Annotated in this window: 41 protein-coding genes and 2 pseudogenes (1 of these 43 running past the window's edge); 29 read left to right on the plus strand and 14 right to left on the minus strand. The window is 65.5% G+C overall.

Annotated features, from left to right (window positions below; genetic code table 11):
* The 3 genes and pseudogenes from CFB49_RS29875 to CFB49_RS29885 all read left to right on the plus strand — a co-directional run.
* Positions 1 to 419 (plus strand): annotated as a pseudogene (locus tag CFB49_RS29875) (HlyD family secretion protein); the annotation flags it as partial.
* A 15-nt stretch (positions 420 to 434) separates the two neighbouring features.
* The gene (locus tag CFB49_RS29880) at positions 435 to 3,626 is read left to right on the plus strand and encodes an efflux RND transporter permease subunit (RefSeq protein WP_089493161.1); all 3,192 of its coding nucleotides are present in this window, start codon (positions 435 to 437) and stop codon (positions 3,624 to 3,626) included.
* 2 nt (positions 3,627 to 3,628) lie between these two features.
* A complete protein-coding gene (locus CFB49_RS29885) occupies positions 3,629 to 5,131 on the plus strand; it encodes an efflux transporter outer membrane subunit (RefSeq protein WP_089493162.1) in 1,503 nt (500 codons plus the stop codon).
* Positions 5,132 to 5,267: 136 nt separating this feature from the next.
* Here the strand turns inward: CFB49_RS29885 and CFB49_RS29890 are convergent, their stop codons facing one another.
* Positions 5,268 to 5,981, minus strand: a complete 714-nt coding sequence (locus CFB49_RS29890; RefSeq protein ID WP_069619573.1) for a dienelactone hydrolase family protein — start codon at positions 5,979 to 5,981, stop codon at positions 5,268 to 5,270.
* A 276-nt stretch (positions 5,982 to 6,257) separates the two neighbouring features.
* Complete coding sequence (locus tag CFB49_RS29895; RefSeq protein WP_069619574.1) at positions 6,258 to 6,569, minus strand: DUF4148 domain-containing protein; 312 nt, start codon at positions 6,567 to 6,569, stop codon at positions 6,258 to 6,260.
* On the opposite strand from CFB49_RS29895, the gene CFB49_RS36055 reads away from it, so the two are divergent.
* Positions 6,556 to 6,735, plus strand: coding sequence for a hypothetical protein (locus CFB49_RS36055; protein ID WP_124505065.1), 180 nt, complete (start codon positions 6,556 to 6,558; stop codon positions 6,733 to 6,735). The two genes, CFB49_RS29895 and CFB49_RS36055, sit on opposite strands and share 14 nt — an antisense overlap.
* A 126-nt stretch (positions 6,736 to 6,861) precedes the next feature.
* Here CFB49_RS36055 and CFB49_RS29900 read toward each other — a convergent pair whose 3' ends face one another.
* Complete coding sequence (locus CFB49_RS29900) at positions 6,862 to 7,827, minus strand: GlxA family transcriptional regulator (RefSeq protein ID WP_069619575.1); 966 nt, start codon at positions 7,825 to 7,827, stop codon at positions 6,862 to 6,864.
* 173 nt (positions 7,828 to 8,000) lie between these two features.
* On the opposite strand from CFB49_RS29900, the gene CFB49_RS29905 reads away from it, so the two are divergent.
* The 3 genes from CFB49_RS29905 to CFB49_RS29915 all read left to right on the plus strand — a co-directional run bounded on the left by CFB49_RS29905 (position 8,001) and on the right by CFB49_RS29915 (position 9,875).
* Positions 8,001 to 8,642 (plus strand): HD domain-containing protein, encoded by a 642-nt coding sequence (locus tag CFB49_RS29905; protein WP_069619576.1) that lies wholly within the window; start codon positions 8,001 to 8,003, stop codon positions 8,640 to 8,642.
* A 301-nt stretch (positions 8,643 to 8,943) separates the two neighbouring features.
* Complete coding sequence (parS, locus tag CFB49_RS29910) at positions 8,944 to 9,399, plus strand: type II RES/Xre toxin-antitoxin system antitoxin (RefSeq protein WP_089493163.1); 456 nt, start codon at positions 8,944 to 8,946, stop codon at positions 9,397 to 9,399.
* Positions 9,396 to 9,875, plus strand: a complete 480-nt coding sequence (locus CFB49_RS29915; protein ID WP_069619577.1) for an RES family NAD+ phosphorylase — start codon at positions 9,396 to 9,398, stop codon at positions 9,873 to 9,875. Before parS ends, CFB49_RS29915 begins: the two co-directional genes overlap by 4 nt.
* A gap of 38 nt (positions 9,876 to 9,913) precedes the next feature.
* On the opposite strand, the gene CFB49_RS29920 is transcribed toward CFB49_RS29915, so the two are convergent.
* The 4 genes and pseudogenes from CFB49_RS29920 to CFB49_RS29935 form a co-directional block, all read right to left on the minus strand.
* Entirely contained in the window at positions 9,914 to 10,849 is a 936-nt protein-coding gene (locus CFB49_RS29920) for a tyrosine-type recombinase/integrase (RefSeq protein WP_089493164.1), read from the minus strand.
* An 85-nt stretch (positions 10,850 to 10,934) separates the two neighbouring features.
* A pseudogene (locus CFB49_RS29925) lies at positions 10,935 to 11,116 on the minus strand (DUF2165 family protein); the annotation flags it as partial.
* A gap of 51 nt (positions 11,117 to 11,167) precedes the next feature.
* A complete protein-coding gene (locus CFB49_RS29930; protein WP_089493165.1) occupies positions 11,168 to 12,523 on the minus strand; it encodes a uracil-xanthine permease family protein in 1,356 nt (451 codons plus the stop codon).
* A 58-nt stretch (positions 12,524 to 12,581) separates the two neighbouring features.
* A complete protein-coding gene (locus CFB49_RS29935) occupies positions 12,582 to 13,706 on the minus strand; it encodes an aryl-sulfate sulfotransferase (RefSeq protein WP_069619580.1) in 1,125 nt (374 codons plus the stop codon).
* Between the two features lie 101 nt (positions 13,707 to 13,807).
* Here CFB49_RS29935 and CFB49_RS29940 point away from each other — a divergent pair, with 101 nt between their 5' ends.
* The 10 genes from CFB49_RS29940 to CFB49_RS29985 all read left to right on the plus strand — a co-directional run bounded on the left by CFB49_RS29940 (position 13,808) and on the right by CFB49_RS29985 (position 30,063).
* Complete coding sequence (locus CFB49_RS29940) at positions 13,808 to 14,764, plus strand: LysR family transcriptional regulator (RefSeq protein ID WP_069619581.1); 957 nt, start codon at positions 13,808 to 13,810, stop codon at positions 14,762 to 14,764.
* A gap of 208 nt (positions 14,765 to 14,972) precedes the next feature.
* Complete coding sequence (locus CFB49_RS29945; protein ID WP_089493166.1) at positions 14,973 to 16,958, plus strand: gamma-glutamyltransferase family protein; 1,986 nt, start codon at positions 14,973 to 14,975, stop codon at positions 16,956 to 16,958.
* A gap of 372 nt (positions 16,959 to 17,330) precedes the next feature.
* A complete protein-coding gene (locus CFB49_RS29950) occupies positions 17,331 to 17,873 on the plus strand; it encodes a hypothetical protein (RefSeq protein ID WP_089437553.1) in 543 nt (180 codons plus the stop codon).
* Positions 17,874 to 18,944: 1,071 nt separating this feature from the next.
* Complete coding sequence (locus tag CFB49_RS29955) at positions 18,945 to 20,099, plus strand: ornithine cyclodeaminase family protein (protein ID WP_249190433.1); 1,155 nt, start codon at positions 18,945 to 18,947, stop codon at positions 20,097 to 20,099.
* A complete protein-coding gene (locus tag CFB49_RS29960; protein WP_249190434.1) occupies positions 20,093 to 21,478 on the plus strand; it encodes an alanine racemase in 1,386 nt (461 codons plus the stop codon). Before CFB49_RS29955 ends, CFB49_RS29960 begins: the two co-directional genes overlap by 7 nt.
* Before the next feature lie 17 nt (positions 21,479 to 21,495).
* On the plus strand, positions 21,496 to 22,518 hold the full coding sequence (locus CFB49_RS29965) for a cysteine synthase family protein (RefSeq protein ID WP_089493167.1): 1,023 nt from the start codon (positions 21,496 to 21,498) through the stop codon (positions 22,516 to 22,518).
* A 41-nt stretch (positions 22,519 to 22,559) separates the two neighbouring features.
* Positions 22,560 to 23,891: an MATE family efflux transporter gene (locus CFB49_RS29970; RefSeq protein ID WP_256122036.1), complete on the plus strand. Its 1,332-nt coding sequence runs from the start codon at positions 22,560 to 22,562 to the stop codon at positions 23,889 to 23,891.
* Between the two features lie 1,027 nt (positions 23,892 to 24,918).
* The gene (locus tag CFB49_RS29975) at positions 24,919 to 25,695 is read left to right on the plus strand and encodes a helix-turn-helix transcriptional regulator (RefSeq protein ID WP_249190435.1); all 777 of its coding nucleotides are present in this window, start codon (positions 24,919 to 24,921) and stop codon (positions 25,693 to 25,695) included.
* Between the two features lie 12 nt (positions 25,696 to 25,707).
* The gene (locus CFB49_RS29980) at positions 25,708 to 25,956 is read left to right on the plus strand and encodes a hypothetical protein (RefSeq protein ID WP_069619588.1); all 249 of its coding nucleotides are present in this window, start codon (positions 25,708 to 25,710) and stop codon (positions 25,954 to 25,956) included.
* An 81-nt stretch (positions 25,957 to 26,037) separates the two neighbouring features.
* On the plus strand, positions 26,038 to 30,063 hold the full coding sequence (locus CFB49_RS29985) for a DUF3683 domain-containing protein (protein WP_179234973.1): 4,026 nt from the start codon (positions 26,038 to 26,040) through the stop codon (positions 30,061 to 30,063).
* A gap of 50 nt (positions 30,064 to 30,113) precedes the next feature.
* Here the strand turns inward: CFB49_RS29985 and CFB49_RS29990 are convergent, their stop codons facing one another.
* Complete coding sequence (locus CFB49_RS29990; protein WP_089493168.1) at positions 30,114 to 31,046, minus strand: thioesterase II family protein; 933 nt, start codon at positions 31,044 to 31,046, stop codon at positions 30,114 to 30,116.
* Positions 31,047 to 31,169: 123 nt separating this feature from the next.
* Between CFB49_RS29990 and CFB49_RS29995 the strand changes: the two genes are divergently transcribed.
* The 7 genes from CFB49_RS29995 to CFB49_RS30025 all read left to right on the plus strand — a co-directional run bounded on the left by CFB49_RS29995 (position 31,170) and on the right by CFB49_RS30025 (position 37,559).
* Entirely contained in the window at positions 31,170 to 31,880 is a 711-nt protein-coding gene (locus tag CFB49_RS29995; RefSeq protein ID WP_069620631.1) for an ABC transporter ATP-binding protein, read from the plus strand.
* Positions 31,877 to 33,268, plus strand: a complete 1,392-nt coding sequence (locus tag CFB49_RS30000) for an ABC transporter permease (RefSeq protein WP_089493169.1) — start codon at positions 31,877 to 31,879, stop codon at positions 33,266 to 33,268. The genes CFB49_RS29995 and CFB49_RS30000 overlap by 4 nt, the downstream gene beginning before the upstream one ends.
* A gap of 61 nt (positions 33,269 to 33,329) precedes the next feature.
* The gene (locus CFB49_RS30005) at positions 33,330 to 33,764 is read left to right on the plus strand and encodes a FixH family protein (RefSeq protein ID WP_249190681.1); all 435 of its coding nucleotides are present in this window, start codon (positions 33,330 to 33,332) and stop codon (positions 33,762 to 33,764) included.
* Positions 33,765 to 33,823: 59 nt separating this feature from the next.
* A complete protein-coding gene (locus CFB49_RS30010; RefSeq protein WP_089437557.1) occupies positions 33,824 to 34,966 on the plus strand; it encodes a DJ-1/PfpI family protein in 1,143 nt (380 codons plus the stop codon).
* A gap of 113 nt (positions 34,967 to 35,079) precedes the next feature.
* Positions 35,080 to 35,862, plus strand: coding sequence for an outer membrane lipoprotein-sorting protein (locus CFB49_RS30015; protein WP_089437558.1), 783 nt, complete (start codon positions 35,080 to 35,082; stop codon positions 35,860 to 35,862).
* The gene (locus tag CFB49_RS30020; RefSeq protein ID WP_249190682.1) at positions 35,859 to 37,130 is read left to right on the plus strand and encodes a hypothetical protein; all 1,272 of its coding nucleotides are present in this window, start codon (positions 35,859 to 35,861) and stop codon (positions 37,128 to 37,130) included. Before CFB49_RS30015 ends, CFB49_RS30020 begins: the two co-directional genes overlap by 4 nt.
* A gap of 36 nt (positions 37,131 to 37,166) precedes the next feature.
* Positions 37,167 to 37,559, plus strand: a complete 393-nt coding sequence (locus CFB49_RS30025) for a RidA family protein (protein WP_069621839.1) — start codon at positions 37,167 to 37,169, stop codon at positions 37,557 to 37,559.
* Between the two features lie 19 nt (positions 37,560 to 37,578).
* On the opposite strand, the gene CFB49_RS30030 is transcribed toward CFB49_RS30025, so the two are convergent.
* The 6 genes from CFB49_RS30030 to CFB49_RS30055 form a co-directional block, all read right to left on the minus strand.
* Positions 37,579 to 38,877 carry a cytochrome-c peroxidase gene (locus CFB49_RS30030; RefSeq protein ID WP_089493170.1) on the minus strand — a complete coding sequence of 433 codons (1,299 nt, stop codon included), beginning with the start codon at positions 38,875 to 38,877 and terminating at the stop codon, positions 37,579 to 37,581.
* Entirely contained in the window at positions 38,864 to 39,826 is a 963-nt protein-coding gene (locus CFB49_RS30035) for an amidohydrolase family protein (RefSeq protein ID WP_069621476.1), read from the minus strand. Before CFB49_RS30035 ends, CFB49_RS30030 begins: the two co-directional genes overlap by 14 nt.
* A complete protein-coding gene (locus CFB49_RS30040; protein WP_069621477.1) occupies positions 39,823 to 40,488 on the minus strand; it encodes a GNAT family N-acetyltransferase in 666 nt (221 codons plus the stop codon). Before CFB49_RS30040 ends, CFB49_RS30035 begins: the two co-directional genes overlap by 4 nt.
* Before the next feature lie 13 nt (positions 40,489 to 40,501).
* Positions 40,502 to 41,527, minus strand: a complete 1,026-nt coding sequence (locus CFB49_RS30045) for a PLP-dependent cysteine synthase family protein (protein WP_249190684.1) — start codon at positions 41,525 to 41,527, stop codon at positions 40,502 to 40,504.
* Positions 41,528 to 41,686: 159 nt separating this feature from the next.
* Positions 41,687 to 43,555: a hypothetical protein gene (locus tag CFB49_RS30050; RefSeq protein ID WP_143329336.1), complete on the minus strand. Its 1,869-nt coding sequence runs from the start codon at positions 43,553 to 43,555 to the stop codon at positions 41,687 to 41,689.
* A gap of 10 nt (positions 43,556 to 43,565) precedes the next feature.
* On the minus strand, positions 43,566 to 43,832 hold the full coding sequence (locus tag CFB49_RS30055; protein WP_050016620.1) for an acyl carrier protein: 267 nt from the start codon (positions 43,830 to 43,832) through the stop codon (positions 43,566 to 43,568).
* Positions 43,833 to 44,005: 173 nt separating this feature from the next.
* Between CFB49_RS30055 and CFB49_RS30060 the strand changes: the two genes are divergently transcribed.
* From CFB49_RS30060 to CFB49_RS30080, 5 genes are all read left to right on the plus strand, one after another.
* Positions 44,006 to 44,752: a TenA family transcriptional regulator gene (locus CFB49_RS30060; protein WP_089493172.1), complete on the plus strand. Its 747-nt coding sequence runs from the start codon at positions 44,006 to 44,008 to the stop codon at positions 44,750 to 44,752.
* A gap of 13 nt (positions 44,753 to 44,765) precedes the next feature.
* Positions 44,766 to 46,274, plus strand: a complete 1,509-nt coding sequence (locus tag CFB49_RS30065) for an AMP-binding protein (RefSeq protein WP_089493173.1) — start codon at positions 44,766 to 44,768, stop codon at positions 46,272 to 46,274.
* A 68-nt stretch (positions 46,275 to 46,342) separates the two neighbouring features.
* The gene (locus tag CFB49_RS30070; protein WP_089493174.1) at positions 46,343 to 48,604 is read left to right on the plus strand and encodes an AMP-binding protein; all 2,262 of its coding nucleotides are present in this window, start codon (positions 46,343 to 46,345) and stop codon (positions 48,602 to 48,604) included.
* 46 nt (positions 48,605 to 48,650) lie between these two features.
* Positions 48,651 to 54,263, plus strand: coding sequence for a type I polyketide synthase (locus CFB49_RS30075; RefSeq protein ID WP_089493175.1), 5,613 nt, complete (start codon positions 48,651 to 48,653; stop codon positions 54,261 to 54,263).
* A protein-coding gene (locus CFB49_RS30080; RefSeq protein ID WP_089493176.1) for a condensation domain-containing protein crosses the window boundary here: on the plus strand, positions 54,260 to 57,671 show its 5' portion. 1,256 nt of this gene lie beyond the right edge of the window; 3,412 of the gene's 4,668 nt are visible here — the first part of the coding sequence; its start codon is at positions 54,260 to 54,262; its stop codon lies beyond the right edge, outside the window. Before CFB49_RS30075 ends, CFB49_RS30080 begins: the two co-directional genes overlap by 4 nt.

The following is a 57,671-nucleotide window of genomic DNA, read 5'->3' on the forward strand; positions in this document are numbered from 1 at the left end:
CGAACCCGGGCAAGGTGCTGCTGCCGGGGATGTTCGTGCGTGCGCGGATCGAGGAAGGCGTGAACGAGAACGCGTTCCTGGTGCCGCAGATCGGCGTCACGCACGACCAGAAGGGGCAGGCGATCGCACTGGTCGTGACCGCGGCCAACAAGGTCGAGATGCGTCCGTTGACGACGACCGGCACATACGGCCCGAACTGGATCGTCGAAGGCGGTCTGCAGGCGGGCGACCACGTGATCGTGCAAGGCGTCGACAAGGTGCGCCCGGGCGCGACGGTGAAGACCGTTGCGGCACAGCTTGCATCGGCGCCGGACGCCGCATCCGCCACCACGGCAGGCGCCGCGCCGGCAAGCGCCGCGCTGGCGACTACCGCGGCCAGTGCCGCAGCGAGTTCGGCCGCCGCGTCGAGCGCGCAATAACAGGGAGTCCGTTTCATGGCCAAGTTCTTTATCGATCGCCCGATCTTCGCGTGGGTGATCGCGATCGTGCTGATGCTGGCCGGCGTCGCATCGATCTTCAAGATGCCGATCGCGCAGTATCCGACGATCGCACCGCCGACGATCCAGATCCAGGCGAACTATCCGGGCGCTTCCGCGAAGACGGTGGAAGACACGGTGACGCAGGTGATCGAGCAGCAGATGAGCGGGCTCGACAACTTCCTGTACATGTCGTCGACGAGCGACGATTCGGGCAACGCGACGATCACGCTGACCTTTTCGCCGGGCACGAATCCGGACGTCGCGCAGGTGCAGGTGCAGAACAAGCTGTCGCTCGCGACGCCGAACCTGCCGCAGGTCGTGCAGCAGCTCGGCATGCAGGTCACGAAGTCGAGCAGCAACTGGCTGATGTGGTTCGCGTTCAACTCCGAGGACGGCCGGATGTCGAAGGAGGACCTGACGAACTACGTGGCCTCGCACGTGCTCGATCCGCTGAGCCGCGTGAACGGCGTCGGCCAGACGCTGCTGCTCGGTTCGCAGTTCTCGATGCGGATCTGGCTCGACCCCGTCAAGCTGACCAACTACAGCCTCACGCCGACCGACGTGACGGCCGCGATCACGCAGCAGAACGTGCAGATCGCGGGCGGCCAGATCGGCGGCACGCCGGCGAAGCCGGGCACCGTGCTGCAGGCGACGATCACCGAATCGACGCTGCTGCGCACGCCCGAGCAGTTCGGCAACATCCTGCTGAAGGTCAACCAGGATGGCTCGCAGGTTCGGCTGAAGGACGTCGGCCGCGCGGCGCTCGGTTCGGAAAACTACACGTTCGACACGAAGTACATGGGGCAACCGACGGCCGGCCTCGGCATCCAGCTCGCGACCGGCGCGAACGCGCTGGCGACCGCGAACGCGCTGCGGGCCAAGATCGACGAGCTGTCGAAGTATTTCCCGCATGGTCTCGTCGTGCACTACCCGTACGACACGACGCCGTTCGTGCGCCTGTCGATCGAGGAAGTGGTCAAGACGCTGATCGAGGGCATCGTGCTGGTGTTCCTCGTGATGTACCTGTTCCTGCAGAACCTGCGGGCGACGATCATCCCGACGATCGCGGTGCCGGTCGTGCTGCTCGGCACGTTCGCGATCATGGGCATCGTCGGCTTCTCGATCAACACGCTGTCGATGTTCGGTCTCGTGCTCGCGATCGGCCTGCTGGTCGACGATGCGATCGTGGTGGTCGAGAACGTCGAGCGCGTGATGGCGGAAGAGGGGCTGTCGCCGAAGGAGGCGACCCGCAAGGCGATGAGCCAGATCACCGGCGCGCTCGTCGGCGTGGCGCTCGTGCTGTCGGCGGTGTTCGTGCCGGTGGCGTTCTCCGGCGGTTCGGTCGGCGCGATCTATCGTCAATTCTCGCTGACGATCGTGTCGGCGATGGTGCTGTCGGTGCTGGTCGCGTTGATCCTGACGCCCGCACTGTGCGCGACGATCCTGAAGCCGATCGAGAAGGGGCATCACGAAGAGAAGAAGGGTTTCTTCGGGTGGTTCAACCGCACGTTCGATCGCAGCCGCGATCGCTATACGAGCGGCGTGAACCACGTGATCCGGCGCTCGGGCCGCTGGCTCGTGATCTACCTGGTCGTGTTCCTCGCGGTCGGCGTGATGTTCGCGCGGCTGCCGAAGTCGTTCCTGCCCGACGAGGACCAGGGCTACATGTTCATGATCGTGCAGACGCCGTCCGGCTCCACGCAGGAAACGACCGGCAAGACGCTCGACAACATCAACACGTACCTGACCACCGCCGAGAAGAACGTGGTCGACTCGGTGTTCACGGTCAACGGCTTCAGCTTCGCGGGCCGCGGCCAGAATGCGGGCCTCGTGTTCGTGAAGCTGAAACCGTACGAGCAGCGCCAGCGTTCGGACCAGAAGGTGCAGGCGCTGATCGGCCGGACTTTCGCGCACTATTCGACGTACAAGGACGCGATGGTGATTCCGTTCAACCCGCCGTCGATTCCGGAACTCGGTACGGCTGCCGGCTTCGACTTCGAGCTGACGGACAACGCCGGCCTCGGTCACGAAGCGCTGATGGCCGCGCGCGGCCAGTTGCTCGGGATGGCCGCGAAGGATCCGGCGCTCGCGCTGGTACGCCCGAACGGCCTGAACGATACGCCGCAGTACAAGGTCGACATCGATCGCGAGAAGGCGAACGCGCTCGGCGTGACGGCCGCGGCGATCGACCAGACGTTCTCGATCGCGTGGGCGTCGCAGTACGTGAACAACTTCCTCGATACCGACGGCCGGATCAAGAAGGTGTACGTACAGTCCGATGCACCGTTCCGGATGACGCCGGAAGACATGAACATCTGGTACGTGCGCAACAGCGCGGGCGGGATGGTGCCGTTCAGCGCGTTCGCGACCGGCCACTGGATCTACGGGTCGCCGAAGCTCGAGCGTTACAACGGCGTGTCGTCGATCGAGATCCAGGGGCAGGCCGCGGAAGGCAAGTCGACCGGTCAGGCGATGGCCGCGATGGAAGCGCTCGCGAGCAAGCTGCCGGAAGGCATCGGCTATTCGTGGACGGGGCTGTCGTTCCAGGAAATCCAGTCCGGCTCGCAGGCGCCGATCCTGTACGCGATCTCGATTCTCGTCGTGTTCCTGTGTCTCGCGGCGCTGTATGAAAGCTGGTCGATCCCGTTCTCGGTGATCATGGTCGTGCCGCTCGGCGTGGTCGGCGCACTGCTCGCGACGATGCTGCGCGGCCTCGAGAACGACGTGTTCTTCCAGGTCGGCCTGCTGACCACCGTGGGCCTGTCGGCAAAAAACGCGATCCTGATCGTCGAATTCGCACGCGAACTGCAGGCGGGCGGGAATATGGGGCCGGTGCGCGCGGCGATCGAGGCGGCGCGCCTGCGGCTGCGTCCGATCCTGATGACGTCGCTCGCGTTCATGCTCGGCGTGCTGCCGCTCGCGATCAGCAACGGCGCGGGCTCGGCGAGCCAGCACGCGATCGGCACCGGCGTGATCGGCGGGATGATCACGGCGACGTTCCTCGCCATTTTCATGATCCCGATGTTCTTCGTGCGGGTGCGCGCGATCTTCAGCGGCGAAACGGAAAACGTCGACGACGCATGGCGTCTCGTGCAGGGTGACCTGCAGCGCGGTCACGACGACGCACACGATTCGAAGGGGCAGTAACGATGCAAAAACATGCTTTGACTGCAACCGCGGCCGCACTGGCTGCCGCGCTCTTTGCCACGGGCTGCACGATGGCGCCGCATTACAAGCGGCCCGACGCGCCCGTCGCGCAGGCGTACCCGGCCGGCGGCGTCTACGCGACGCAGCCCGGCGCGGCCGGCGCGCGCAGCGCGAACGGCCAGGCGGCGACTGCCATCGGCTGGCGCGAGTTCTTCGTCGATCCGCGCCTGCAGCGGCTGATCGAGATCGCGCTGAAAAACAATCGCGACCTGCGCGTGTCGGTGCTGAACATCGAGGCCGCGCGTGCGCAGTACCAGATCACGCGCGCGGGGCTGTTCCCGACGCTCGACGGTACGGGCACGGGCAGCATCCAGCGTTTCCCGGCCGGCGTATCGCAGACGGGCCAGCCGCTGATTTCGCGTACCTACAACGTCGGATTGTCGGCGTCGTGGGAGCTCGATCTGTTCGGTCGCGTGCAGAGCCTGAAGGACCAGGCGCTCGCGCAGTACCTGTCGACGTCGTACGCACGGCAGGCGTCCGAGATCTCGCTGGTGTCGCAGGTGGCGGATCAGTACCTGACGCTGCTGTCGACCGATGACCTGCTGAAGGTCACGGAGGACACGCTGAAGACCGCGCAGGCGTCGTACGACCTGACCAAGCTGCAATTCGACAACGGGACGGGTTCCGAGCTCGAGCTGCGTCAGGCGCAGACGGTGGTCGAGACGGCGCTTGCGAACCAGCAGGCGCAGGCACGCGCTCGCGCGCAGGCGCTGAACGCGCTGGTGCTGCTGATCGGCGAGCCGCTGCCGGACGACCTGCCGGCGGGCATGCCGCTCGACGCGCAGAACCTGCTGACGGACGTGCCGGCTGGCCTGCCGTCGGACTTGCTCACGCGTCGTCCGGACGTGATGCAGGCCGAGCAGACGCTGCTGGCCGCGAACGCGAACATCGGCGCGGCGCGTGCGGCATTCTTCCCGAAGATCTCGCTGACAGCCGCGTTCGGCACCGCGAGCCCGACGCTGGGCGGCCTGTTCAAGGCCGGCACGGCGGCGTGGTCGTTCGCGCCGAACATCGCACTGCCGATCTTCGAGGGCGGGCAGAACATCGCGAACCTGGATCTCGCGAACGTGCAGAAGCGCATCGAGATCGCGAACTACGAGAAGGCGATCCAGTCGGCGTTCCGCGAAGTGTCGGACGGGCTTGCCGCGCGCGGCACGTACGATCAGCAGATCGCGGCGCTGGAGCGCAACGAGCACGCGCAGCAGCGTCGCTTCGACCTGTCGGACCTGCGTTACAAGAACGGTGTGGACAGCTACCTGTCGGTGCTGACCGCGCAGACGGATCTGTACTCCGCACAGCAGTCGCTGATCAGCGCGCGCCTGGCGCGCTGGACGAACCTGGTCGATCTGTACCGCGCGCTCGGCGGCGGCTGGATCCAGCGCGCGGGCGAAGCGCCGCGCGCGCCGGATGCACCGGTCGACTACCAGACGGCAACGAACGGGTAAGCACGACGCATGGCCGAAGCGAAGCGGCAGGCCGCGCCTGTCCATTGAACCGAAGGGAGGTGAAAACGAAAACGCCACGGACGCAAATCCGTGGCGTTTTCCTTTGTACCGTCGCCGCGCGGGACGCGGCATTCCGTTACGCGTGCTTCGTCCAGAGCGTTCGGCCGAAGAACGTGAGCGTGCGGTCCCACGCCGTTTCCGACCACACCGGATCGAACTGCGTGCCGGCGATGCGGCCGGGGCCGACGGCCGTTTCGTTCGCGAACGCATGGTGCGCCAGATAGCGATGGAATTCGAAGCCGACCTTCGCATCGGTCAGCTTCTTTTCCAGTGCGTCGACCTGGTCGATCGTGAAGAACGCATCCTGCGTCGCCCAGTGACCCATCAGCGGCACCTTGAGCTTGGCCGGATCGATGTAGTCGAGCGGCGGCAGGCCATACCACGTGACGCCGGCGTCCGCGTCGGCGTACTGCAGCGACAGCAGCGTGAGGGCGCCGCCCATGCAGTAGCCCGTCACCGCGACCCGCGGCGCCAGCGTCTTCAGGTAGGCGACCGCGCCGGGAATGTCCTGCGACGCGGCGTCGCCGAAATCGAGGCCGGTCATCAGGTGGTGCGCTTCTTCCTCCTCGACCGTCGACTTGCCGCGATACAGGTCGGGCACGAGCGCGAAGTAGCCGCAGCGCGCGAGACGATCCGCGACGCCGCGAATCTGGTCGTTCAGCCCCCACCATTCCTGGATGACGACGACCGCGGGCGCGCCTTCGGTCCGTGCCGGCGTGGCGAGATAGCCCTGCAGTTCCTGGCCGTCCGGGCGGCGAAACGTGATCGTGGAACCGGATGTTTGAGACATGAAACCGCTCCTTTTCGAAAAATGCGCCGAGTGCGACATCGGGCCGGCCAGCGGGCGTCGTGATGCCGCCCGCGTTCGTGCTGGCCGACGCCGACCACGCGGCCATTCTATGCGCAAACACCGGACGCTTGCGTGAACGACGCCGCGCGGCACGCGAGCAGCGAAAGGAGCGGACAACCGGAAAACGAACACCCCGCCCCGATGAACGGGAGCGGGGTGTCGCGTCTACGACGGGCGTATCCGGAATACGCCGGAAATACGCTGGCGTATTCCGGTTTACTGACCGAAGTAGATCGAGTTGCGGCCTTCCTGCTTGACTGCGACCGCGCGGCCGGCACGCGCGCCGGCGGCTGCTTGCGCGCCGTAGCCGGCCTCATCGGCGTTCGTCACGCGGGCCTGTGCGGCTTGCAGCGCACGCGGGTAATACTGATCGGAGACTTCGGGTTTGTAGCCGGCCTGTTCGAGCTGGACGAGTTCCGCACGCACCTGGGCACGCGTAAGCTGGCCCGACGGATTCGATTGCGCGAATGCGCCGTACGACGCGGACAATGCGGTTGCGGCGACGACAGCAGTGATGAACGACTTCATGGTGACCTCCGGTTCTGTTGATTTCGCGCTTCGCTCGTTGCGTTCAGCGGTTGATTGCATCGTAACGATCGCGTTACCGGTCGGAAATACGCATTGCAGCGAATCATTATTGCAACTGGGTAAACGATTCGCGCAGCGCGCAATTTCATCTGATGATTGCCGGTGAGCCGGAGGAGGGGAAGGCGCGATGGGGGCGATCGACGCGGAACGAGCGGGTCGAACCATTGAATCGTATTCCGAAGTATTTTCGCGAGGCCGTCGGCGTCACTCATTTGGCGCCGCGCGTTCCCTCTCACGCAGCCAGGGTCGTCTGCCGTTTCCGATATTCGGCCGGCGTGATGCCGACATGCCGGGTGAACGCCCGCCTGAGCGTATCGACGTTTGCGAAGCCGCATTTCGCGGCGACCTGCTTCGGGGTGTCATGGCCGTTCTCGAGCAACTGGCGGGCGGCAGAGATGCGGGTCGCTTCGACCCACGCGGCCGGCGTCATGCCGACTTCCGCGCGGAACAGCCGCGCGAAATGGCGTGGGCTCATGCCTGCATGCTTGGCCATCTCGGCCACCGAATGTTCGAGTTCCGGATGGGCCGCGACCCAGCGCTGGACTTCCTGCAGCACCGAACGTCCGGCGGGGCGGGCTTCGCCCTTGCGGCTGAACTGGAGCTGCCCGCCCGGACGCTTGAAAAACATCACCAGTTGCGCGGCGACGCGCCGCGCGATCTCGCGGCCGAGATCTTCCTCGACCAGCGCGAGCGCGAGATCGAGCCCGGCCGTGACGCCCGCGCCGGTGCGCAGCTTGCCGTCGCGCACGTACAGCGCGTCGGCGTCCACGACGAGCGACGGATAGGCTTCGCCGAGTGCATCGGCGGCGGCCCAGTGCGTGGTGAGGTGACGTCCTTTCAGCAGGCCCGTGGCGGCGAGGATGAATGCCCCGGTGCAGATCGACCCGTAGCGTCGGCTCTGCACCGCCGCGGCGCGCAACCACGCGAGGACGTCGGTGCGCAGCGCGATTTGGCAGGCGTTCGGCGCGCCGGCGACCAGCAGCGTGTCGATGCGCTCGGGGATGTCGGGGGCGATCCAGTCGGGCAGCAACCGTGCGCCGGACGAGCTGCGGATCGCACCGGCCCCGCTCGCGATGACCCGCGACGCATAGTACGGCTTCCCGCATTCGACGTTCGCTTGCGCGAACACGTCGAGCGGTGCGGAGACATCGAGCAGCTGAACGCCCGGAACGGCAAAAATACCCACGACCTTCGGCATGATCGGTTGCGTGTCGTATCGAACGTGATGCGCAGCAGTATAGGGGCGCTTTCTTCACCGTGCCGGCACTGTGTCCGTTCGTCGCGCGAAATGGCAGGATTCGTCGTAACCAGCCTATTTGAGACACCTGTCGGACCCCGGAGAATCGAGCGTGTCTTCCATGGAGGTCGATCATGACTGTGAACGTTGCCGGCATCACCCTTCCCGATACTCGACTGACGCGCGAGATCACCGAACTCGTGCGCGATACCGAATCCGAACTGCTGTTCCATCACTCGAGTCGCGTGTTCTATTTCGCGGCACTGGCAGGCCGACGCCGCGGGCTCGAGTACGACCCCGAACTGCTCTATTGCGGCTGCATGTTCCATGACATGGGACTGACGCACCGGCACAGCAGCGCATGCGAGCGCTTCGAAGTGGACGGTGCCAATGCCGCCCGCGATTTTCTGAAGGCGAAGGGGATCTCGCAACAGGACATCGATGTCGTATGGACCTCGATCGCACTGCATACCACGCCCGGCATTCCGCAGCACATGCATCCGGTCGTCGCGCTGGTCACGGCGGGCGTCGAGATGGACGTACTGGGCCTCGCTTACCCGGAATACAGCGACATCGAGCGGGAAGCGGTCGTGCGCGCGCATCCGCGCACGCCGCATTTCAAGGAAGACATCATTCAGGCGTTCTACGACGGCATCAAGCACAAGCCCGGCACGACGTTCGGCAACGTGAAGGCCGACGTGCTCGCGGACAAGGATCCGCATTTCCATGCGGGCAACTTCTGCAGCGTGATCCGGTCGTCCGCATGGGCCGGCTGACCCTGGACGATCGGCTGCGCATCAGCCGCCGGTGATCGTCTACCCGGCGTACAGGAGGGGAAAAGAGGCGATTTCCTTGACTTGCGTATTACCGTTGGAAAATTGTTACGTGACAACTTCAGGTCATAGCGAACAGGATTTTATATACTGAATTTTTGTACCCCCTCACCGGAGGCGAATCTCCGATTCGCGCACCTCGAATACCGGTCTGTCAGCCCAATGGGTAAAGCCCGCCGCTCAACAGTCCGTATCTCGCCGGCAAAACGCCTATAATGGTGGGGCAAATTGCCGGAGAGAGGTCATGAGCACCATCGCTTTTCATCCTTCAGGCGTCGCGCACCCGCGTCAGGCCGAATTCACGATTCTCGAGCAGCTGCTAGCGATCCGCGTCCGCTCGGGCGCCGACCTGGCCGAGCTGGCGAGCGCGCGCGTCGACGTGTCGGTGATCGACCGGTTGTCGGAGCGCGGGCTGAAATCGGACGAGCTGGCCTTCATCATTCCGCGCCGCACGTTGAGTCATCGTCGGCAGGCGCACGAACGCCTGTCGCCGGAAGAGTCGGACAAGGCGATCCGTCTCGCGCGCATCGTCGCGCAGGCGGCGGTCACGTTCGGCGATCAGGACAAGGCGATGGCGTGGCTGCGCAACGGGCTCCAGCGCTTCGGCGGCCGCACGTCGCTCGACATGGCGAGCACCGAGCATGGCGCGCGGCTCGTCGAAGAGGCCCTCACGCAGATCGACGAGGGGTACTTCGCTTGACGACGCTGTGGCGGATCAGCAATTACGCCGATCTGAAAGGCATCGGCGGGTTGCGGGCCGGCGGGCGCTGGCATTTCGCCGGGCAGCCCGTCGTGTATCTCGCCGAGCATCCGGCGCTCGCGCTGCTCGAGACGCTGGTTCATTTCGAAATCGCCACCGTCGGCCAATTGCCGAGCGGATATCAATTGCTGCGTATCGAGGCGCCCGATTCGGTGGACGTCGCCGAAATCGCGGAAGGCGATGCGCCGGACGACTGGCGCACGAACGTCGACTGGACCCGCAGCGCGGGTACCGAGTGGCTGGACACGCAGCCGAGCGCGCTGCTGCGTGTGCCGAGCGTCGTCGTGCCGCACGCCCATAACTTCCTGTTGAACCCGCTGCATCCGGCCGCGTCCGACATCCGCATCGCGGAAGTGATGCAATCCCCGTACGACACGCGGATTCTGCGGCTGGTGCAGCCGAAGCCGGGCGAATAGCGCACCGGCGGAACGCGGTTCGCGCCGGCGGCGCGCGATCACCGCTCGCGGGCAGCGCGATCCGCGGCTGCATCGGGCGGCAGCGTTTGCCGAATGCGCGTGACCGTTCGCAGGCTGGCGAGACCGAGCATCGCCGTGACATCGGCATGCGCATGGCCGGCGAGCAGTTGGCGGCGCGCATACGTATTGCGCAGCACGCGCGGGCTCATGTCCGCTGCGCGAAAGCCGATCGCGTTCAGCGCATCGCGCACGACGAGCAGCAGGAACATGTCGTTCATTGCGCCCCCGCGCGGCGCGGGAAACAGCCGCGTCGAAGGCGGCACGTCGGTCGAGCGCCCACGCCATGCGGCGAGCGGCGCCACCGCGAATGCGGCGAGCGCGATCCGGCGCGCCGGCCGCGCGCGATTGCGCGGCACCGACAACACCGCTGGCCGCGCGTCGAGATCGAGTGCGTCGCCTGTCGCCGCGCGAATCTCGGCCGACGTGATGCCACTCGCGAGCAGTAGCGCGACGATCGCGCGATTCCGGCAGTCGGCGGGCGTGTCATTCGCTCGAGGCTGCACATGGCGCTGCAGCGCCGCGTCGGCATCGGGCGGCAGGTAGCACGGCTCGGGCTCGCCGTCCGGCCATGCGAGATCGTGCGTCGATCGGCCGGCTGGATGACTCGTCCGCACACCGGCGTCGACCAGATGCCGGCCGAGCCGGTCGATCAGCTTCGCATAGCGCACGCGCGTCGACGTGCCGGGCGCGCAAGTACGGTCGAGTTCCGCGAGGAAGGCCGCAACGTGGTCGGGCCCGAACGTCGCGAGCGACACGTGCCGTGCGCTCAGGTGACGCAGGAATCGCTCGAACATCGCGACGTGCTGGACGATCGAACGCGGCGCGAACGGCCGGCGGCCGGCGCCGGTCGCGGCGGTTTCCTGCCAGGCGCGAAACGCGCCGACGGGGTCGTGAATCCAGCGATTCGTGTCCATCCCCGTTTTATAGCCGGACACGGTGACGCCGGCAATCGTCCCGACGGCCGGTCGGCCGGCACGCGACGAAGCAGGTGCGTCGGGGCGCGGCACGCATGTCGTCGACGCCGTCGTCGTTCATCGTCAGGTGGACGAGCACGCGCAGCAGCGTGATGAAGAAGCGGAACACGGGCGGCACGCCGTTCCATCGCTTCGACATCCATATCCGAACCGTTCGCCGCCGACCGACATGAAGGCGGCCTGCCACGTGAGGAAACCGCGCGTCAGTCACGACCGCAGGCGTCGTCAAGCGCGGGCAGCGTGCACGTGCCGCTGCGGTTACGCGTCGCGCGAAGGCGCCGCAGCCGCGCTCGCATGTGCTTGCCCGCCCAGCCGTGCGAGCGCGGCGAACGCCAGTTGCGTCGCGATCGCCGCGAGCGTGCCGGCCGCCATGCCGTTGCCGAGCACGATCTGCACGGGCGCGCCGAAATGACGATACAGGTTCGGCACCAGGATCGGCGCGAGGCCGACGACCAGTGCGGCTGCGAGCGTGTACTGGTTCGCGCGCGCGTGCAGGTCGATGCTCGCGAGCAGCCGGATGCCCATCACGCCGATCATCGCGAACACGACCAGCGCGGTGCCGCCGACCACGGCGGCCGGGATCGCGTACGCGAGCCGCGCAAGCGGCGCGAACAGCGCGATGACGATCAGCATCGCGCCGGCGGCGGCCGTCACGTAGCGCGAGCGTACGCCGGTCGTCTGCACGACGCCGATGTTCTCGGCGCTGGTCACGATCAGCGGCGTGCCGAACAGCGCGCCGGCCAGCGAGGCGAGCGCGTCGCCGCGTATCGTCTTCGGCACGTCGCGCCGGAGCGAAATCGGCTTGCCGCACGTTTCGCCGACGGCGACCGTCTGCGCGGTGGCCTCCGCCATCGAGATCGCGGTGAAAATCAGCAGCGGCAGCGCAGCCAGCACGTCGAAACGCGGCATCCCGAACGGGAGCCACACCGGATGCGTGAACAGCGGCCCGTGCCACACGTCGGCGAGCGCGGGCATCGCGCCGAGCGACCAGCCGAGCGTCGCGCCGGCCGTCAGCCCGATCAGCACCGCGAGGCGCCCGGCCGTGCCGCGGAATGCGCCCGCGACGACGACGGTGGCGACGATCGTCGCGAGCGCGAGACCGAGCGCGCGCGGCTGCGCGAAGTCGGCCGAACCGGGCTGGCCGACGACGATCGTCGCGTAGATCCGGATCAGGTTGATCGACACGAGCAACAGCATCGCGCCGACGACGATGCGCGGAAAGAGCCGCAGGCAGCGCGTGAAGACGGGCAGCAGCACCCAGTAGAACGCGCTGGCGAGCAGCGCCGCGCCGGCCGCGGTCGGCAGGCCCGATTGCGCGGCGATGCCGGCGAACAGCATCGTCGGTGCGCCGCCGGGCACCATCACGAACGGCATGCGCGCACCGATCGGGCCAGCGCCGAGCGATTGCAGCAGCGTGCCGATGCCGCACGCGAAGAACGTCGCGCCGATCAACTGAACCGTCAGGTCGGCCGGCAACACGAGCACCTTCGCGATCAGGAAGATGGCCGTGATCGGCGACGCGGCCATCGACAGCACGTGCTGCAGCCCGAACAGCGCGAGCTGCCACGCGGGGAGTCGGGCATCGACGGGTGCGGAGATCGGATCGTGCGACACGGCAGACTCCTCGGAAACGAACGGCGACGATGGCCGGAAACCGGCGGTGAACGAAAGCTCAGGTCCGTAGCCACGGCAATTGCGCGGCGCTGTAGCGGAACGTCTGGAACACGCTGTTCAGCTGTCCGGGGCCGGTCTTGCGCGCCGCTTCGTCCGGGTATTCGGCGAACCACGGGATCACGTATTCCCAGACGACCTCGCCGGCCGGCGTCACTTCGAACAGCCGGCCCGTCGACGATTCGGTGATGTGCGTGTTGCCGTTCGGCAAGCGCTGCGCGTTGCCCATGAACGGCGTGTAGAACAGGTTCACGACGTCGTCCGCATACGACCACACGACGCGCTGCGTCGCCGGATCGATTTCCACGACGCGCGAGAACGCGACGTGCGCGCCATGGCGGAAATTGCCGTTGTCGAACGCGAGGATGTTGCCGTTCGGAAGCGGCGCCGGCGCATGCTGGTGCGACACGACGCCGGGCCCGATGTGCAGGTCGACGCGGCCGGTTGCGCGGTGCACGCCGATGATGCCCGACGTCGTGCGCAGGCTCATCAGCACGCGGCCGTTCGCATCGACCGCGAGGCCGTTGACGAGCGGCCAGTGATAGCGGCCGAAGCCTGCCGCGATCGGAAAATCCTCGGGCCGCAGATGGTCGCGTGCATGCCATTCCCAGACAATCCGACCGGCGCGGTTCACTTCGCGGATCACGTCCGCGAACATCACCTCGTCGTCGCCATGCGCGGTGCCGCCCGGCACGCGCCGCGCGAACGCCGCGTCGACCGGCTCGCACGCGGCGTACAGCAGGTTGCCGTTCGGCAGCCACTGCGCGTCGTGGTGATGCGCGGGATCCTCGTAGCGCCACACGGTGTCGCCTTGCGGCGTGACCTCGTAGAAGTCGCCGCCGTGCCACATCGACCATGGTGCGTAGCGCGATTCGGAGTGCGGATGATTGCCGTTGTAGCCGAGGTTGCCGTTCGCGAGGATGACCGCGTGGCGGCCCGGGCGCACGGGCATCTTCCACTGGTGGACGACTGCGCCGTCGATGCCGACGAGATAGACGTTGCCGTCGCCGGTCTGCGGCGCGATGAGCGTATAGCCGCCCGCGGACAACGCGGGATCGTGGGCAATGAGGCCGACGCCGCGGCGGCGCTGGGTGATCTGGTCGACGGTCGTCACTGCGGTCTCCATTCGAATCGGATACGGGGATGCAGCGGAATCTAGACGATTCGCCCGGTCGGTAAAATCGGATTATTCTTGACGGCCTGTTCGGAAAAATCTAACGGATCATCATGCGTTCGATATCGCAGACATTCCGCTGTTTCGACGAAGTCGCGCGGCGCGGCTCGATTCGCAAGGCGGCGGATGCGCTGCACCTGACCGCCGCGGCGGTGCACCAGCAGATCCGCAATCTCGAGGAGCAGGTGGGCGTGCCGCTGTTCGACCGGTTGCCGCGCGGCATGCAGCTGACGCTCGCCGGCGAGATCGTGATCGCGGCCGTGCGGCGCGGCCAGCGCGATTTCGACAACGCGCTGACGCAGGTCGAGGACCTGCGCGCGCTGCGGCGCGGGCACGTGAATCTCGCGGTGCCCGCCTCGACGGCGGAAAAGCTCGTGCCCGACGCGATCCTCGCGGCGATGCAGCACTATCCCGGCGTCACGTACAGCGTGCGCTGCGGAAACGGCGAGCGCATCGTGCGCTGGGTCGAGACGGGCGAGGTCGACATCGGTTACGCGCTGCGCCGGCGTACCGCGGCGGGCGTCGTCGAGGTGCGCGCGTTCGCGCAGCCGCTGGGTGTCGTCACGGCGCCCGGCCATCCGCTCACGTCGACGGGCGGCAAGGTGCGGATGCGCGACTGCTTCGCGCATCCGCTGATCCTGATGACGCCCGACACGGAGCTGCGCGCGATGTTCGACCAGATCGATGCTCGGCAGCCGCGCAGCGTGCGGCCGCTGGTCGAAACCGGCTCGGTGTCGATGGTGCGGCGTCTCGTGGCCGAAGGCGCTGGCATCGGCTTCCTGATCGCGGAAAACGTCGCGGACGACGTAGCCGCCGGCCGGCTCGCGTGGACGCCGCTGGCCGATGCGGGCGCGCGCTCGTTCAGTTGCATCTACCAGCGGGCGGACACGAGCGCGACGGTCGCGATGACGATGTTTCTCGCATTCTTTTCCGAGGCGATCGACGCGATGGAGCACGGTTTCGCGCGCGGCGGCCGGGCGGCCGGCACGCGTCGCCGGGCGACAAGGTAACGACGTCACGATACGCCCATGCGCTGCAATGCGGCAGATAAAACCGCATGCCGGTTCGGTGACGTTGCGTACACAACGTCCGGTTGCACGACGTCATTTCCTGATTGCGAAAAAAATTCTGTTCATGGGACTATCGAACGGGTCGCCCGCGCACCGAGGGGCGCGGGCGACAGGATGCCCATCGCAACGACCCGCACATTGGCAGACAATGAACAGAACAGCGATTTTTCCGTATGCGTCCGCGTTGCTCGCGGCTGCGTTGTTGACCGCATGCGGCGGCGACGTCGAGAACGAGGCGGGCCGCACGACCGCACCTTCCACCGATACGAGTTGTCTCGCGGTCGACAACAGCGGCGCGACGGTCGTGGTGGGCTCGAACCAGCCGGGCGACCCGTCGCTGCCGGAAGCGTCGTCGGGCTATCGCACCGGGATGAAGTCCGTCTATGCGAAAAGGTACCTGGTGGCCACGTCGAACGCGTACGCGAGCGCAGCCGGTTGCGCGGTGCTGAAGAAGGGCGGCACAGCGGCCGACGCGGCGGTCGCCGTGCAGGCCGTGCTGGGCCTGACGGTGCCGGAGGCGACGGGCCTCGGGTCGGGCGGCGTGCTGCTCTACTACGACGCGCGAGGCAAGACGCTGCAGGCGTACGACGGCCGAGAAACCGCGCCGGCCGCCGCGACGGAGAACTACCTGCGTTATGTCGATGACGCCACCGATCATTCGGCGCCGCTGCCGAACGCGCGCGCGAGCGGCCGCTCGATCGGCACGATCGGCGTGCCGCGGCTCGTCGAGGCACTGCAACAGGATCATGGCCGCTTGCCGTGGCAGAGCCTGTTCGGCGACGCGATCACGCTCGCGACCAACGGTTTTCCGATCGGCGGCCGGCTGGCCGACGCGATCGCGGCGAATGCCACGAACCTGAAGCGCGACCCCGAAGCCGCCGCGTATTTCCTGAACGCCGACGGTTCGCCGAAGCTGCTCGGCACCGTACTGAAGAATCCGGCCTACGCGCGCACGCTGTCGCTGATGGCGCAGTCGGGCGCGAATGCGCTGTACACGGGGCAGATCGCGCAGGACATCGTCGCGAAGATCGCGGTGACGAAGGGCGCGGACGGCTCGACGCTCACGCCGGGCAAGACGACCGTCGCCGATCTGGCCGCGTATCAGGCGAAGCGCCGCGAACCGGTGTGCACGACCTATCGCAGCTACTGGGTCTGCGGGATGCCGCCGCCGTCGTCGGGCGGCATCGCGGTCGCATCCGCGCTCGGCATTCTAGAGAATTACGACTTGAAGTCGTTGAAGCCGACGGCGATCGATCTCGAAGGCGGCAAGCCGACCGTCGCGGGCGTCCACCTGATCACCGAGGCTGAGCGGCTCGCGTATGCCGACCGCGACAAGTACGTGGCCGATACCGATTTCGTGCCGCTGCCGGGCGGCACGTGGGACACGCTGCTGAACAAACCGTACCTGAAATCGCGCGCGTCTCTGATCGACACGACCAAAAGCATGGGCACCGCGCAGCCCGGCAATCTCGGTGCGGTGCCGCTCGGCGTCGACACGACGCTGATCGAGCACGGCACGAATCAGTTTACGATCGTGGACGGCGACGGCAACGTGCTGAGCGCGACGACGACGGTCGAGTCGAGCATGGGCTCGTTTCACATGACCAACGGCTTCCTGCTGAACAACCAGCTGACCGACTTTTCCGCGAACCCGCTCGACGCGTCCGGCAATCCGGTGGCGAACCGCCTGCAGCCGGGCAAGCGGCCGCGCAGCTCGATGGCGCCGACGATCGTGTTCGGGCAGGCCGCCGACGGTTCGCGCGGCGACTTCGTGATGGCGACCGGTTCGCCGGGCGGCGGCACGATTCCGCAATACGTGGTCAAGACGCTGATCGGCGCGCTCGACTGGGGGCTCGACGCGCAGCAGTCGGCGGGCCTCGTCGACTTCGGCGCGAGCAACAGCCCGACGACCACGATCGGCGGCGAGCATCCGAACGTCAACACGGCGAACAACGGTGCGAACGATCCGCTGATCACGGGGCTGCTCGCGCTCGGGCACAAGGTGTCGACGTCCGCGCAGGCGAGCGGCGTCAACACGGTGATGCGCGTGACGGTCGGCCAGTCGCCGGCGTTGCAGGGCGGCACCGATCCGCGTCGCGAAGGCGTCGTGCTCGGCGATACGTTCCGGCCGTAACCGGTCGGAATGCGAACGGCCCCGGTCCGCTTGCTGGCGGCCGGGGCTGTGCATCATGACGAGGCCGCATCGACGGCCGCGCAAATCGCATCCTTCGGAATGCAGATGGAAGCGGCCGGCATGAAGCGCGCCTGCCGGCCCAAGCTGCACCCGTCAGTCGTCAAATACAGTGGCCACCCGCCGCAAACCTCCGATTGTCAAACAGTGTGAGTCAATCGTCAGCATTTGCAACGGAAGTAACAGTCCCCGCAATTCAGTCGTTTTGCTCGCCGGCGCCGCTACATTAGCTCCACCTGCCGCATGTCGCGGCGAGGCATGCGGCAAGCCGCAAGCACGCGGTCCGCAGCAACAACGTCTTTGGGGAGAATGACCATGAACAAGATCCGTACGATTCTGCTGGGTGCTGCTCTGACGGCGATGGCGACGTCGGCTGCATTTGCACAGACGGCCCAGACCGGCGCCCAGGGTTCCGCAGGCGTCGGCGCGCAGGTCCAGACGCCGCTGCTCGGCGGCGGCGTGGGCGTGCAGGCTGGTGCCGGCGCGAATGCGGCAGGCTCGGGTTCGGGCGCGGGCAATGTCGTCGGCGGCGCGCTGAACGGCGTCGGCCAGACGGTCGGCGGCGTGGGTTCGGCAGCCGGGGCGGCGGTGGGTGGCGCGACGCAGGCGGTCGGTTCGGCGGCCGGCGCGACGAAGGATGCGGCGGCATCGGCCGTGCACGCGACGAAGTCGCACGTGAAGCACGTCGCCGCCTCGGCGAAGAGCCATGCCCACGGCGCGGTGTCGACCGCAGGCGACGTCGCGGGCGGCGCGAAGGCGAAGGCCGGCGAAGCGCTCGAAGGCGCGACGAATTCGGTGCAGGGTGGCGCGTCGGTCGGCGTGAAGGGCTCGGCGTCGACGCAAGGCGGCGCGCTGTAACAAGCAGCACGCATCCCGTCACGGCCCGGCCCGCTTCGATGCGGGCCGGGTTTTTCTATTGAGGAGCGCGATACGTCATGCACGGCGCCTCATGTCGACGCCTCATGTCGAAACGCGGGAAAATGAATGTATCGATATTGATTTGGACCGCGAAGAATAATGAGCGTCGGGTCGACCGAACTTGACGCCAAAAAGAGACGATTGTCGGGCCGCAGGGGCAAGCTGGCGACTCGAAGGCAGCGCGGATGGAACGCATGGCGACCGCAGGCGGTTCCCCAAACCGCCGACTGCGTAGAGCCCGACACCGTCACGACATCTCCCCCGAACGTTTCGGCGGCCCCCCGATGCGGGACACTTTTTCTTCCTCAACCAGCGTATCGCTCAGGCGGTATTTTCGAGCAACGAGCCGAGCTTGATTCTCGATGCTGCCATCGAGCGGCTACCGGCCTCAAATTTCACTTTCACGATTCAATGGCGGTCGTCGTAAATGCATTTGAAATGATGAAATAAAGTATTTGCAAGGAAAGTGGAAGCTGGTTTATAAATACGAGTGATTTGTATTTTCTCTACCGGTCGTGACCATCGACGCTGACGGAATGCTCAAATGGTCGGGACACGGTTCGCTGCGCTTCATCATGCGCGCGTTGTCGCGCATGAATGCCGCCTGCCAAGCAGCCATGCCGACGTGAGGGAATCCCGTCGAAATTGCTGAACTCGTCAGCCCGTGCCTGGTAAATCTCGGGCGGAACACGGGTATTTTCGTTATCGAAATGCTGATTATCTGATCGGCATCAACTGCGAGTCATCTTGTGGTTCTCGCTGGTATTAATGTGGCTTTTGTTAATCAATTTGATTTGGAGTGCAAAATTACTGAGCCGTATGTAATGAAAAACGAAATGATGGCCGATCCCGTCTTTTGCCGCATGATCCGCATTTCGGAAGGAAATATTCCATGATCAATACGCTGCAGGACATGAAGCACCCGCATTAATTGAACGTGTCGCCAGCCTCCCGGCGCATCCGCCTTCATGTCGAGCGCGCGATTCGCAGAGGCAGCTCCGCCGAACAAGAATGTGCGATCTGGCGCGTCGGTGCCGGTCGCGGCACGTCAATGTTCAAGTCAACCTGCACGACGTATGTGGCAGGCCCGTTCGATACGTGAAATCCGGTGAGACACAAGTGAATACGATGATATCCACGATGGCAGATGGCGCTGAACCCGACGCGGACGTTCGACCGCGGCTCGCGACGCAACCCTCGAGACTCCTTGTGCTTGGCAAGCGCACGATCGATGAACTCGACTACGACCCGTCGATGGTGCTCGACGCTGTCGAACGGGCATACCTTGGTCTCGGTACCGGCGAATCCGACAATCCGCGCAAGCTGATGAGCCAGCCCGCGGACAAGCATTCGGTCGCGTACTCGATGCTGGGTCGAGATGGTGGACGCAGAACGGTCGGTTTCAAGACGTCGTATAAGTTCGATCCGGAACATAACCGCGAACTGCAGAAGTACTACACGACGTTGTTGCTGTTCGACGACGAAACCGGCATGCCTGTCGCACTGATGGACGGCAGCCTTGTCGGGTCGCTGCGCACGCCGGCGGTATCGGCTCTGCTCGCACGCGCGGCTGCGCCGCGGGCTCGAACGGCGCTCGTCGTCGGCACGGGGACGCAGGGGCGGATGGCGGCGCCGTTCCTGCTGACCGCATTGCCGGACATCGAGCGCGTGATCGTACACGGCCACTATGAGTCGGGAATCGACGCCGTCCGCAAGACGTTGAAGCGCTTTCATCCGGGCCGTGACATCGAAGTATCGAAGGATCTCGTCGCCTCCGCGAATGAAGCGGACATCGTACTCGGGGTGGCCGGCGCCGGTGTGTCGGAGACCGTGCGACACGCGGCGCTGAAGCCGGGCGCGCTCGCGCTTCTGGTCGGCTACGGAATTCACGCTGACGCGCTGCATGGCGCCGATTACCGCATCGCGACGAGCGAGGCCCAAATGCAAGTAACCGGTGCCGACCTCGTGGACGAAGCCGGAAAACTGCCTGCCGTCGATGCCGAGTTGCCGGACATACTGCTTGGCCGCAAGCCTGCGCGGCGCAACGATGCCGATATCGTTTACGCATTCAACAGCGGCATGATCGTGACCGACATCGCGCTGGGGCGCGTGCTGGCCGATGCCGCGCTGACGAAAGGGCTCGGCCGGGAAGTCGAACTATGGTGACGGATATGCTTCGTTTGCCGGCGTTGTGGGATCCGCTACTGCGGGATTTCGTGGACGAACATCAAGCGATGATCCACGATCTTGTCCATGGCTTCGACGCACCCGTTCATTTCTTGTTTCCCGAGCGCTTCGCGCGCAATGTCGCCGAATTTCAGCGCGTACTGGACGATCGCCAAGTGTCCGGGCGCATTTACTACGCGAAGAAAGCGAACAAGGCGCGATGCTTCGCGCATGCGGCAGCAGCATCCGGGATCGGCGTCGACGTCGCGAGCACGGGCGAGTTCTCGGAAGCGTTGGCCGCGGGCGTGTGCGGAACCGATATCGGTGTATCCGGCCCGTCGAAGTCGAGCGCGCTGCTGCGGCTCGCGGTTTTGCACGATGCGTTGATCGCCATCGACAGCGAGGACGAACTCGATCGGCTGATCGCGATCTCGGCACAGGCGAAGCGGGTTGCACGCATTCTGTTGCGGATGGCGCCGGCGGCACGCAACGATAGCCGATTCGGTTTGAGTGCCGACGCACTTCGCGTTGCGCTATCGACCTGTGCCGCGATGCAGGCGTCGCTCGTCCTTGAAGGGTTCTCGTTCCATCTGTCCGGTTACAGCGCGACGGAGCGCTGCAATCAGGCCGCGATGGCGATGCGCGCGTGCCTGGCTGCGCGTGACCTCGGTCTTGCGCCGACCACGATCAATATCGGTGGCGGCTTCGCGATGTCGTACGCCAGCGAGCGCGACTGGCGCACATTCCAGCGGGCGCACCGGGCGGACGATTACCACGCAAACAAGGTATTCGACGGATTCTATCCGTATCACTCGGCCTGCAGCGGCGCGCAGATGCTCGACGCGATTCTGGCTGGTACCCCTGATGCGGCGTCCTCCGCATCGCTCGCCGAACTACTTCGCGAGCACGGTCTGACGATCATGCTGGAACCGGGGCGTTCGCTGCTGGATCAGGCAGGGTTTACGGTGTTTGCCGTGCAAGGCTTGAAGGACTGCGGCGACTATGGCATCACGACCGTCAATGGCACGAGCTTCAGCGTGTCGGAGCAATGGTTCGCCAGTGAATTCCTGCCCGATCCGGAACTGCTGAGCGTCGTGCGCGAGCCGTCGCGATCGCCGCGCACGGGCATGCCTTATCGCGCCTGCGTCGGCGGGGCGAGTTGCCTCGACTCGGACATGCTGACCTGGCGCAAGATCGTATTCGGGCGGCGCCCGGAACCCGGCGATCTGCTGATCTACCCGAACACGGCCGGCTATCAGATGGATTCGAACGAATCTTCATTTCACGAGCTGCCGCTTCCCCCCAAGCTTGTCTTGACACTTGACGGCGCGCGGCCACGCTGGCGCGTCGATCGCTTCTTCCAGCTTTCGGGAGCCTGACCATGAATGTGCGTTTTATGGGTGAGCAAGCCACGATCACCGTGCCTGCGATCGTGTCGAAGGTATCGGATCTTGTCGGCCGCACGCCGTTGTTCGAATTGATTCGCGGCGCCAACGGCGCGCGCATCCTGCTTAAACTCGAATCGACGAATCCGACCGGCAGCGCCAAGATCCGGATGGCGAGGCAGATGCTCGACGAAGCCGAACAGGACGGCAGCCTGCGGCCGGCCGGACACGTGATCGAATCGACGTCCGGCAATACGGGCATGGGGCTGGCGCTGTTGTCGGCCGAGCGCGGCTATCGGTTTACCGCGATCGTGGACAGTCACGCGTCGAAAGACAAGCTGCGGGCGATGCAAGCGTTCGGCGCAAAGCTCGTCTGCGTGAGCGACGGCGACGCGATCGCGACGGCGGATCGCGACGCGCTGGCCAAGCGCATGGCAGCGGACGATCCGGACGGCATCTGGACGGAGCAGCACAACAATCCCGCGAACGGTAACGGCTATCGTGGGCTGGCACATGAACTGCGCGACGTGCTTGGCGACCGAATCGACTTCCTGGTGGGTTCGGTCGGCACCGGAGGCTCGCTGTTCGGCACTGCACGAGAACTGCTCGCGACAGGCCGGGCGCCGCGCGTCATTGGTGTCGAGCCGGTCGGCTCGATCGTCTTCGGCGGCGAAGGCGGATCGTACTATCAGTCCGGCACCGGAACGCCGCCTGGCGCCGAGATCGGCGCGTTGGTCGACTATGCGTTGCTCGACGAAGGCTACAAGGTGACGGACGCGGCCGCCTTCAATACGGCACGCTATATCGCACGCAAGAAGTCGCTGCTCGTCGGCGGCTCGGCGGGCAGCGTCATCTGGCACGCGTTGAAGATGTTCGATTCGCTGCCGGCGGGGGCGACGCTCGTGGTCCTGGTCTGTGACGGCGGGGAAAAATATCTCGACACGGTGTTCGACGACGACTGGATGCGAGCGCGAAACCTGCTCGACGAGTCGATTGCTCGGGAACTCGAATCGATATTTTCCCGCGCCGCATGAAACTTCATCGACAAGTCTGGCTCGATGCCACGCAAATCGGCGTGCTTGCCGCTCCCCTCATCCTTACGCAGCTTGCCCAGGTGGCGCTGACGACCACCGACATCGTCATGATGGGGATGCTTGGCCCGCGCGAAATCGCCGCTGGGGGGCTCGCGCTGACGATCTTCAACCAGTTCCGGACGATGGGAACCGGGCTGGTGACGGGAACGGGCAACCTCGTCGCGTTCGCGAACGGTCAACACGCGCATGCGGAAATCATGCGGCTGGTGCGCTCCGGTTTTGCGCTGTCGACGCTCGCGGCACTGGCGTTTGCATTGATGATGCTGTGTATCGAAATGCCGCTTGTCTGGCTCGGTCAGGATCCGGGTGTCGCACGCCAAGCATCGTTCTATCTTGCGGCGGCCGCACCCGGCATGTTGCCGTGTCTGTGGTTTCAGGTGCTTCGACAATATACCGTCGGACTCCGCAAGCCTGGGCCGCTATTGGCGATCACGATCGTATCGATCGTCGTCAATGCGGCGCTCGACTACGCGTTGATGTTCGGCCGGTTCGGATTTCCGAAGCTCGGCCTGGTCGGTATTGCGTGCGCAACCAGTGGCGTGTACCTGCTTTCCTTCATCGCGTTTCTGACGATCGCAAGGCGCCGGCCGGAACTGTCCGAACACTTGTCGCTTGCCGCCTGGCGCGCCGATGCCGATACGTTGGCGCGGACGTGGCGGATGGGTTTGCCGATCGCGGCAACCTATGGATCGGAGGCTGCGTTCTTCACCGTCCTCACGCTCGTGATCGGGACGCTCGGCGCCGATGCGCTGGCCGCACAGACGATCGTGAATCAGGTGATCTACATCGTGTTCATGATTTCGGTCGGTTTGTCTCACGCGTCGTCGATCAGCATCAGCCATGCGTGCGCGCAGCGCGACTATCGCGGTGCGCGCCGACTCGGCTATACGGGGCTCGCGCTGGGTGTCGTGACGATGCTGGTCGTTGCGCTGCCGTATCTCATTGCGCCCACCCGCGTGCTTGCGCCATTTCTCGATAACGGCGCGGCCGCGAGTGCCGAAGTTCTGCGCCTCGCCGGTGGGCTGCTGACGATCGCGGCGCTGCTGCAGATCTTCGATTGCAGCCAGAACATCGGCGTCGGCATTTTGCGGGGCCTCGGTGACGTAACGAGTTCGTTTCGGATATCGATCGTCGGATACTGGTTAATCGGTCTGCCGGTCGCCTGGGCGGCCGGTGTGCTGCTGGGATACGGCATCTACGGCATCTGGAGCGGACTCGCCATCGGGCTAGCGGCCACGGCGTCGATGTTGCTGCACAAATTCGAGGGCCACCTTCGCGCGATGACGAAACGGACGCAAGACGGACGTTCGTGAACGCGACGAAGTTTCCAACGCGCACATCGGTGCCAACCGGGCACCGGAATTACCGAAATACCGGCCGGCATTGCATCGAACGCGGCACGTCCGCTCGTCTCGCCAGAGGCGGAATGCCGGCCGGATTCCCGACTGCCCGCACATGTTGTCGTTGATAGACGGCGACTTGTCTTTATCCGCCACCATACCCGGTACGCGACATGGTGGTTGTGACCGCCTCATACGTCGTATTCCGCTCTTGAGAATGCACAAGCCGTGACGGTCATCGCTCATGACTGCGCTAATCGTATGCCGACAAGATGCGTCGGCGGAAAGTTGCGTAGTCAGTAAATTTTCCTAATTCGGCCGATCGATGGTCGCAAGAGCGCGACAGATATAACTGCATCTGGAAGGCATGATTTGACCGGCCGCATTTCCTGAATTATCGAAACGGTAATTGATTGGCGTATATGCGAGCAATGTAAATAATTTGTCGAATTATACGAGGGCGTGAAATTCACGTCGGTCTATTTGTAAAGTTTTCTGCTGTTCCGCGATCTTAATTGTGACAAGATGCCGCACTTTGGCTGATTGCTGAAATATTCTGCAACATCGATTCGTTTCAGTGCAATTAAATCGCAATTTCCTGCTGTAATATCAAAGAAAGGTTCATTACATATTTTTTTCGAAAAGTAATGTTGCTGTCTTCTGTCCTCCGATATACTTGCGCAACTTCAAGTTTAGAGAGCGGAATCTAGACAGGTGGCCCGTATAGTGAACTGTTTCAGCCATTGGCAAAGTAAATAATTCAGATGTTAATGGTATTGCGTAATTGGTTTGCATTCCTCGTGAGTACTGGTTATCAAAACATGGTTCGCGAACGATGGCTGCCTAGACGTTGCCATCAGATACTGTCGCAGTGCTCGCACGTAGAAAGCAAGCAGCGTTGGATTGCCCGTCCGGTAAGGCCTTGAAGCTTTGGCAGATATTCGGTTGCCAGAGCATGTCAACGAATACGAATCTTGTCTTTTCATAAGGGCCCAGAAAATTGGAGACCTTTTCTCGCATCATTGGCGAGATTCTTCGTCCCAACGGTTTGACCGAGGGGATCGATCAACTCGCGGAAAAAATCGGACGCGTGATTCCGTTCGACAAGTGTTTGGTTTTGCACGGCGGCAGCGGCGATCCGGCTTCTCACGGGCTGATATATCGCTATGAGGCTGCGAGCGACGCCGGAATCCGGCGAGGCGTGACTCTGTTTGGTCCCGGAATCGATATCGATCGATATCTGAGTTGCTTCGCATTGTCCGATCGTCAGGATCATACGTTCCGCTGGCGCGATCTCGACGGGGAAGTGCCACAACGCGATGCGCAGGTCAACGATGTCGCGTCGTACATGCGGGGGCGGGGTATGGTCGCTTGTATCGGCGCTCCACCCGGTGATTCGACGGCCATTCGGACTGTGTTGCAACTGAAGTGCGAAGACATGACGTTGCATTCGGCGTTGCTCGTCAGTCTCATCGCCATGCATTTGCATGCAGCGTTGACCCAGAAGATTGCGCGGCATAACCGGGAGGGCGTGGACCTGTGCGCAGCCGGTCTCCAGCCGGATGCTTGCGAAACCTCGAACAGGATTCAGTTCACGAGAAAGGAATCCGATGTAATCAAATGGGTAGTCGAAGGCAAGACTGCCTGGGAAATCGGCCGGATACTTTCCATGTCGGAAAGAACGGTCAAGTTTCATCTGACGAACGTCTATGAAAAGCTGCGTGTGTCGAATAGAGCGCAAGCGGTGGCGAAGGTTAGCCGTCTGGGATTGATCTAGGAGAGTTCGGGAATGTCTTTCAAGGAAAAGGTCAAGGCATTTGTCGCACGTCATGGGTTTACGTACAAAGCCTATATTTTGTCGATTCTCTTTCTGCCGCCGGCAGCACTTTATATCGCATGGAAGCGACCGGGTTTGCCGGTCCCGGGCCGTGTCTTGCTGTGCGTGACCGGCGTGCTTGCGCCTCCGTTGGTCGGTATCGCCACGGCGATGATGCTGAAAGGCGCATTCGATTTGATCCGGACAGTCGTTTCCGTTTAGTTTCCCTGCCGGTTGCCGAATACGATTCCGCTTTCCCGAGCGTGGTTCTCGATCGCTTCATCATTCATTCCATAAACGCCAATGAATGCCCGACTGCCAACCGTACAATTGTTAGAGTGTGTTCGGGCAATAGCAGGATTACATGAGCCGTCGCGCAATATTCCGTATAACTACACGTCGTTTTCCGATCGAGAGATCGTGATCCGCCTGCTCGGCGAGGCGGCGTGGGCGGTGCTCGACGAACTGCGCGCCGAGCGCCGCACGGGCCGCTCGGCGCGGATGCTCTGCGAAGTGCTCGGCGACATCTGGATCGTGCGCCGCAACCCGTACCTGCAGGACGACCTGCTTGATAACCGAAGGCGTCGCCGGTTCCTGATCGCCACGATGCATGATCGGCTGTCCGAAATTGCAAGACGCCGTCGGGTGAGTGTGAGCGGATGGTACGACGACGCCGGCCGCGAACGCGCATCGCGCGTCGAGATGCTCGAGAGCGCCGCGCAGCGCGCGGTCAACGAATTCGCCGACGAATTCGACAAGATGGCCGAGCTGCGCCGCCGCGCGACCAAGGCGCTCGGCCGCTGCACGCAGAAGGACAACATCCGCTTCGACGGGCTGTCGCGCGTGTCGCACGTGACGGATGCGACCGACTGGCGCGTCGAATACCCGTTCGTCGTGCTGACGCCGGACACCGAAGCCGAGATCGCCGCGCTGATCAAGGCGTGCTTCGAGCTCGGCCTGACCGTGATCCCGCGCGGCGGCGGCACCGGCTACACGGGCGGCGCGGTGCCGCTCACGCCGTTCTCAGCGGTGATCAACACCGAGAAGCTCGAACAGCTCGGCGCGGTCGAGCTGACCGAGCTGCCGGGCGTCGCGCACAAGGTGCCGACGATCTTCTCCGGCGCGGGTGTCGTCACGCGCCGCGTGACCGAGGCGGCCGAAGCGGCCGGCTACGTGTTCGCGGTCGACCCGACTTCGCTCGACGCGTCGTGCATCGGCGGCAACGTCGCGATGAACGCGGGCGGCAAGAAGGCCGTGCTGTGGGGCACCGCGCTGGACAACCTCGCATGGTGGCGAATGGTCGACCCGGACGGCAACTGGCTCGAAGTCACGCGCCACGAGCACAACCAGGGCAAGATCCACGACATCGCGGTCGCGCGCTTCGAACTGAAGTGGTTCGACGGCGCGTACGCGCCCGGCGAGAAGCTGCTCAAGACGGAGATGCTCGAGATCGAGGGTCGCCGGTTCCGCAAGGAAGGGCTCGGCAAGGACGTGACCGACAAGTTCCTCGCCGGCCTGCCGGGCGTGCAGAAGGAAGGCTGCGACGGGCTCATCACGTCCGCGCGCTGGGTGCTGCACAAGATGCCCGCGCACACGCGCACCGTGTGCCTCGAATTCTTCGGCCAGGCGCGCGAAGCGATCCCGAGCATCGTCGAGATCAAGGACTACCTGTTCGAGACGTCGAAGCAGGGCGGCGCGATCCTCGCGGGCCTCGAGCACCTCGACGAGCGCTACCTGCGCGCGGTCGGCTACGCGACCAAGAGCAAGCGCAATGCCTTCCCGAAGATGGTGCTGATCGGCGACATCGTCGGCGACGATGCGGATGCGGTCGCGCACGCGACGTCCGAGGTGATCCGGATGGCGAACGGCAAGAGCGGCGAAGGCTTCGTCGCGGTCAGCGCGGAGGCGCGCAAGCGCTTCTGGCTCGACCGCAGCCGCACGGCGGCGATCGCCAAGCACACGAACGCGTTCAAGATCAACGAGGACGTGGTGATCCCGCTGAACCGGATGGGCGAGTACACCGACGGCATCGAGCGGATCAACATCGAGCTGTCGCTGAAGAACAAGCTGCAGCTGGTCGACGCGCTCGAGGCGTTCTTCAAGGGCGGCAACCTGCCGCTCGGCAAGACCGACGACGCGAACGAGATCCCGAGCGCCGAACTGCTGGAAGACCGCGTGCAGCAGGCGCTGGAGCTGCTCAAGCGCGTGCGGGCACGCTGGGAATTCGTGCGCGACCGGCTCGACCAGCCGCTGCGCGAGGCGCAGCACTACCTGGTGCAGCTCGGCTACGAGGCGCTTGCGGAGAAGTTCGCCGATCGCGCGGACGAGCAGCCGGGCGCGACCGTGTTCCACATCACGCAGGACCGCACGGTGCGCATCTCGTGGAAGCAGGAGATCCGCGCGGAACTGCGCGCGATCTTCAACGGCGGCGCGTTCAAGCCGATCCTCGACGAAGCGCAGGCGATCCACAAGCGCGTGCTGCGCGGGCGCGTGTTCGTCGCGCTGCACATGCACGCGGGCGACGGCAACGTCCATACGAACATCCCGGTCAACTCCGACAACTACGAGATGCTGCAGGACGCGCACGCGTCGGTGGCCCGCATCATGACGCTGGCGCGCTCGCTCGACGGCGTGATTTCCGGCGAACACGGGATCGGCATCACGAAGCTCGAGTTCCTGACCGAGGACGAGATCGCCGAATTCCGCGCGTACAAGCAGCGCGTGGACCCGAACGGCCGCTTCAACAAGGGCAAGCTGCTCGACGGCGCCGATCTGCGCAACGCGTACACGCCGAGCTTCGGGCTGATGGGCTACGAATCGCTGATCATGCAGCAGTCCGACATCGGCGCGATCGCCGATTCGGTGAAGGACTGCCTGCGCTGCGGCAAGTGCAAGCCGGTGTGCGCGACGCACGTGCCGCGCGCGAACCTGCTGTACAGCCCGCGCAACAAGATCCTGGCGACGTCGCTGCTGGTCGAGGCGTTCCTGTACGAGGAGCAGACGCGCCGCGGCGTGTCGATCAAGCACTGGGACGAGTTCAACGACGTGGCCGACCACTGCACGGTGTGCCACAAGTGCGCGACGCCGTGCCCGGTGAAGATCGACTTCGGCGACGTGACGATGAACATGCGCAACCTGTTGCGCAAGATGGGCAAGAAGAAGTTCAACGCCGGCAATGCGGCGGGGATGTTCTTCCTGAACGCGACCAATCCGCAGACGATCAACCTCGCGCGCGGCGTGATGATGGGCGTGGGCTACAAGGTGCAGCGCTTCGCGAACGACATGCTGAAGAAGGTCGTGACGAAGCAGACGCAGCACCCGCCGGCGACGACGGGCAAGCCGCCGGCGGTCGAGCAGGTGATCCACTTCGTGAACAAGAAGATGCCGGGCAACCTGCCGAAGAAGACGGCGCGGGCGCTGCTGGACATCGAGGACAACAAGATCGTGCCGATCATCCGCAACCCGAAGTCGACGACGGTCGATTCGGAAGCGGTGTTCTACTTCCCGGGCTGCGGCTCGGAGCGGCTGTTCTCGCAGGTGGGGCTGGCGACGCAGGCGATGCTGTGGGAGGCGGGCGTGCAGACGGTGCTGCCGCCGGGCTACCTGTGCTGCGGCTATCCGCAGCGCGGCTCGGGGCAGTACGACAAGGCCGAGAAGATCGTGACGGACAACCGCGTGCTGTTCCACCGGGTCGCGAACACGCTGAACTACCTGGACATCAAGACGGTGGTGGTGTCGTGCGGCACCTGCTACGACCAGCTCGCGGGTTACGAATTCGACAAGATCTTCCCGGGGTGCCGGATCATCGACATCCACGAGTTCCTGCTCGAGAAGGGGATGAAGCTCGACGGGGTGACGGGCACGCGCTACATGTATCACGACCCGTGCCATACGCCGATCAAGACGATCGACCCGGTGAAGCTGGTCAACGAGCTGATGGGCGCGGAGAAGGACGGCTACAGGATCGAGAAGAACGATCGCTGCTGCGGCGAGTCGGGCACGCTGGCGGTCACGCGGCCGGACGTGTCGACGCAGGTGCGCTTCCGCAAGGAGGAGGAGATCCGCAAGGGGGCGGCGAAGCTGCGCGCGATTCCGGTGGTGGCGGGCGATGCGGCGGCGCCGGCGGCCGCGGGAGCGAACGGCCCGGACGTGAAGATCCTGACGAGCTGCCCGTCGTGCCTGCAGGGGCTGTCGCGCTACAACGAGGACGCGAACCTGGAGGCCGACTACATCGTGGTCGAGATCGCGCGCCAGGTGCTCGGCGAGAACTGGATGGCCGATTATGTCGCACGGGCCAACCATGGCGGGATCGAGCGCGTGATGCTGTGAGGAAACAACCTCGCAAACAATGCGGGCGCGGCCGGTTCCCTGTATCGAGACTATGCGTGTGCGGCCAGCGTCGCGACAACGTGATCCTGGAGCTCGCGCTCCCTGGCATGGATGAAGAAATGATCGCCGTCGAACCGATGAAGCGAGAACGGTCCGTCGCTGTAGCGACGCCATTCATGCAACGCGTCGATATCGACGTGCGGATCGTGCAGGCCGCCAAATACGGTCAGCCCGCAGCGCAACGCGAAAGGCGTATCGGTGCAATAGCCTTCGGCGAGTGCCAGATCGGCGCGCAGCGCGCGCAGGAAATGCCGAAGCCAGTCCGGCTCCGACAGCAACGCATCCGGTGTGCCGCCCATCGTCTTCAGCCAGTCGATGAGCTCCGGTTCCGGCAACCGATGAATCGCTAACGGACGAGGGACGACATGCGGCGCACGGTGCGCCGCGCAGAACGCGTGAATGGGCCCGCGAAGCCGTCGTCGATCGAGTTCCCTCAACCATTCGATACCGACGACACTGCCGAAACTGTATCCGAAGGTGCCGAACGGCTTGTCGAGGAGCCCGTTCGCGGCGGTGGCCAACGCATCCGTCATCGCATCCAGCGACGTGGGCGGGGCTTCCGAGAAGCGCGTCTGGCGTCCCGGTAGCTCGACCGCCACGACTTCGATCCAGTCGGGCAGCTCGAGCGCCCAGCGCCGATAGAGCAGCGAACCCGCGCCGGCGTACGGGAAGCAGAACAGCCGGTGCGTGGCCGCGGGTTGCGGGCGATGCAGGATGAACCAGGGGGTTATCTTGACAGGCATGCCGATTGAGAGCGGAAGTCGTGACGCGTCGCGGCCGCGATCCAGTCCGGGGCGGCGCGCCGATGACGGTGCAGCGTAATCGCAAGGGCCGGCGACGTGTGCCGTCCGACGGTACAGGTTGACGATCCATCCGGGCCGTGATTGTTCGCGAATGCGAGACGCGACATGCGATCCCGGCATCGGGTTCGCGCCCGAATGCTGCCCCAACGAACAGGTTTTTCCCTACACGCAAGTTGGTATTCTGCGCTGCGCGATCGTCCTGCACCGTGTTGTCGCGGCCTGCCAACTTCGTACATCGAGACCATGAACGCTGTAATACTCGAAGCCGTTGAAAAATCGTATCTGATGGGTTCCGTCAACGTGACCGCGCTGCGCGACGTCACGCTCGACATTCGCGACGGAAAACTGACCGTCATTGCCGGTGCTTCCGGCAGCGGGAAGTCGACGTTGCTGAATCTCGTCGGATGCGTGGACCGGCCCGACCGCGGCCGCATCGTCGTGGCGGGCGAAGAGGTCGGACGCTTGTCGGACGATGCGCTGTCCGATTTTCGTGCTCGGCGGCTCGGTTTCGTCTTTCAGAACTTCAATCTGTTGCCGGTGCTCACGGCGCACGAAAACGTCGAATATCCGCTGCTTCTCGCGGGCACGCGATTGACGGAGTCCGAACGTGCGCTGAAGGTACGGGACATGCTCGACGCGGTCGGTCTCGCGGACAAGGCGCATCATCGTCCGGGACAGATGTCGGGCGGTCAGCGGCAACGCGTCGCGATCGCACGCGCACTCGTCGCGTCGCCGAACCTCGTGCTGGCGGACGAGCCGACCGCCAATCTGGACAGCAAGACCGGCCAGCAGATCATCGCGCTGATGCGGCGATTGCAACGGGAGCGGCGCGTGTCGTTCGTGATTTCGTCGCACGATCCGCAGGTCATCGCGGCGGGCGACGACGTTGTCCACATTGCCGACGGGATCGTGTCCGACGTGACACGCACCGATGACCAGGAGGCGTTCGCATGAAGACTTTTTCGCTCGCGCTCCGCAATCTGCTGCGCAACCGTCGCCGCTCGATCACGACCTTGCTCGCGATGATCGTCGGCGCGCACGCGGTGCTGCTGTTCGGCGGCTATACGCGCAACATCACGTACGGTCTGCAAACCGATTACGTGAAGTACGGCGGCCACCTGCAGATCGAACGCAAGGGGTTCTACGAGTTCGGCAGCGGGAACCCTTCCGAGTACGGGATCGACAACTACGAGGCGATCATCGATGCGGTGAAGGCCGATCCGGAACTGGCGAAGATGGTGCTCGTCGCGACGCCCACGCTGCAGTTGCAGGGTATCGCGGGCAACTTCGACGCGGGGTTGTCGCGTACCGCGCTCGCGCTCGGCGTGCGCGTCGACGACCAGAACCGGATGCGCGCATGGAACGACTATCAGTTCCCCGTGACGATCCCGCCGATGGCGCTGACCGGAACGACCGGCGACGCAGCCGTGATCGGCACGGGCCTCGCGCGGGTGCTCGAACTGTGCGGGCCGCTCAAGGTGCCTGACTGCAACCCGCCCAGGAAGTCCGCGGACACCACGACGGCTTCGCCGCTTCCGGGCGACATCGCGGCCCTTGCCGAGGGGACGCGTGCGGCGCCGGCTGCCGCGACGGGCGGCCGGCGGATCGAACTGCTTGCGGCGACCGCGCGCGGTGCGCCGAACGTGGCGGAACTGCAGGTCGTGAAGGCGGAGCGGCAGGGCATCAAGGAATACGACGACATGTACGTCGGCCTGCACCTCGCGCAAGCGCAACGACTCGTCTACGGCACCGAGCAGCCGAAGGCGACGGCGATCGTCGTCCAGCTGCGCCATACGTCGGATTTGCCGGCCGCGAAGGCCCGGATCGAGACGCTGCTGAAAACGAAATTCGCGGGTACGGATACGGAAGTCGTCGATTACACGGTGCTGAACCCGTTCTATGGTCAAGCACTTGCGATGTTCGCGACGCTGTTCGGTTTTGTCGCGCTCCTGATCGCCGCGATCGTGCTGTTCACCGTCGGCAACACCATGAGCACGGCGGTGTTCGAACGCACGGTCGAAATCGGCACGCTGCGCGCGATGGGATTGCGCCGTGTCGGCGTACGTCGCCTGTTCCTGTGCGAAGGGCTGCTGCTCGGCGTGATCGGCGCGGTGCTCGGCGTCGCCAGCGCGGCGTTGCTCGCCGGCATCATCAACGTCAGCGGTCTGACGTGGACGCCGCCGGGCCGCTCGCCGGTGCCGTTGATCATTCGTGTGTGGGGCGAGAACGACCTGATCGTCGGTACCGCGATCGGCCTGCTGGTGGTGGCGATGCTCTCCGCGTTGCTGCCCGCGCGCCGCGCGTCGCGAATGGAGATCGTCGATGCGCTCCGCTATGCGTGATCGGCCGATCGGATCGGGCGTCAATGAAATGTCGATGAAATGGATTCGTCGGCGGATTGTCATGTTAGCCTTCGCCGGGAGTTGCATCGCGATGCTCGGCGCATGCGGCGCACCGGCTGAGCAGCCGGCGCCCCGGGATCTGAATCTGTCGTTGACGCAAGCGACGGCGTCCGGCGCGTACATCGTGACGCTCGAACCGCCGACGACACCGCCGCCGCTGAACCGGATCCATGCGTGGACCGTTACCGTGAAGCGCGCGTCGGGCGACCCCGTGCGCGGTGCGCGCATCGATGTCAGCGGCGGGATGCCCCAGCACGGGCATGGTCTGCCGACGCGCCCTCGCGTGATCGACGGCGACGGAGACGGGACGTATCGGCTGCAAGGGATGAAGTTCAGCATGCCCGGCTGGTGGACGATCACGCTGAAGGTCCGGGACGCGCAGCGCGACGACGACGTGACGTTCAATGTCGTGTTGCCGCCGGCGGCGGCGTCATGACGGTCGACACGGGCCCCATGCCTGATTACTGGATGAGTTCCATACACGGAGAGGCTTCAATGCGAAAAGTCATGCTGTACTGGATGATGGTGCTGCTCGCGCCGTTTGCATCGGGTATCGCGAACCTTGCTCATGCGGGGCCGGCGAGCGAAGCGTCGGCGCCGGCCGCCGCCGCGCCGGCGGCGGCACGCGCAGACCGGCTGCCCGCCTATCAGCCGCGCTTCGGGCGCACGCGCCCGATCGTCGCCGTCGTCGGCGAAAACTACTACACCGAGCTGACCGATTACGTCGTTCCCTATGGCATCGTGGCCGAATCGGGCGCGGCGGATCTCGTCGCGCTCGCGACGAAGCCCGGCCCCATCCGGATGTTCCCGGCGCCGATGAACGTCATTCCGGACGAAACCACCGCCCAGTTCGATCAGCGCGTGCCCGAAGGGGCGGACTATGTGATCGTGCCGGCCGTGCATCGCGACAGCGATCCGGCGCTGCTGGCATGGGTGGCCGAGCAGGCGAAGAAGGGCGCGACGATCATCGGCGTGTGCGACGGCGTCTGGGTGGTCGCCCGTGCGGGGCTGCTGGAAGGCCGCCGCGCAACGGGGCACTGGTATTCGATGAACGATCTCCGCAAGAAGTTTACCGATACGCGCTGGGTCGACGGCAAGCGTTACGTTGCCGACGGCAAGGTCGTCACGACGACCGGCGTCACCGCGACGATTCCGGTATCGCTTGCGCTCGTCGAGGCGCTCGCGGGGCGTGAACGTGCGCTGCAGGTCGCCGAGCGGCTCGGACGTCCCGCATGGTCGTCCGAGATCGCGAGCGACCGCTTCAACCTCGGCTTGCCGGCGATGGCGACGATCGCAACCAACTACGTGTCGTTCTGGTCGCATGAGGATTTCGGTATCCCGATCGCGCCGGGTGTCGACGAAATCGCGCTCGTGCTCGAGGCCGACGCCTATTCGACGACGTTCCGCTCGACCGCCTACACGGTGGCCGCGAACCGGGAACCCCTGCGCACCCGGCGCGGGTTGACGATCGTTCCCGACCGCGTGGCCGGCGTCGACGCGCCGACGAGGATGTTGTCCGCGCCGATCACGCGCTATCCGTTGCATGCGCTCGATGCATCGCTGAACGCGATCTCGGCCGAGTTCGGCAAGCGCACGGCCGCATGGGTCGCACTGCAGATGCAGTATCCGGGCTACTGAGCCGCACACCGCAGCGTCACCCCGTTCCTTCCCCAAGCCTGTCGGTTTTCCACCCGTTTTCGGGTGGGAGCCGAACTCGTCCCTGTCATTCCGTATTTGCCCCGGAGATTCCGATGCAGACGCATTCGATGGCGCGCCTGTCCGCCGCCGCGATCCTCGCACTCGCCTGCTGTACCGCACACGCCGCGCCCGATCCGCAACGCATCCTCGCCGCGAGCGATGCCGTTCGCAACCCGAGCGAGCCGTTCACGCTGAATGTCACGCTGACCCAGTACACCGATGGCAAGCAAACGGATTCGAACGCACTGACCGCCTATTCGCGGATCAACCCGGCGAGCGGCCAGTTTCGCAGCCTGATTCGATTCGCCGCGCCGGCACGCGATGCGAACAAGCTGATGCTCAAGAGCGGCAACGATCTGTGGTTTTTCGATCCGGCGAGCAAGGCGACGATCCGCATTTCGCCGCAGCAACGGTTGCTCGGGCAGGCGTCGAACGGCGACGTGGTCACCGTCAATTTCGCACAGGGATATCGTGCCCAGGTCGAGGCGGAGGAGGACGTGCAGGACGGCGAGCGCCAGATGCGCCGTGCCTACCGGTTGAAGCTCGTCCAGAGCGTATCCGACATGACGTATCACTCGATCGAAATGTGGATCGATACGACGGACTCGCGCCCCGTGAAGGCACGTTTCTTCAGCGAAAGCGGCAAGCTTCTCAAGACGGCATTCTATCGACGGTTTCAACAACAGCTCGGCGCGTTGCGGCCCACCGAGATCGTGATCATCGACGGGCTCAATCCGAATCTCGTGACCGTGATGCGATATGCGGACTATGTGGCGAGGGAGATTCCGGACGCCTGGTTCCAGTCCGATTTCATGGCGCGTTTCCAGCCTGAATGATGACGCGCATCGGCATCGCCTGTATCGCGTTGGCCGGCATGGCGGGCGTATGCCATGCCAACGACGCGGAAGAGGCCGGGCTGGCGCTGGCCGACGCGACGCCGGTGCAGAAGGTCGACGACGGCAAGTACCAGTTCAGTCTCGAGCCGGGCCTGCGTTTCGCCACCTTGCGGCCGGGCGGCACGCGGACGGCCACGCGGCTGTCGCTCGACCTGACTGCGCGTCATGCATTCTCGAACGGGTGGGGCATCAGCCTGGCAGACCGACTCGACCTGAACGGTCCGTGGCGCTTCGATGGCGACTCGGGCGCGATCAACACGCTGAAGGAACTGTATGTGGACGGCCGCGTAGGCAGCGGCAGCACGCTGCTGCAGGCCGGCCGCGTCAATGTACGGCTCGGCGTTGCGACCGGCTACAACCCCACCGACTTTTTCCGCGACAACGCCGTCCGTTCCGTGACCTCGGTGGACCCGGCGAGCCTGCGCGAGAACCGGCTCGGTACGGTGATGCTGCGCGGCCAGCAGCTGTGGGCCGACGGTTCCGTCAGCGCGCTCGTCGCCCCGCGGATAGCGGATCGCGCAACCGACGCATCGTTCTCGCCCGACTTCGGCGCAACGAATCAGCGCACGCGCTGGATGCTTCAGTTCAGCCAGCGCGTCATCTCGGATCTGTCGCCGCAGTTCGTGATCTACGATGACGGGAAGCCCGGCAGTTCGCCGCAATTCGGCGTCAACCTGGTCCATCTCGTCAACAATGCGTGCGTCGGATACGTCGAGTGGTCGGGTGGGCGAGGGCCATCGACGCTGGCACGTGCGCTTGGGCAGCCGTACAGCGATGTTGCGTTCCGTTGGAAGCTCGCCACCGGCGCGACGTGCACGACGTCGCGCAATCTTTCCGTCACGCTGGAGTATGACCGGGACGGCGCCGCGCTCGATCGTGCGGGTTGGCAGGCGCTGCGCAATGGCCCGCCGGCCGGTTACGCCGCGTATCGAACGTTGGCGGCCGCCCAGCAGGACCCCACGACCCGCGACGGACTGTTCGCGATGGTCAGATGGCAGGACGCGTGGATCCAGCGGCTGGATCTCTCCGGTTTCGTCAGGTTGAACCTGGCCGATCGCAGCCGGCTCACGTGGCTCGAGGCGCGTTATCGCTTCGCCAGAACCGACGTCGCGCTGCAATGGCAGATCAATGCGGGCGCGTCGTCGACCGAATACGGCGCGCTGCCACAGTCGAATCTCTTCCAGCTGCTCGTCAAGCACTATTTGTGACGCGGCAGCGCCACCTGCTTCAAGGAGAAGCATTGCATGAAACACTATGTGACGTCGGGCAATGAATTGCCGCAGTGGCCGTCGCCGATCAGCCATGCCGTGGTCGCGAACGACACCTGCTATCTCAGCGGCCAGCTTTCGCTGGACGCCGACGGCCGCTATGTGCCCGGTACGCCGGCCGAGGAAGCGCGGCGCGCGTTCGCGAACCTGTTCCGTGCGATCGAGGCGGCGGGATTCAGCCCACGGGATCTCGTGTTCGTCGACATCGCGTTCTCCGACATCGGTGCGCTCGCGGACGTGAACGGTGTGTATGCCGACCTGTTTCCCGAGGATCGCCGGCCTGCGCGAACCGTCTATCAGGCGGCTGCGTTGCCGTTCGGCGGCCAGGTCAAGGTGATGGGCGTCGCCGTTCGCGACGCGTCGCGCTGACGCACGACGGCGCGGACGATCAGCGCTCGACGATGGGGCCGGAAAACGCGCCGAGCAGCGCGACGAGCTGCCGTTGCTCGTCGTCCGACAACGCGATTCGCTTCAGTTCGCTATGCCCGATCGCGGCCGCCGGCGCGTCCGCGTAGTGGCGCATCACGGCGTCCAGCGACGCGAACTGACCCGCGTGCATGTACGGCGGCCGCAGCGCGACGTTGCGCAGGCTCGGCGTCTTGAACGCACCGAGCATGTGCGGATCGTCGGTCGAGATGAATTGCAACTCGTCGCACTGCTCGGGCTTCGCGTCGCTGAACGGCCCCATGCAGTTGAATTCGTCGTGCAACACCTTGGCGACCGCCGCTGCGCGACCGGGGTCGGCGGCCGTCCCGCTACGCGGCGGTACGCCGATGTTGTGGAACTGCCGGTCGCTCAGCATGGGCCCGGTGTGGCAGGTCATGCATTGGCCTTTATTCACGAACAGGCGGAGGCCTGCTTTCTCGGTCGGCGTCAGCGCGGCGAGCTTGACCGGGTCGCCGGACCGGACGCCGTCGACATAGGTATCGAAGCGTGAAGGCCCATATTGAAGCGTCGCTTCGTACGCCGCGATCGCCTTGCCGAGATTCGCGAACACGCGCGACACGTCGGCGCGGGTGCGTTCGTCGAGCCGCTGCCACACCACTTTCTCCGCATCCGTGCCGAGCGGGCCTCCGTCACGGGGCAGCGCGCTCAGGTCGGGCAAAGGCCCGAACAGCGGCTCGTATGCGTCGCGGTAGTGTTCGGCAAGCACATGGGCGGCGCGCAGCCGGGTGCCGCCGTGTTCGTTGTGATCCTCGATCGGTCCGATCGCCTGCGACCACACACTATCCTTGCGGCCGTCCCAGAACAGCCACGGCGCATCGGTCGTGCCGACGACGGGCATCGTGCGACGCACGCCGATGCCCAGGCCGATCGCCAGCGGCCGTCCGTCTTCGAACTGGCGATCGGGGGCGTGGCAGCTTGCGCAGGCGATCGCGCCATTGCGGCTGAACCGGGGATCGGAGAACAGACGCTTGCCAAGCTGAGCCGCCTGCGCGGACGCGGCCACGCGATTCGACGGGTCGACTTTGACGACGACGTTCGCGGGAAGGCGCATCGATTCGAGCTGCGCCCGTTCGTCGGCGCGCCAGTGGTCCGGCGCGTCGGCGGTTTCCGCCATCGCGTCGGCCCGATGTCCCGGCCATGCGGTCCAGACGAGCAGCGCGCCGATCATCGACGCAGCCGCGAGCCCGTAATGCGTGCGGGACGGCCGTCGCGCGCGACGGCCGGAATCACGCGATCGCATCGATCGTGCGCGATGCCGGCAGCAGCGCGCGCGTGTTGCCCGACATCAACCACTTGCGTTGCACCGGCGCGACGGCGGCGAGCGGGCCATCGGCGGCGAGAAACTGCTCCATGACCTTGCGGTGGCCGCCCGAGTTGCGAAAGACCGGCCAGTCGGTGCCGAACAGAATCTTGTGATTGATGTTCATGCGGAACAGCTCGGCCAGCGCAACCGACCACCCCCGCGGATGCTGGGAGCCGAGAAATGCGCTGACGTCGAGATACACGTTGGGTCGATACGCGCACTGTCGCGCGCAAGCGTCGACGTGATGGACGGCGCCGTGCGCGAGGATGAAGTTCACGTCGGGAAAATCGAATGCCGCGCGGTCGAGCAGATCCGGGTGCGAGTATGCAAACTCCAGCGCCGGGCTGGTCGGCCCCACGTGCAGAAGCACCGGCAACCGGTGAGCGCGACAGATTTCGTACAGCGGGTACAGGCGCTTGTCGCTCGGGCTGTAACCGCACGGCGGATAGAGTTTCAATCCGGAGAAGCCGTACTCGACCACGCCTTTCTCGAACAACGCGACACCGTCCGCGCCCCAACGCGGATCCATGCCGCCGAATACGTGAAAGCGCTCGCCGTGACGCTGCAGGATCGCATGATGCTCGGCATACATCTCGGCGATCGTGAGATCGCTTTTCATCACGTACGTGAAATCGGGCAGCAACACCACGGCCTGCTCGATGCCGGCCGACGTCATGTCGGCCACCAGTGCATCGCCGAAGTGGTCCTGGCTTTGCGCGAGGTAGGTATCGAGCAGTTCCGATCGCGATTTCCGTACGCCGTTGGCGACGAGCCGGACATGAACGTTGGCGCAGAATCCCTCGAGGAACGCAGTGGGGATGAAGCGCGTCGACGCGATGTGGCAGTGCGAGTCGATGATCGGCCCGTCGTAGATGGCGGGGCTCATGCCGTTGCTTTGACGGGGGCGGTGCGGTCGGCGTCGCGACCCGTGAGCATGCCGAGCGCGCGTTCCTTGAGGTCCGCCACGCGTTGCATCATGAAGTGGCCGGCATGCATCTTCCCGTTCGCGCGGGCGTAGTCCGGCAACGTGCCCCACGTCTGAAAACCGTAGTGTTCCCATACGCGGTGAGCGGGCGTGCCGTCTCGCACGTCGAGTGTCAGCAGTTCGACATTGTCACGATCGCATTGCAGCGCAATCTCGACGAACGCGGCAGGCAGCACGCCACCGCCGCGACAGGCGTCGTGGATCATGCCTTTCGCCAGATCGGTGATATGGCGATTGTTGGGGTTCAGGTTGCGGCGCAACGTGCACAGGCCGATCAGCTGACCGGTGTTCGCGAAGATCGTCAGCAGGCGAACCTTTTCCGCGGCGAGATTCGAGCGCAGTTCGTCGAGATAGCGGCTCGCTTCCGCATCCGTGATCGTTTCGGCGAAGCCGATGATCGGCGCGCTTTCGCTCGTGCGCCGCATCAGCTCGACGATCTGCGCGCCCAACGTATCGTCGACGCCGTTCGTCCAGCGATAGGTGACGTGCGTGACGTTGGCCTTCGGCAACGCGATCGGATACTGTGCGCCGTCGGCAAGCAAGGTACGGATGGAGTCGTTCATGGGGGTCCCTGGATCACGTGGTTTCGAGGGCCACGGCGCTTTCGGCGCGTGGCGGGGGCGCGGAGGTGCACAGGTCGTCGAGCACGGCCTGGAGGCCATGATCGACCAGCCACTGGTCGTCGTAGATCGTGTCGAGATACTTGGTGCCGCTGTCGGGGAACACGAGCACGATGTTGGCCGGACCTTGCAAGGTGGCGACGTAGCGGCGTGCGGCCTGCGCGATGGCGCCGGACGAACCGCCGAGCAGCAACCCTTCGTCGAGCGCGAGGCGACGGCAGCCGACGAACGCATCGCGATCGACGATGCGCATCGTTTCGTCGACGAGATGAATCAGGATGTTGCCGGGCTGAAAACTGAGCCCGGCGCCGTTCTGCAGATGCGGCCGGTAGGTGCCGCCGAACACGACCGAGCCGTCGGGCTCGACACCGATCACGCGCGTAGCCGGATCGCGCTCCTTCACATAGCGTGCGATGCCGCTCAGATGGCTGCCGGTGCTGGCGGATACGATCACGGCGTCGAGCCGGTCGGCGAGCTGGGAGACGATTTCGGGGCCGGTGGAGTAATAGTGCGCGTCGATCGCGGCCGGATTGTTGTATTGATCGAGGTTCACGCAATTCGGCACGCTCGCGGCGATCGCTTTCGCGACCGCAATGCGCTTGCGCTGATAGCTGCCCGTCTCGTCGGGGTGCTCGACCATCTCGACTTCTCCGCCGAATGCCCGCACGAGATTCGCATTCGTTTTCGGCGTCTTCGGATCGAGCACGCAAATGAAGCGATAGCCGCGTGTGGCGCACAGCATCGCAAGTGCGTGCCCCATGTTGCCCGACGTCGATTCGACGATCGACCAGCCCGGCTTGAGCCCATGGTCGCGCTCGGCCTGGCGGAGCAACTGCAGCGCGCTCCGGTCCTTGACGCTGTTGCCGGGGTTGTAGCACTCGAGCTTTCCATACACGCGGATTCGCCTGTGTTCATTCGACAGGCTTTTCAGATACAGCAGCGGCGTATCGCCGATCAGTTCGACAAGGCTGTTTGCGTACATTCGACATCTCCGACCAGCGGGTTGGCGTTGGCTCGTGCGTCGTTCGCGAGTGGTACGACGCGATCGGCCGCGTGTGATCCGGCTTGCTTCACAGTGCGACTTTAGTGATCGATGCCCGGGGCCTGTAACTGTCCGAACGGGCATCGGAAGGCTCGTGCGTCACAGTTCGCCCGACTCCATCTCCATTTCCATTTCCACCTCGCCACGGTTGGCCGCCGGGAGGACGCGCAGTCTCGGATGCGGCAGTGCGTCGAGTGTCAGCGCACGATCGCCGACGAACGTGCCGACGAGTTGCGACAGCAGCGCCGCATTCTGGTGAACCATGTGATGACTGCCGGCCTGGAGTTCGACCTGGATCGGGCGAAGCTGGGCCGACGTAATGGCTCGCGCGCGTATCGCGCAGGTCATTTCGTCGTATTCGCCGGTCACGAGCAATGCAGGGATGCCGGCGATCGATCCGTCGCGTTCGGATTCGATCCGATGGGCGCGGAAATTCAGCAATTGCTGGCTGTATTCGATCATGTTCGCCGCCGACACGAACGGTGCGTGCAGCCAGTGACGGGTCGCCGAATCGGGTAGTGCGAACATCGATGCGTGGCCGCCTTCGCGTGCGTCGCTTCGTGCCCGCTTCTCCAGAAGCCCGATCATCGATTTGGCCATGCTGTCCGCGGCCTTCGGCATGCGCGCGACGAGCGAGCACATCGTATTGAGATTGTTTTCGTATGCGCTGTCGGCGCCGTCGTAGTCCTGCGCGCCGGCAAACGACGGGGCGATCAGGCTCATCGACGCGATGCGGCCGGGCAGTGCGCGCGCCAGCGCCAGCGCATATCGGGCGCCGCCGCACCAGCTCGCGACGTGAATCGCGTCGATTCCCTCGACGTCGAGCAGTTCAGCCACGCTTCGCGCGTAGCGGTCCGGTGCATCGGGGCTCGAATAGTAGGCGCGGGTCAGTTCTCCATCGGCTGGCGTATCGCTTGCGGCGTCCGCCAGATAGAGGGAGAAATCCGGCGCCAATCCGGCCGCGAAGTCGTGCCACACGTCGTTCGGGATGCCGAATGCGTTGATCAGCAACATGGCCCGCGGGCCACGCCCGGCAGTGAGATACCCATGCCCGCTGCCGGTCGTGATCCGGCGCGCAGACGGCAGATCGACAAATCGGGGCGCGTCGCGTCGTTCGTGCCGGGCCGCGTGAGCGGCGACGCGTGAAGCGATCCGGGCTGGCCAGTCGAAGCCGGCGCAGGGCAGCCGGTGAGAACGGATGTCGGTCGGCGGCACGGGTGCGTCGTCCGCGTATCCCAGCATGTGCTCGGCATGCTTCAGATTCGTTTCGAGTAGCGCGAGAACGGCGTCGGAGCCGGCCTCGTCGGCATCGCTGCGCGTCGGAATGGGCACCCGTCGCGCGACGCTTTCCACGAGTTCGCGCCACGCAATACGCCGGTCGCCATGCACGACGTGAAGGCCGGGCGACGCTTGCGTCGCGAGCCAGGCCAGCACCGCTTCAGCCGTCAGCAGGCAAGCCGTGCCGGCCGCTTCGGCAGGCAAAGTCAGCGGTGCTTGCTCGAAGTACGTGTCGGCGCGGCGGCGTACCTCGAACACGGTTTCGGCGACCGCGTCGGCGAGCGTGTCGATCGACGCCAGCGAGTGCGTCCCGGCTTCGCCGATGGCCGACGAGCCGTCCGCGAGCGCGTCGCCGAGCACGACGATGCATGTGTTCGCAACGGATGCGGACGCGACGTCGAGCGCGGCCGGCAGGATGCGGGGCAAGGAGGTGAATTCACGCGTGCGACGCATCTCGGGATCGTCGACAACGACGGCGAGCCGCCCGGAACCGGGCGCGTTCAATGCGTCGCGAAGCCGGGCGATGCGCGTGTATGCGTCGAGCGCCGTCGGCGCTACGCCGTTCGATGCCGTATCGCCGGCATCGGCCGCCGCGCGTAGCGCGTCGAGGTCGCCGGCATCCAGCAGGCAGACACGGTCGTAGCCGCCGGCAGTCGGCATCCCGCATGCGTCGAGCGGATGGTCGTTCATCGCCATCTCGCTACGCTTTCACGGACAACAGCATTTCCACCAGGTCAACCGCATCGCCGATGGTTTCGAGGTTCGCGACCTGTTCCGTGTGCGATGCGAAGCTGATGCCGAGCCGATCCTCGGTCAGCGCCATCAGCGACAGCAGCGAGATCGAGTCGAGCATCAGATCCGACGTCAGCGACGTTTCCCGCGTCAGCATGTCCGGCGCAATATCGAGCGCAGCAATCTGCGGAATCAGTTCGGTAAGCGTAGCGAACACGTTCGCGTGGTCGTCCATCGGATTCTCCAAGTGCCGTAGGGGTTCCGCTTTATAGCGTCAAGCCACCGCACTGCCTACCTGCACTGACGTACAGGGTTGGCGTAGCGGTGGAAACACTCGCCCGAACGGACAGGTTTCAGTCTCCAAAGCCGCCATTACATTGCCGGTTACCTCACCGACAGGGAACGATCATGACCCTCACCAAAGAAGCCGTGCTGATGGACAAAGCGACGTTTTCCCGCGCGCTGCGCGACACGCTGGACGAGCAGCTCACGCTCGATCACCCGATCTTCGCGGAGTTGTTCACGCCTCAGAAAAACTGGCGCTTGCTGAAGATCATCACGCTCGAGGGATACCAGATCACCCGGTACTTTCTGGAGTACATCGAGAACCTGTACTTCCGCTGCCCGTTTCCCGACCACAAGCGCCGGCTGCTGTACAACCTGTTCGAAGAGGAAACCGGGCGCTTCTCGAAAACGAAGAACCATGTCGAGCTCATGGAAGACTTCATTCGCGCGCAAGACATCAGCGACGAGGAGCGCGATGCATGGACGCCGTCCGCGGCCACGCGCGAGTTGATCGACTATCGCCTCGAGAACTGCAAGGGCGAGGGTACCTACCATATCGGCGCCGCCGCGGTGATGATCGCGAGCGAAGGGCAGAGCCTGGAAACCCGTGCGGGCGACGCGCGCCACTCGATTCTGGCGAAGTGCTACGGGCTCACCGAGGAGGACACGCGATTCTTTTCGGTTCACCAGAAAGAGGACGTCGCGCACGTCGCCGAGGGCATTTCGCTCGTGACCGACCTGTGCACGACCGTGGAGATGCAGCAGGAAGCGCTGTTCGCGGTGCGCCACACGTGCAAGCTGTTCTGGAACATGTATGAAAGCGCCGCGCAAAAGTACTACGCGTCCGCGGAGGGCGTCGCGCACGCGTGACGGGACAACGCCGATGATGACCTTCGACGATCTCGTCGCGCGCTTGCGCGACGGCAGTCACACGCTGACCTTTGTCGACGACAAGGGCGCCGAAACCGTCCGGACCTTCCACGAACTGTTCGAAGACGTGCTCGCCACGGTCGAGCGCGGCAAGGCAATCGGCCTCGTACCGGGGGCGCGCGTCGGCATCGCGGCGCCGAACGGTTATCCGTGGATGGTGTGGGATCTTGCGTGCATCGAGCTCGGCTGCGTATCGGTTGCTTTCCCGAACGATGGCCTGCTCGACACGTGCGATGCATTGATCGAGCGCTACCAGCTGAGCGTGCTGGCCGTGGACGCGCGATGGCTCGACACCGCCGGCGCGATCGCCGGGCGCGTCGTGGATATCGATCCCGCCAGCCGCGGCGATTCGCACGCGCGTATCGAGCCGGTGCGGGTCGAGCATATGCCCGATACCCATTCCCTGGTGTTCAGTTCGGGCACGACAGGCAGGACCAAAGGGCTCGTGATGAGCCGCCGCGGCACCGCGCACTTGCTCGGTCTGTATGGCGACGCATTCGGCGTCGCGCCGGGCGAGCGGTTCCTGACGTTCTTGCCGTTCGCGAACTATCAGCAACGGATGACGTACTACTTCTGCCTGTATCACGGGGTCGATCTCGTGTCGGTGCCGTTCCACGGGCTCTTTCCGGGTCTCAAGCGGCACCGTCCGACGTTCGTGATCGCACCGCCGGTGCTGTACGAGACGCTGCATACGCTGGCGCGAGCGGCTGCCGGACCGGGCAGCGACCCGTCGACGCTCGCCGAGCGACTGAGCGCGCTGACCGGCGGCAACATCCGCTACATGGTCACCGGGATGGCCCCGATCAAGCGCGCGGCCCTCGATTTCTTCTGGGATTGCGGGATCGCGCTGTACGAGGCATTCGGGATCACCGAGGCCGGCATGGTTGCATGGAACAAGCCCGGGCACGTGCGCGTCGGTACGGTCGGCCAGCCGGCGGAGCCGGGCAGCGTCTCGTTGCTGGAGGACGGTGAAGTCGTCGTCACACGGAACGCACTGCTGTCGCTCGGCTACTTCGATGCGCCGGAAGAGGACAGTCGCGCGACATTCATCGCGCCGAATGCGGTCGCGACGGGCGACATTGCCGAATTCGATCCCGACGGCTTTTTGCGCGTCGTCGGGCGCAAGAAGGACGCGATCGTCACGAGCAACGGCGAGAAATTCCATCCCGAGCCGATCGAGGCGCTGCTGTATCGCGATCCGCGTGTCGACGTGGCCGTCGTGATGGCGGGCCCGCAAGCGGGGCTCAGCGTCGTCATCGCGACGCGCCGGCCGGACGATCCCGAAGTCACCGACGCGCTGCGCGCACTCGTCCGTGCGGTCAACGGCACGCTGCCCGCACAACGGCAACTGGTGAAGGTGATTTTCACCGACCGCGCATTCGACGTCGAAGGCGGATTGCGCACGCGCAACCTCAAACTCAATCGCCGCGCGATCGCGGACGCGTTCCTGCGAGACGCATGAGATCGCCCCCCGTGCGCAAGCCACCGCCTTTGCGCGGCGGCGCGCACTGACCTCATTCTGGATACACCATGACGACGCATCCGAATCCGAACGTGTTTCAGATGGAAGTCGAACCGACCTCCATCATCGAGACGCTCGCCCATCACACCGAGCGGGACCCCGACCGTGTCGCGCTGACCATCCTGCGCGACGGCGAGGCGATCGAAAGCAAAAGCACGTTCGGCGATCTGCATGCCGGCATGATGCGCGTGGCGCGCGGACTCGCGCAACTGACCGAGCCGGGCGCTCGCGTGCTGCTGCTGTTGCCGACGAGCGCCGAGTTCGTCTGCACGTTCTATGGATGTCTGGCATCGGGGCGCGTCGCCGTGCCGGCCTATCATCCGCAGCAGGTACGCAAGGTCGCGCAATGGGCGAAGCTGCACGCGATTGCCGACAATTGCGGCGCCACGCTGATCGTGGCGCCGGCGACCTCGGTCGAGACCATCGAGACCCTGCGCGCGACGCAGCAGCTGTTCACCGGCTGCACGCTCGTCACGTACGAAGCGCTCGTCGACGCGGGGGCGCAGGACACGTCGGCGTTGCCGCGCATGCCGGCGCCGGACGATCTTGCGTTCCTTCAATACACGTCCGGATCGACGGGCACGCCGAAGGGCGTGATGATCACGCACGGCAACATCATCGACAACCAACGGTCGATCGCGCTGCTGATGCAGCACGATCGCGACACCCGCATGCTGTCGTGGCTGCCGCTGTATCACGACATGGGACTGTCGATGCCGTTGCAACTGGCGTCGATCGGGCTTTCGGTGGTGCTGATGTCGCCCGTTGCGTTCGTCCAGCAGCCGGGCCGATGGTTGCGCGCGATTGCCGCACACCGTGCGACGACGTCCGGCGGGCCGAATTTCGCGTATGCGCTTGCCGCGGCCGCGCTCGACGGAAGCGACGACGGCGGCCGGCTCGATCTGTCCAGCTGGCGGGTCGCGTTCTGCGGCGCGGAGCCGATTCATCGCCAGACCGTCACCGATTTCATCGACGCCGCAAGCCCGCACGGCTTCGCTCCGGGGTCGTTCTATCCATGCTACGGGATGGCCGAGGCGACCCTGATCGTATCGGGCGTCCCTTACGGCGAAGGCGCCCATTATCTGGACGTCGACAACGTGAAGCTTGCCGCCGGCATCGTCGAACCGGTTCAGCCCGGCGCCGCGAACGCGAAGAGCCTCGTGTCGTGCGGCGGCACGGCGCCCGGCACCGAGATCCGGATCGCAGGGCCCGATGGTCGCCCGGTGGCCGACCCGAACTGCGTCGGCGAGATCTGGGTGCGCGGCGGCGCGATCGGCGTGGGCTACTACGGCAACCCGGAAGCGACACGGTCGACGTTCGGCGCGCATGTCGATGACGAGCCTGGCGCTCGTCCGTTCCTGCGCACCGGCGATCTGGGCGCGATCGTCGACGGCCGCCTGTACGTGACCGGCCGCGTGAAGGACATGCTGATCGTTCGCGGGCGCAACCTGTATCCGCAGGATATCGAGGCGTGCGTGCAGGACGCGGTGCCGGCGTTGCGCCGCGGGTGCGGCGCCGCCGTATCGGTGCAAGCGGACGGCGAAGAGAAGCTCGTGATCATCCAGGAAGTCGGTCGCACCGCGCGCCGGACGCTGGACCTCGACGCCACGCTGCGGGCGATGGTGGTCGCGATCGGCGAGGACTTCGGGGTCACGCCGCACGCGATCGTGCTGGTCGAGCCGGCGACGATCGAAAAGACTTCCAGCGGCAAGATCGCGCGCGCGCTGTGTCGTCGCGCGTATCTGCAGGGCGAACTGCGCGCCGTCGCCAGCTGGACCGACGGCGCCCATGCGATGGAGGCCGGCGCGGCGCGTGACGGTGCGGTGGCGCCGACTGTCGCCGAGGTTGCGCCGCATTCCGATTCGACGCTGATCGAGCGCGAGATCGCGGACCGGATCGTACGGATCGTCGCCGAGCGGCTGAAGATCGCCGAGACGCAGGTATCGCGCACGGCCGCGTGGGTCGAGATGGGTTTCGACTCGGTGAGCGCGCTCCAGTTTTCGTTGAAGGTGCAGCACACGATCGGGCTGACGTTCGACGCCGCCGTGCTGTGGGACTGTTCGAACGTCGAGCAGCTTGCCGCGCATCTGGCGCGGATGCAGGGCGCGGCCGATGCGTTGCGATCGAGCGATGCGCCCGCATCGGCCGCCGCGCACGCGCATTCCGCGCCGATCGTGGGCGGCGCCGAGGCGCCGCCTACCCGGGAGCAGCTTGCGGCGCTCTCCGACGCGCAGGCCGAAGCGCTGCTGCTGAAAGCGCTGCAGCGCTGAGCCGATCCCCGGCAGTCTCGTTCCGCGAACGTCTGGAGTGGTACACATGATCGAGTCCAATCGCGCGCCCGCCGCGCCCCTTACACCCGTGAAGCAAGCGTTGCTGAAGATCGACGCGCTGCAACGCGAACTGGCCGAAGCGCGCAGCGCGATGAACGAACCGATCGCCATCGTGGGCATGGGCTGCCGCCTGCCCGGCGGCGCGGATTCCGCCGACGCGCTCTGGTCGATGCTCGCGGACGGGACCGACGCCGTCGGCCCCGTGCCGGCCGACCGATGGACCGATGCGATCTACGATCCGCGGCCGGGCCGGCGCGACACGAGCTACAGCCGGCATGGCGGGTTCATCGACGACGTCGATCGTTTCGACGCGGGATTCTTCGGCGTGTCGGAGCGCGAGGCGCCGCACATCGATCCGCAGCAGCGGCTGTTGCTCGAATGCACGTGGCGTGCACTCGAAGATGCCGGCTTTTCGCGGGAAACGATCGCGTCGTACCGAACCGGCGTGTTCGTCGGCTCGTCGGTCGACGACTACGCGCGCGTCAGCGAGAGCGTAGCGGGCGACGCGCTCAGCTATGCGCAGACGTCGCTCGGTACCGCGCGGCCCTTCGCGGCCGGACGCATTTCCTACCTGTTCGGATTTCATGGGCCGGCGTTGCATCTCGACACCGCGTGCTCGTCGTCGCTCGTCGCCGTCCATCTGGCTTGCCATAGCCTGCGGACTCGCGAGTCCGATGTCGCATTCGCGGGCGGCGTGAACCTGATGCTGTCGCCGGAGATGACGATCGCGCTGAGCGAGCTTCAGGCGCTGTCGCCGAGCGGTCGCTGCCGGACGTTCGACGCGGCCGCCGACGGTTACGTGCGCGGCGAAGGCTGCGGCGTCGTCGCGCTGATGCGGCTGTCCGATGCGCGGGCGCAGGGCAGGCCGATCCGGGCGGTGATTCGTGGCTCCGCCGTCAATCATGACGGGCGCAGCAACGGAATGACGGCGCCGAACGGCCGTGCGCAACGCGACGTGATTCGCGAGGCGCTCGAGCATGCCGGCGTATCGCCGGCCGATGTCGACTACGTCGAGGCGCACGGCACCGGTACGCCGCTCGGCGATCCGATCGAGCTGCGTGCGCTCGAGGATGTGTACTGCCGCGACACGAATCGCAGCGGCGACCTGTACGTCGGCAGCATCAAGACGAATATCGGGCACCTCGAATCGGCCGCCGCGGTCGCCGGGCTGATGAAGGTCGTATGCGCGCTGCAGAAGGGTGAACTGCCGCGGCACCTGCATTTCGATACGCCGACCACGCACGTCGACTGGCATGCGAACGGCATTCGCGTCGCGACCGAGCATGCGGCGTGGCCGTCGTCCCGACCGGGCCGGCGAGTGGCTGCGATCAGCTCGTTCGGCATGAGCGGCACGAACGCACACCTGATCGTCGAAGCATGGCAGGAGGCGCGCGCAGCGGAGCCCGACGCGGACGTCGCGCTGGCCGGGCACGCGCGTCACGACATCTGGCCGTTGTCCGCACACACGGCGCCGATGTTGAAGCAAGCGATCGAAGACTGCGCGGCGCACGTGCGGGCAGACGCGTCGCTGGCGCCCGACGCGGTCGCCAGCGCGCTGCGTCTCGCACGCGACAGCCATCGGCATCGCGTGGCGATCGTCGCGGATTCGCGCGACACGCTGCTCGATGCGCTGTCGGACGCGGCGCGGGCCATGACGGTCCGGAGCGGCCAGCCCGGCGGCGTTCGCGACCGGCTTGCATTCCTGTTTACCGGACAGGGCGCGCAGCGCGCCGGGATGGCTCGGCAGCTCTATCGGGATTTCGCGCCGTTTCGCGACGTATTCGACGCATGCGACAGCCATATCGAGGCGCAAGGAGAACTGTCGCTCGTGGACGTGCTGTGGGGCGACCATCAGGACCGGATAAACGAAACGCGTTACACGCAACCTGCGATGTTCGCGCTCGAAGTCGCGCTCGCGCGCTTGTGGATGCACTGGGGCGTCGTGCCCGATGTCGTGATGGGCCACAGCATCGGCGAGTACGCGGCTGCCTGCATCGCCGGCGTGTTCTCGATCGAGGACGGCTGCCGCCTCGTGATGGCGCGCGGGCGTTTGATGGATACGCTCACCGCGCCGGGCCGCGCGCTCGCGGTGTTCGCAAGCGTGCGTCACGTGGCCGATGCCGTGCGCGACTACCCCGGACGCGTCGCCATCGCCGCGGACAACGCACCGGAGAGCGTGCTGGTGTCGGGCGACCCCGACGCAATCGAGTCGATCGAGCGGCTGTTCGCGTCGCGCGGTATCGCGACGAAGGCGTTGGCGGTATCGCGTGCATTCCATTCGCCGCTGATGGAGCCGATGCTCGTCGAATTCGGCGCCGTCGCGGCGAGCGTGCGGTATCGCGCGCCTGCGATTCCGATCGTGTCCAACGTGACGGGCCGGTTCGAGGTCGAACGCCTGTGCGATCCCGCGTATTGGGTCGAACATGTCCGGGCCACGGTGGCGTTCCGCGCGGGTGTCGACACCCTGCTCGACGACAGGGTGACGACGGTCATCGAGATCGGGCCTGGCAAGACGCTTTCGAGCCTCGTCACCGCGTGCATGGCGGAGCGGACGGATCATGGCAACGTGATTGCGCTGCCGTCGATGAACCATGACGGGCGCGAGACCGAGCAGTTGTTGCGTGCATTGGCACATGTCTATATGTGCGGGCGTCGTGTCGACTGGCATGCATACGAGCGATCCCGAACCGGTGCGCCGATGCGGCAAGCCGCGCGCCGCGGCGTGCTGCCGCCGTATCCGCTCGAAGCGCGGCGTTACTGGGTGAATGCGCGGGAGCCGGCACAAAGGGCGAACGTGCTGACGAGCGCAACCAGCGCGCGTCGGACCGCCGGTCGTGGCGTGCTGGGCCGGCGTCTCGCGATTCCGGCATTGGATCACCTTCGCTACGAGAGCGAGGTATCCGATCGGCATCTGCCGTTTCTGGGCGGGCATCGCGTGCACGGGCAACTCGTTTTCCCGGCGGCAGGATTCGTCGAGGCGCTGCTCGATGCCGCATCGCGGCGCGATGGCGGCGACGCGGAATCCGCGAACGGCCGCTGGCTCGTCGCGCATGCAGTGTCGTTCGATAACGCGCTCACGCTGGAGCCCGGCAGCGCGGTCACGTTCGGCACGGTCGTGCACGCGGGAGACGCCTCGCGTCCGGGAGAAGAAGGCGCACGGATCGACATTCATGCCTGTCACGACACGGCTGCTTCCAAACCCGAATGGACGCTGCAGTGCGCCGCACGGATCGGGACGGTACACGGTGTTCCCGACGTGCCGGCACTCGACGAATGGCGCGCGCAATGCGGCGACGCGTTGCCGGTCGACGGTTTCTACGAGCGCTTGCAGGCAACGGGCCTCGAATATGGCGGCGCATTTCGCTCGATTCGCGTGCTGTCGCGGGGCGGCGACGTGGCGCTGGCCCGAATCGAAATGGAGCCGGACGGCACGGATGACCTCGTCCGCATCGTTCATCCGGCGCTGCTCGACAACGCGTTTCAGACCGTCGCGGGCGCACTGTGGGATGCGGAGCTGAACACCGCCTTCGTGCCGATCGGCATCGAACGGATCGCTTGCATGCCGATGCGCGGCATGCGTGCGGCGTGGTGCGCGGTGCGGGCGCGGGTGAAGCGCAGCCTTGCTACCGCGGATCTCTGGTTATACGACGACGCGGGCGGCTGCGTCGCCGTCGTCTCCGGATTGCGGCTGATGGCCGTCGATCCTAGCCGATTTCAGCGGGTCACGCCGCCTGTCGCACTGAATACGCTCGTCTGGCGCCCGCTTGCGGTCACACACGAAGCGACCGACGCACGCGCGAACTTCGTGCTGATCGGCAACGGTTCCGTGACGGACACGATGCTGGCGCACGCATGTGAAGAGACAGGCAACGCGTGTGCGCGCGCGGCGCTGCCGGTGGACGACCTGTCCGACGACGATGCAGGTGCCCAGCGCATTCGTGCTGCGTTCGACAACGACGCCCTCGCCGGCCCGAATGCACGACGTACCGTGTTGCTCTACGTGTGGCCGTCGATAGACGACGCGGAATCAAAAGACGAACTCGCCGCGGTTGGCGCAGCTTACCGGCGCTTCGCGAACATCTGGCGCGAAGTGCAGTCGATCCGCTGGCCGCAGGGCATGCCGACCGTCTGCATCGTGACCCAGGCGGCGCAGCGCGTGCCTGGCATCGACGTGCGCGTGTCGCCGTTTCAGGCGGCCGCCTGGGGCGTCGCCCGCAGCCTGATGCACGAGAGCGGCGACATTCCGGTGTGTGTGGTCGATCTGCCGGCGCTCGATGCGACGTCTTGCGCGAGCGCGCTGACCGCACTGGCGGGCACCGCGGCGACCGGCGAGACGCAGTTCGTGTCGCATGGCGACACCGTATACGTCCCGCGGCTCGTCGCACGCGACGCCGGCGCGGCGCAATCGCTGGCGCACGGTGCCTATCTGGTGACGGGCGGGCGCGGTGCAATCGGTACGCGGGTGATCGAGCAGCTGATCCGGAATGGCGTGCCGAAGATCGTGTCCGCCAGCCGCCAGGTACCGGTCGACAGCGAACGCGCACGCCTGGCATCGATCGCCGATGCGCACGGCACGATCGTCGAATTCGTGGCGGCCGATGTCGCGTCGGCCGCCGACATCGACGCGCTCGTCCATGCGCTCGAAGCGGATTCCGCGCATCCGCTCGTGGGCGTCCTGCATGCGGCGGGCACGCTTGACGACGGCCTGCTCGCGACCCAGCCGATGACCGACGTATTGAAGGTGCTCGCGCCGAAGGTCGCGGGAACGTTGAATCTGCATCGTGCGACCGCGCATCTGCCGCTGCGGCACTTCGTGTCGTTTTCGTCGATCGTGGCCTGCATCGGCTCTCCGGGCCAATGCGCATACGCCGCCGCGAACGCCTATGTGGACGCGCTGACGGCGTTGCGCAACCAGGACGGCTTGCCCGGGCACACGATGAACTGGGGCCTGTGGGGCGGCAACGGGATGGTCGATCAGCTCGACGCGCGGCAACTGCGCCGCATCGCATCGTTCGGTCTCAAGCCGATCGAGCCGGACGTCGCACTGCGCGTGTTCGACACGCTGGTCGCCGAACCGGACGGGCAGACCCAGATCTGGAACGTGGAAGTCGATACGCTGATCAAGCGCAGCCCGAGCCGGGCGATGGCGGCGCTGTTGTCGGAACTCGTGCCGTCAGCGCCGCCAGCGAATCGCCCGGCCGGTACCGGCCCTGGTTTGCGTGAGCGCATCGCGGGGTTGCCGGACGACGAGCGCATGCAATTGCTGCGTGGACACCTGATCGACGCAATCGCCGCGACCCTGCATACGTCGAGCGAACGGATCGCGCCGGATATCCCGCTGATCGAGCTCGGGCTCGATTCGCTGATGGCCGCGGAATTCCGCAATGCATTGCGCAGCGAGCTGGGCGTCGATATTCCGTTCGGGCGATTGCTCGAAGGCGCGACCGTCGACGACGTCGTGCGCACGATCATGGCGACGCTCGACCGCAGCGAGTCGCGGGCGCCCGACGGAACACCGCCATCGCGCGCCGCGGACCGGATCGACGTGGTGTCAGGAGAAGCGACGTTCGGCGTCGAAATGGAAGGAGGAGAGCTGTGAGCTCGATCGAATTCATCAACGAACTGGCGGGGCGCGGAATCGAGCTCTGGACCCAGGACGGCAAGTTGCAATACAAGGCGCCGAAGGGCGCGGTGACACCTTCGCTCGTCGAAGAGCTGAAGACCCACAAGGCGACGCTCATCGCGCTGCTCGAGCAATTTGCGGGAACGGCAGGCACCTACCCGCTCTCGTTCGCGCAGAAATCGCTTTGGTCGCTGCATCAGCTCAATCCCGACAGTGCGGCGTACAACGTGACGTACGCGACGCGTATCGACGACGATGTCGACATACCCACGCTGCGCCGCTGCGTCGATTACCTGATCGCACGCCACCCGATCCTGCGCACCGCGTACCGCGTGATCGATGGCGAGCCGCGTCAGCAGGTAGGGTCGCAAGCGCGCGCCCGGTTCTCGGTCGATCGCGTGTTCGCGGCCGACGAAGCCGCGATCCGCCGGTGGATCGACGAAGAGTCGAATCGCCCGTTCGACCTGACGCAATCGCCGATCCGGCTCAAGGTACTGTTGAACGAGCGGGAGGGCGCCGACGCGATTCGCGCGGTGCTGCTGTTGAACGTCCACCACATCGCCGCCGACTTCTGGTCGCTCGAGATCCTGCTCAACGAGCTTCGTACGCTCTACCGTCTCGCCTGCGCGGGCGAGCCGCTGAAGTTGCCGCCTCTGCCGGTGCAGTACAAGGATTGCGTCGAACACGAGCGCGCACGGCTCGACGGCGCGGACGGCGAGCATCTCGCGGCATTCTGGCGGCGCGAGCTGGCACACGGATTTCCGGTGTTGAGCCTGGCGACCGACCGGGTGCGCCCGCCGCGCAAAACCGAGCATGGCCGCGTGTACGACCGGTCGCTCGGCGCGACGCTATCGCAGCAGGTGCGCGACACGGCCCGGCTGCTGCGCGTGACCCCGTACATGCTGCTGCTCGCGGTCTATCAATTGCATCTTCACCTTCACACCGGGCAGGCGCGCTTGATGATCGGCGCACCGACTTCCGGGCGCAATGCGCCGGGCAGCGAGCGCGTGGTCGGTCATTTCGTGAACACGGTCGTGCTCGCGTGCGAAGTCTGGCCGGACGATTCGTTCGACGATCTGCTGCGGCGCACGCGCGAAATGATGCTGCGCGTGCTCGACCATCAGGATTATCCGTTCCCGTTGCTGGTCGATGCGCTGCGACCGGCGCGCGATCCGAGCCGGTCGCCGATCTACCAGGTGATGTACAACTGGAACCAGGCGCGCGGCGATTTCGCCGCCGAAGGCGGGACCGGCGTGCCGTTCTATCGTGAGCGTCTCGCCGCATCGAGCACCGGTACGCGTGGCGCGACACACGACCTGACGCTCAACGTACAGGATCTCGGCGACGAATATCTGACCGCCTGGACGTTCAATACGGATCTGTTCGACGACGAAACGATCGAGCGATTCGCGAGCCAGTATGCGCATCTCGTCGAGCAGGTGGTGGCTGACACCAGCCGTTCTCTGCACCGGTACACACTCGCGACGGCACCGATCGACGATGCGCGAAGCCGCATTGCCGCGGCCGACGCGTTCGTGCGACGCGCGTCCCATGCCGAATCCGAGATGCAGCGGGATGCCTCGCGCGTGGTCTGGCAATTCGACCATCGCGCGATCGGTGACGGCGAGGTCCGCGATGCGGTTCGCGCCGTCCGTGCGCAACTGGATGCCATCGGGATCGGTGCCGGAAAACGTGTCGAACTCCAACTGCACAGTGTCGCCGAGCGCGCGGTCGCGTTGCTCGCGATCCGCGCCGTCGGCGCATGCTATACGGTGTCGGGCGACACGGCCGACGCAGTGTGCCGCGGCCGCAGCGACGGTTGGTCCGGCTGGGAGATCGACGCGATCGACGTCGTGCGTGCGAACGATGTCGCCGCGCGCAACGACGGCGTTGCGGCCGGCAAGGTGTCGGCGGTCGAGCCGCTGCTCGACTATGTCGGTCAATTGCTCCATCTCGACGCCAACACAACGGCGCTCGTTCCGCACGGCGCGCATGACTGGCTGTCGGCAGCGGCACTCGCCCAAGTCGTGCTCGTCGGCGGCACGGCTCGCCTGTCCGAGCAGGCCGCCATCGGCGCGCTCGCTTCCGGCGACCCGGCGATCGCGACCATCGCGTACGCGGAACTCGACCGATTGCTCGCGGACGGCCCGTCGCTCCTCCTGCCGTCCCTTCTGTTGCAACGTGCCGATGTCGCCGGCATGGGGCGGGCACGCGCGCTTGTCGCGTACGGCGAGCATCCGCACACGTTGAAGTCGTTCGCCGCGGCCAACCGGATACCCGCTGCGGCGTACTTCGTCCCGGTGCAGCGCGCGGACACCGGCTCGGCGCTGTGTGCGTTCACGGCCGCGCCGGACGGCTGGCCATTGCTGGCGCCGTCGTATCCGGGACGCGTTGCGTTCGCACTCGGATCGTCCGGAACTTTCGCCGACGATCGTCAGGCCGGAGAACTGCATTTCTTCGACGGCGCGTCGATCCGCGCGTCGGGCGCGGGAGCTGCACTCGAAACCGCCCCCCCGGACAGAACGCTGATACCCACTGGCGTGTCGGTCGTCCGCCGTGGCGGCGACCTGCTGTGCGCGGATCCTTCGTCACGGGTCGCGCGTCACCGACCCGTGCCGATCGAGATCGGCACGGTCGAGCAGGCCATCTCCGCGATTCCCGGCGTGGCCGCCGTTGCCTGTGCGTGCGTCGTTCGGGAGTCGCAGGAAATGCTGGTTGCCTATCTCGTCGCGGACGACGGTCACGTGGATGCACATGCACTCGAAAACGCCGTTCGTTCGGCACTGAAGCATGCGTTGCCGGACGCGATGCACCCTGACGCGATCATGGTGCTCGACCGGCTGCCGCTCGACGCAAGCGGCGCACTCGACGCAGGCGGGCTCCCGCTGCCACGCGCAAGCGAGCGGGCCGGCCGTCGCGCGTCGACCGACGTCGAACGCAAACTCGCCGCGATCTGGGCCGACGTCCTCGGCCAGCCGTCGGTCGGCGTCGACCAGGATTTCTTCGAATTGGGCGGCGATTCGATTCTCGCCGCGGTCATCGTATCGCGGGCCGCGCTCGACGGCATGTATTTGAAGCCGCAGGACATCTTCCTGCATACGACCGTGGCGAGCCTGTCGACGGTGGTGCGCGAGACGCCGGGTCTCGATGTCGATCAAGGGCCGGTGCAGGGCGAGGCGGTGCTCGGTCCGGCGGCGCAATGGTTCGTCGAGCGCGTCGACGTCGATCGTTCGCACTTCAACCAGGCGCTGCTCGTTCCGCTCGGCGAGACGCCCGATGCGAGCATCATGACCGAGGCGATCCGCGTCGTCATGCGTCATCACGACGTGCTGCGCTCCCGTTTCGTCGCGCATGGCGACGGAATGCGGCACGTGTTTGCCGGCG

It is taken from the genome of Burkholderia sp. AU17457 (genome assembly GCF_002223255.1).
Classification (GTDB): Bacteria; Pseudomonadota; Gammaproteobacteria; order Burkholderiales; family Burkholderiaceae; genus Burkholderia; species Burkholderia sola.

Excerpts from the sequence above, each read along its gene's own strand:
- CFB49_RS29900 (WP_069619575.1), bottom strand. The coding sequence starts at position 7,827 with ATGCCGAAGGTCGTGGGTATTTTTGCCGTTCCGGGCGTTCAGCTGCTC.
- CFB49_RS29950 (WP_089437553.1), top strand. The coding sequence starts at position 17,331 with ATGAACAAGATCCGTACGATTCTGCTGGGTGCTGCTCTGACGGCGATG.
- CFB49_RS29935 (WP_069619580.1), bottom strand. The coding sequence starts at position 13,706 with ATGGAGACCGCAGTGACGACCGTCGACCAGATCACCCAGCGCCGCCGC.
- CFB49_RS29885 (WP_089493162.1), top strand. The coding sequence starts at position 3,629 with ATGCAAAAACATGCTTTGACTGCAACCGCGGCCGCACTGGCTGCCGCG.
- parS (WP_089493163.1), top strand. The coding sequence starts at position 8,944 with ATGAGCACCATCGCTTTTCATCCTTCAGGCGTCGCGCACCCGCGTCAG.
- CFB49_RS29960 (WP_249190434.1), top strand. The coding sequence starts at position 20,093 with ATGGTGACGGATATGCTTCGTTTGCCGGCGTTGTGGGATCCGCTACTG.
- CFB49_RS30025 (WP_069621839.1), top strand. The coding sequence starts at position 37,167 with ATGAAACACTATGTGACGTCGGGCAATGAATTGCCGCAGTGGCCGTCG.
- CFB49_RS30070 (WP_089493174.1), top strand. The coding sequence starts at position 46,343 with ATGACGACGCATCCGAATCCGAACGTGTTTCAGATGGAAGTCGAACCG.
- CFB49_RS30050 (WP_143329336.1), bottom strand. The coding sequence starts at position 43,555 with ATGAACGACCATCCGCTCGACGCATGCGGGATGCCGACTGCCGGCGGC.
- CFB49_RS29995 (WP_069620631.1), top strand. The coding sequence starts at position 31,170 with ATGAACGCTGTAATACTCGAAGCCGTTGAAAAATCGTATCTGATGGGT.
- CFB49_RS30015 (WP_089437558.1), top strand. The coding sequence starts at position 35,080 with ATGCAGACGCATTCGATGGCGCGCCTGTCCGCCGCCGCGATCCTCGCA.
- CFB49_RS29920 (WP_089493164.1), bottom strand. The coding sequence starts at position 10,849 with ATGGACACGAATCGCTGGATTCACGACCCCGTCGGCGCGTTTCGCGCC.
- CFB49_RS30000 (WP_089493169.1), top strand. The coding sequence starts at position 31,877 with ATGAAGACTTTTTCGCTCGCGCTCCGCAATCTGCTGCGCAACCGTCGC.
- CFB49_RS29880 (WP_089493161.1), top strand. The coding sequence starts at position 435 with ATGGCCAAGTTCTTTATCGATCGCCCGATCTTCGCGTGGGTGATCGCG.
- CFB49_RS29955 (WP_249190433.1), top strand. The coding sequence starts at position 18,945 with ATGTGCGATCTGGCGCGTCGGTGCCGGTCGCGGCACGTCAATGTTCAA.
- CFB49_RS30075 (WP_089493175.1), top strand. The coding sequence starts at position 48,651 with ATGATCGAGTCCAATCGCGCGCCCGCCGCGCCCCTTACACCCGTGAAG.
- CFB49_RS29985 (WP_179234973.1), top strand. The coding sequence starts at position 26,038 with ATGAATGCCCGACTGCCAACCGTACAATTGTTAGAGTGTGTTCGGGCA.
- CFB49_RS29965 (WP_089493167.1), top strand. The coding sequence starts at position 21,496 with ATGGGTGAGCAAGCCACGATCACCGTGCCTGCGATCGTGTCGAAGGTA.
- CFB49_RS30060 (WP_089493172.1), top strand. The coding sequence starts at position 44,006 with ATGACCCTCACCAAAGAAGCCGTGCTGATGGACAAAGCGACGTTTTCC.
- CFB49_RS29940 (WP_069619581.1), top strand. The coding sequence starts at position 13,808 with ATGCGTTCGATATCGCAGACATTCCGCTGTTTCGACGAAGTCGCGCGG.
- CFB49_RS30065 (WP_089493173.1), top strand. The coding sequence starts at position 44,766 with ATGATGACCTTCGACGATCTCGTCGCGCGCTTGCGCGACGGCAGTCAC.
- CFB49_RS29980 (WP_069619588.1), top strand. The coding sequence starts at position 25,708 with ATGTCTTTCAAGGAAAAGGTCAAGGCATTTGTCGCACGTCATGGGTTT.
- CFB49_RS30010 (WP_089437557.1), top strand. The coding sequence starts at position 33,824 with ATGCGAAAAGTCATGCTGTACTGGATGATGGTGCTGCTCGCGCCGTTT.
- CFB49_RS30045 (WP_249190684.1), bottom strand. The coding sequence starts at position 41,527 with ATGTACGCAAACAGCCTTGTCGAACTGATCGGCGATACGCCGCTGCTG.
- CFB49_RS29890 (WP_069619573.1), bottom strand. The coding sequence starts at position 5,981 with ATGTCTCAAACATCCGGTTCCACGATCACGTTTCGCCGCCCGGACGGC.
- CFB49_RS29905 (WP_069619576.1), top strand. The coding sequence starts at position 8,001 with ATGACTGTGAACGTTGCCGGCATCACCCTTCCCGATACTCGACTGACG.
- CFB49_RS29895 (WP_069619574.1), bottom strand. The coding sequence starts at position 6,569 with ATGAAGTCGTTCATCACTGCTGTCGTCGCCGCAACCGCATTGTCCGCG.
- CFB49_RS30005 (WP_249190681.1), top strand. The coding sequence starts at position 33,330 with ATGTTAGCCTTCGCCGGGAGTTGCATCGCGATGCTCGGCGCATGCGGC.
- CFB49_RS30035 (WP_069621476.1), bottom strand. The coding sequence starts at position 39,826 with ATGAGCCCCGCCATCTACGACGGGCCGATCATCGACTCGCACTGCCAC.
- CFB49_RS30020 (WP_249190682.1), top strand. The coding sequence starts at position 35,859 with ATGATGACGCGCATCGGCATCGCCTGTATCGCGTTGGCCGGCATGGCG.
- CFB49_RS36055 (WP_124505065.1), top strand. The coding sequence starts at position 6,556 with ATGAACGACTTCATGGTGACCTCCGGTTCTGTTGATTTCGCGCTTCGC.
- CFB49_RS30030 (WP_089493170.1), bottom strand. The coding sequence starts at position 38,877 with ATGCGATCGCGTGATTCCGGCCGTCGCGCGCGACGGCCGTCCCGCACG.
- CFB49_RS29945 (WP_089493166.1), top strand. The coding sequence starts at position 14,973 with ATGAACAGAACAGCGATTTTTCCGTATGCGTCCGCGTTGCTCGCGGCT.
- CFB49_RS30055 (WP_050016620.1), bottom strand. The coding sequence starts at position 43,832 with ATGGACGACCACGCGAACGTGTTCGCTACGCTTACCGAACTGATTCCG.
- CFB49_RS30040 (WP_069621477.1), bottom strand. The coding sequence starts at position 40,488 with ATGAACGACTCCATCCGTACCTTGCTTGCCGACGGCGCACAGTATCCG.
- CFB49_RS29990 (WP_089493168.1), bottom strand. The coding sequence starts at position 31,046 with ATGCCGGGATCGCATGTCGCGTCTCGCATTCGCGAACAATCACGGCCC.